Raw genomic sequence first — 50,456 nt, forward strand, 5'->3', positions numbered from 1 at the left:
TCGCAGACCGCACAACCTCTGCGAGAACACAACGAGCTCTGCGAGGTCGCCCAAACCGGCGTGCCGCCACCCACAGGTGGAGCTGAGAGTGCCATCCCGTCGACCTGGAATATCCCCACCACACGGCCGCCCGTGGGCGGCCCTCAACAAAACGGCAACACAACCGACGAAGCTCCGCCCACGGGCGGCCGTGTGGTATCCCCAAGGAGGTCGACGGGATGGCACGACCCGACCATCCCGGAGACTTGCCCGCCCGGCGAGGGCGCCCTCAAGAACGCAACCTTCAAGCCCGACAGAACCACCGCCGCGAGACCACCGCCACGAACCCACTCGACGAACCACGTCGAGAAACCCACCCCACCCACCGAAACGCGCGACTCACCCGCCGAAACGTGGGACTCGCCCGCCGAAACGTGGGACTCGCCCACTGGAACGTGGAACTCGCCGTGCCAGAAGTGTCGACTCGCCGTGCCAGAAGTGTCGACTCGCCGTGCTGGAGGTGTCGACTCACCGTGCTGCAACGCGCGACTCGCCCACCCGACTACCCCCGACACGTGCTCGGGCTCGCCCTGACTCGTGCTCGGGCTCACCCCGACTCGTGCACGGCCTGGCCCCGACTCGCTGGAGGTGTCGACTCGCCGTGCCAGAAGTGTCGACTCGCCGTGCTGCAACGCGCGACTCACCCACCCGGCTACCCCGACTCGTGCTCGGGCTCGCCCCGACTCGTGCACGGCCTCGCCCCGACTCGTGCACGGCCTCGCCCCGACTCGTGCACGGCCTGGCCCCGACTCGCTGGAGGTGTCGACTCGCCGTGTTGGAGGTGTCGACTCGCCGTCCAGCCTGGCTCGCGGACTGGGCGCGCCTGCTTTCGCGGATCGATCGTGTGGCCCGCGGTGCAGCACTTGCCGCCGGGGTCGGGAGGGGGCGAGCAGGAGGGCCGCCGCGATGCCGATGAGCGCCGCGCGGCTTCAGTTGCTGCCATCCGGCAGGCGTGCCAGGGCTTCGAGCAGCGCCTGCTCGGCATCCGCGCGGCCGGCTGCGCACCCCGTCACGTCGTGTGCGGCGATCGCGGCGCGGCTGTGTTCGGCGGCAGCGTCGATCAGACCGGTTGCCAGCTCGGCCCGGGCCAGTGCTGTCATGGCCTGCCCGATGAGCAGGGTGTAGCTCCCGCGGCGGGCGAGCTCGACGGCTTCGAAGGCGTACTCCACGGCGCTGGTGCCGTTTCCCGTGTGCCGGTGGACGGTGGACAAGCCGATCATCGTCTGGGCCTGGGCGTACGGGTTGTTGGTCGACACCGCCATCCCCAGCGCCGCGTCGAGCTGGGCCAGCGCCGCCGGGTACCGCCCGCTCTTCAGGTGGATGGACCCGATCGTCTCGGTCGCTTGGGCCTGGACGCGGGGTAGGTCGTTCCGGCAGGCGAGTTCGAGCGCCTGGTGCGCGAGCCGCAGCGCCTCATCGAGCCGCCCGGTGTCTCGGTGGACCTCCGCTTGGCAACGGAGGTTGTATGCCTCCCGGCCCCGGTCGGCGAGCTCGTTGTGGACGGTGCGCGCTTCGTTCAGGTAGTGCAGCGCTTCGTCCGGCCGCCCCAGCTCATTCAGCACGTCGCCGAGCCCGGTCATGACCTGCGCCGCGGGTGTTGACGAGCCGAGGGCGCGGTGCACGGCCAGCGCCTTCTCGTAGTGCGCGGCAGCTTCGGCCAGCCGGCCGAGTTCGTGGTGCGTCGTGGCGATCAGCTCGATCAGGGCGGCGCGCCCGGCTTCGTGACCGGGCGGCGCCAGCGCCAGCGCCATCTGGAACTGCGCGACGGCTTCGGTAGGGCGTCCGGAGAGCCGCCGGAGGTTGCCGATCGCGCGATGCGCCGAAGCCTCGCCTGCGGTCCACCGCGCGGAACGGGCGAGCTCCAGGGCTCGCTCGCCGTGGTGCGTGGCCTGGTCGTAGCGGTGCTGGGCGGCGAACGCCCCGGCCAGACCGAGGTGGGAGCCGGCCTGCGCCGCGGAATCGGACCCGGCTTCCGCTGCCGAGAGCGCCGCACCGGCGATGACGTGCCACGGGCCGGTGGTTCCTCGAAGTTGGAAGTAGCCGCGCAAGGCGTCGGCGAGCAACCAGGCCGCGGAGCGTGGGCCTGTGTCGGCGGCGACGAGGACAGCGGCCTGCAGCGCGGGCAGCTCGGTGTCGACCCACTCCAACGCGTCACGATGATCGGCGAACCGGTTCCGCTCGGTCCCGTCCCGCTCGGTCTTGTCTCGCGGGGCCAGTCGCAATGCGCCGGGGTAGAGCAGCGCCGCCGCGTCGTCGAGCACGTCGAGGTAGCCGGCGAGCAGCCGCTCCCACGCAGTCGCGCGCTCGGCATCGGTGTCCTCGCGGATCGAACGTTCGACGGCGTAGAGGCGCAGCAGGTCGGGTTGGACGAACCGGTCGGCGCCGGTCTGCTCCATGAGGTGCGCAGCCGTCAACACTTCGAGGAGTTCCTCGGTCTCGTCGCCCGCGCCGAGCAGCGCATCCGCGGCGGCCGTCGTGACCTCGCGGGCGGGGGCCAGCGCCACGAGCCGGAAGAGCCGCTGCGCCGGGGCGGGCAGAGCACGGTAGGACAGGTCGAACGCGGTCCGGACCGCCATGTCGGGATCGGGGCTGGCCGAGAGGGCCGCGAGGCGATCGGTGCGGCGCAGGAGCTGCACGTAGGTGCCGAGGGGGCAACCGCCTGGTCGGTCGGCGAGGTTCGCGGCCGCGATCCGCAACGCCAGCGGGAGGTGACCGCAGAGCTCGGCGAGCTCGACGGCTGCGCTTTGCTCTGCGCGGGTCATCGCGGATCCCAGCACCCGCGACAGCAGCTCGTGCGACTCGTCGGGCGCCAGCGGGAGCAGCCTCCGCTGGTGCGCGCCCGTCCGGGCGACGAGTGCCCGCTGCGACGTGCGGCTGGTGACGAGCACGAAGCAGCCGGGTGCGCCGGGCATGAGCGACAGCACCTGGCCGGCATGCCGGACGTCGTCGAGGACGATGAGGGTTCGCGTGTCCGCCAGCACTGAGCGGAGCAGAGCGGCGGCCTCGGCGGGGTCGGACGGAACCCGGTCCGGCGCGACGCCGAGAGCACGCAGCAGGTAGGCGAGCGCGTCCGTTGTCGAGACCGGCGCCGAGGTGGAGTAGCTCGCCAGGTTCACGTAGAGCTGCCCGTCGGGGAAATGGCGCCGCGATCGGTGGCTCCAGTGCAGGGCGAGCGCGGTCTTCCCGACCCCGGGGGCACCGACGAGGACGGCGGTGCGCGGGGCAGCGCCGGAAAGGTCGAGCGCGCGCTCCAGGAGGGCGTCGAGCGCCGAGATGTGCGGCTCGCGGCCGGTGAAGTCGATGACGTCGGCGGGGAGCTGAGCAGGAACGGGCCGGCCGCGTGCCACGGGCTCGGGATGCGTGGTGGAGTTGCGGTCCGACCAGTACCCGTGCCGACCGATGGCTTCGAAATCGGCGAGCTCCGCGCCGGTGATCCCGAGGCCCTCGGCGAGTTGTCGGAGCGAATCGGGCCGTGGCGACCGGATCCGGCCGCTTTCGAGATTGCGAATGGTGCGCACGCTCACCGCTGCGCGTTCGGCCAGCTGTTCCTGGGTCAGCCTGGCTCCGGTGCGCAGGCGTTGCAGGAACACCCCGAAGTCTTCGACAGTCGAGGAGCAAACCAGTCGCCCGTCGAGCGAGTCAAGGATCCACCTGGGACGTCAGCGGCCTGACAGGCGGCCGACAGCAGGCCGACCCGACCCGCCCGCGAGGGCAGCAAAGCCACTTTCCGGCCCTCCCCGTGCCCGAGTGAGCTGCGCGAGCGGCACTCCCTGGCGCGCGGTCCGACGTCAGGGCATGATCTCGCGCAACCAGTCGAGCTGGCGGCGGGCGTGCACGGCGTCCCCGCCCTCGTGCCCGTTGAAGGGGTAGACCTCGATCGTCTTGTTCCCGGCGCCGTAGTGGTTGTAGGCCGCGAACACCGTGGAGGGCGGGCAGATCATGTCCCGGAGCCCGACGGCGAAGTGCGCGGGTGCGACGGCGCGGCGCGCGAAGGCGACGCCGTCGACGTAGGAGAGCGTGCGCAGCACCGTGTCCAGGGCATCCCGGTGGACGGAGAGGTACTGCACGAGCTCCTGCCACGGCCCGTCCTCGGTGATCTCCAGCGCCCGCTCGACGTGGCAGAGGAACGGGACGCCGGCCAGCACGGCTCGCACGTCCTGGACGAGCGCCCCGGCAGCGATGGCCAGGTAGCCGCCCTGGCTGTTGCCCGCGACGGCGACGCGTCGGTGGTCGACGCCGGGAAGTGCGCGTGCCGCGTCGACGGCCCGCACGGCGTCGGTGACGAGCCGCCGGTAGTAGTGCTGGGTCGGGTCGAGGATCCCGCGCGTCACGAATCCCGGCGCCGCGGGGTCGGAGCCGACGGGGTCCGGGGTGTGGCCGCCGGTGCCGTACTGGCCGCCTTGCCCGCGGCTGTCCATCAGCAGGTGGGCGTAGCCGGCCGCCGCCCAGGTCAGGCGCTCGTGCGGTAGCCCGCGGCCGCGCCCGTACCCGATGTACTCGACGACGGCGGGCAGGGCTTCGCCGGCGCCGGCGGGGCGGGTGTACCAGGCCTTGACGGGATGGCCGTCGAAGCCCGCGAACGTGACGTCCCAGGTGTCGACGATCGTGAGCCCGTTGTCGGTCGGCCGGACGTCGAGCAACGCCGGTGCGGTCCGGGAGCCGGCGATCGTCGCGGCCCACGTCGTGTCGAAGTCGGCGGGTTCGGCGACGTCGGGGAGGTAGGTGCGCAGCTGGTCGAGCGGGAGGTCGAACTGCGCCATCAGCGGTCCTTCGGCTCGGGCGGCGGTGCGGTGCTCTCGCGGACGACGAGCTCGGTGGCGAGCTCGACCCGGCGCAGCGGTGGGTCCTCGCCCCGCGCGAGTTCCAGCAGCATGGTCGTGGCGGTCGTGGCCATGTCGAGCAACGGCTGGTTGACGGTGGTGAGCGCGGGCCCGACCCACCGGGCCAGCGGCAGGTCGTCGTACCCGACGACGGACAGGTCGTGCGGGACCTCCAGCCCGAGCTCGCGCGCGGCGCGCAGCACGCCGAGCGCCTGCATGTCCGAGCCGGCGAAGATCGCCGTGGGCGGGTCGGGCAGCGACAGCATCTGCATGCCGTGCTCGTAGCCGCCGTCGACGTAGAAGTCGCCGTGGCGCACGAGCGCCGGGTCGACGGTGAGGCCGGCTTCCTCGTGCGCGCTGCGGAAGCCGTCGATGCGCGCGCGGGAGCAGAGGACGTCCGCCGGGCCGGAGATGACCGCGATGCGGCGGTGGCCCAGCTCGACCAGGTGGCGGGTGGCGGCGAGCCCGCCGCTCCAGTTGTTGGAGCCGACGGTGGGGACGCCGGTCGGCGGCTCGCCCGCGGTGTCGAACACGACGAACGGGATGGAGCGGCTCTCGAGCTGGTGGCGTTGGGCCTGGCCGAGGTTCGACAGGACGAGGATGACGCCGAGCGGCCGCCGGGCGAGCACCGCGTCGAGCCAGGCCTGCTGCGGACGGTGCTCGCCGCCGAGCTCGGACAGCACGACGCCGACCCCGGCCACGCGGGCGGCCGCCTCGACCCCGCGGATGATCTCGATGCACCACGCGGAGTCCAGCTCGTGGAAGGCCAGGTCGATGAGCGGCGGCCCGGCCGTGGTCGGGCCGCGGTTGCGCCGCTTGTACCGGTGCCGCTCCAGCGCCTCCTCGATCTTCGCCCGGGTGGCCGGGGCGACGTCGGCGCGGCCGTTGAGGACCTTCGAGACGGTGGGGATCGACACGCCGAGTTCAGCCGCGATCGAGGCGATCGTCGCCGAGCCGCGCTGCAGGTCCTGCTCCGTGGACGACATGCGCTCGCTGCTCCTGGTCCTCGATCGGAGCCGCCGTGGCTCCGCAACTATCGGCGGCAACATAGCAGCCCGGCAGCGGCTCCACCGCAACATTCGTCGAGACCATGCCGGCGAGTCTTGACGCTTCCGCGATGTTATCGCTAACTTCTGGCCTCTCAGTATCGGCCAAATCGCCGATAGTTTCGGAGCCGAAACGAGGTCGTCCATGTCCGTGCAGGCCGGCGACCAGCCCGCGAGCGAGGGGCGTCCGGCCTGGCGCGACCCCCGCCGCTCGCCGGCGGAGCGCGCCGCGGACCTCGCCGCCCGCATGACGATCGAGGAGAAGCTGGCCCAGCTCGTCGGCGTGTGGGTCGGGGCGGACGCCTCCGGTGGCGGGGTGGCGCCGCACCAGTCGGACCTCGCCGGCGAGACGGTCGAGTGGGCGGAGGTCATCCGCCACGGGCTCGGCCAGCTCACCCGCCCGTTCGGGACGGCGCCGGTCGAGCCGGTCGCCGGTGCGCTGTCGCTGGCGCGGTCCCAGGCCGAGATCGTGGCGGCGAGCCGCTTCGCGATCCCGGCGCTCGTGCACGAGGAGTGCCTCGCCGGCTTCGCCGCCTGGCGGGCCACCGTCTACCCCGTCCCGCTGTCGTGGGGAGCGTCGTTCGACCCGCAGCTGATCGAGGAGATGGCCGGGCGCATCGGCGCGTCGATGCGCGCCGCCGGTGTCCACCAGGGCCTGGCGCCCGTCCTGGACGTGGCCCGCGACCACCGGTGGGGCCGCACGGAGGAGACGATCTCCGAGGATCCCTACCTCGTCGCCACCATCGGCGCCTCCTACGTCCGCGGCCTCGAGGATGCCGGCGTCGTCGCGACGCTCAAGCACTTCGCCGGCTACTCGGCATCCCGGGCCGGCCGCAACCTCGCCCCGGTGTCCATGGGCGCGCGCGAGCTGGCCGACGTGGTCCTCCCGCCGTTCGAGGCCGCGCTGCGCCTGGGCGGTGCCCGGTCGGTCATGCACTCGTACGCGGACGTCGACGGTGTGCCACCGGCCGCGGACCCGCGGCTGCTGACCGACCTCCTGCGGGACCGGTGGGGGTTCGAGGGCACGGTCGTCGCCGACTACTTCGGGGTGCGCTTCCTGGAGACGTTGCACGGTGTCGCGGAGAGCGCCGGCCGCGCCGCCGCCCTCGCGCTCGCCGCGGGTGTCGACGTGGAGCTGCCCACCGTCGACACCTTTGGGGCCCCGCTGCTGGCGGCGGTGCACGCAGGCGAGGTGGACGAGGCGCTGGTCGACCGCGCGCTGCTCCGCGTACTGCGGCAGAAGGCGGAACTGGGTCTGCTCGACGAGGGTTGGAGCGCCGAGCCCACGGGCGGCCCCGATCTGGTGCTCGACGACGCCGGTAGCCGCGATCTCGCGCTGCGCCTGGCCCGCGAGTCGGTGGTGCTGCTGAGCAACCCGCGTGCGGTGCTCCCGCTCGCGCCGGGCGCCCGCATCGCGCTGGTGGGGCCGCTCGCGGACGACCCGATGGCGATGCTGGGCTGCTACTCGTTCCCCGCCCACGTCGGCACCCAGCACCCCGAGGTGCCGATCGGGATCGACATCCCGTCGGTCCGCGCCGCGCTGGACGTCGCCGCGCCCGGCGCGACGATCGTGCACGCCCGCGGCTGCGACGTGACCGATCCGGACCGCTCCGGGATCGCGGAGGCCGTCGCGGCGGCGCGCGCCGCGCAGGTGTGCGTCGTCGTGGTCGGTGACCGGGCAGGGCTGTTCGGGCGCGGTACGTCGGGGGAGGGCTGCGACGCCACCGACCTCACCCTGCCCGGTGTCCAGGCCGACCTGCTGCGTGCGGTGCTCGCGACCGGGACACCGGTGGTCGTGGTGCTGCTGACCGGTCGCCCGTACGCGCTGGGGGAGTACGTCGACGACGCCGCGGCGATCGTGCAGGCCTTCTTCCCCGGCCAGCGCGGCGGGCAGGCGGTGGCGGAGGTGCTGACCGGGGCGGTGTCGCCATCGGGCCGGCTGCCGGTGAGCGTGCCGCGCGACCCGGGTGGCCAGCCCGGCACGTACCTGTCCGCGCCGCTCGGGCTGCGGTCCGGGGTGTCGAACGTGGATCCGACGCCGGCGTTCCCGTTCGGCCACGGCCTGGGCTACGCGCAGTTCACGTGGGAGGACGCCCAGCTGCAGGGTGGTTCTCCGGAGGGCGGCACCGGCACGTGGGCCGTCGACGGGGACGTCCGCGTCGAGGTGACGGTCCGCAACACCGGTGCCGTTGCCGGCGCCGACGTCGTGCAGCTCTACCTGCACGACCCGGTCGCGCAGGTGACGCGCCCGGTGGTGCGGCTCGTCGGGTACGCGCGGGTGGCGCTCGACCCGGGGGAGCGTGCCCGGGTGCGGTTCACCGTGCCGGCCGACCTGGCCGCGTTCACCGGGGTGGGCGGCGGGATGGTCGTCGAGCCCGGGGAGGTCGAGCTGCGGATCTCCCGCTCCAGCGCGGACGTCCACGCGGCGCTGCGGCTGCGGATGGTCGGCGCGCTGCGTGCGGTCGGCCACGACCGGCAGCTGGTCAGCGCCGCCGAGGTGACGGTCGTCGACCGCGGGCCGGCGGCGGTGGGTGTCGCATGAGGGCGGTTCGCGAGCCGTGGCGGCGCACGCTGCGCCGGGACTGGCAGCTCTACTCGCTGGCGTTGCTGCCGCTGGTGTTCCTGCTGGTCTTCAGGTACGTGCCGATGCTGGGCAACGTCATCGCGTTCCGCCGCTTCGAGCCGGGCGGCTCCATCTTCGGCGAGGCCTGGGTGGGGCTGCGCTACGTCACGATGTTCCTCGGCGACCCCACGTTCTGGCAGGTCTTCACCAACACCTTCGTCATCGGGGCGTTGACGCTGCTGTTCTGCTTCCCGCTGCCCGTCGTGCTCGCGCTGCTGCTCAACGAGGTCCGCACCCGCTACTTCCAGCGATTCGTGCAGACCGTCTCCTACCTGCCGCACTTCCTGTCCATCGTGATCGTCGCCGGCATGCTGATGCAGCTGCTCTCCGTCGAGGGGACGGTCAACCAGATCGTCCGGGCCGTCGGTGGTGAGGCGATCCCGTTCCTGCAGCGCCCGGAGTGGTTCCGCACCGTCTACGTCTCCTCGGAGGTGTGGCAGACCGTCGGCTGGGGCACGATCCTCTACCTCGCCGCGCTCACCACCATCGACGAGAACCTCTACGAGGCCGCCCGGATCGACGGGGCGAACCGGTGGCGCCAGACGTGGCACGTGACGCTGCCCGGCATCCGGCCGACGATGGTGACGTTGCTGATCCTCAACGTCGGCACGTTCATGGCGGTCGGGTTCGAGAAGGTGCTGCTGCTCTACAACCCGCTGACCTACCCGACGGCCGACGTCCTCTCGACCTACCTCTACCGGGTCGGGCTGGAGTCGAACAACTTCAGCTACGCCGCGGCGATCGGGCTGTTCGAGGCGGTCATCGGGCTGACGCTGATCCTGGGTGCCAACGCGATCTCGCGCCGCACGGTGGGGGCGAGCCTGTGGTGACGGGGAGCGTGCTGAAGCGGCCGGTCGAGCTGCGCCCGCGGCTGGCCGGGATCCGGGAGTCGCGCGGCCGCCGGGTGTTCCAGGTGGTCAACGTCGTGGTGCTGCTGTGCGTGGTCGCCGTGACGCTCTACCCGTTCGTCACGATCATCGCGCAGTCGTTCAGCGACGACTCCTACATCCGCAGCGGCCAGGTCAACCTGGTGCCGAGGGGCTTCAACACCACCACCTACGAGCTGGTGATGTCGGACGCCCTGTTCTGGCGCAACTACCAGAACACCGTCGTCTACACGGTGGTGGCGACGGCGATCGCGATCGTGCTGACCACCTGCTACGCCTACGTGCTGTCCAAGCGCGAGCTGCGCGGCCGCACGGCCCTGATCGGCATCGCCGTGTTCACGATGTTCTTCAACGGCGGGCTCATCCCGAACTACGTGCTCATCACGAGCCTCGGCATGAAGAACACGATCTGGGCGATCGTGCTGCCCAACGCGATATCGGTGTTCAACCTGCTGGTGATGAAGTCGTTCTTCGAGAACATGCCGCCGGAGCTGGAAGAGGCCGCAAAGATCGACGGGCTGTCGACCTACGGGATCCTCTGGCGGATCGTGCTGCCGCTGTCGAAGGCCGTGGTGGCGACGATGACGCTGTTCTACGCGGTCAGCTTCTGGAACTCGTGGTTCGCCGGCTTCCTCTACATGGACCGCGCCGAGCTGTTCCCCGTCACGGTCTACCTGCGCAACCTCATCGTCGGCGCCGCGAACGCCAGCTCGACGGGCAGCAGCGCAGGCGACCTCGCGCAGGTGTCGGCGAGCATCCAGTCGGTGACGATCGTGCTCACGGTCCTGCCGATCCTCGCGGTCTACCCGTTCGTCCAACGCTTCTTCGTGTCGGGCGTGATGCTCGGCTCCGTCAAGCAGTAACCGTCCACGGCAGAACCGTCCACAAGGGAACAGGTCAATGGTGACTCGTACTGGGAAGGTCGCAGCAACAGCGATCATGGCAGCCGCTGCGCTGGTGCTCGGGGCGTGCGGCGGCGGGGGCGGGACCGAGGCCGGCCCGGCCGACCTGACGGGCAAGGACGTCGGCGCGATGCCGGGCTACGCGGCAGGTCAGCAGTTCCGGGCCACCGAGCCGGTGAAGTTCTCCATCCTCTACAGCGACCACGAGGCCTACTCGATCAAGGACGACTGGTTGCTGTGGAAGGAGCTCGCCGCGCGCACGAACGTCCAATTCGATCCGGTGGTCGTGCCGCGCAGCGGCTATGAGCAGAAGCGCAGCCTGGTGATCGGCGCGGGGGACGCCCCGATGATCATCCCGAAGACCTACCCCGGCCAGGAGGACGCCTACGTCGCCTCCGGCGCGATCCTGCCCGTGAGCGACTACCTGCACCTCATGCCCAACCTGCAGGCGAAGGTCGAGAAGTGGGGCCTCGCCGGGCACCTCGACACGTTGCGGCAGGCGGACGGGCGCTTCTACCTGCTGCCCGGCGTGCACGAGAAGGTCTGGCAGGACTACACGCTCGCGATGCGCACCGACGTCCTCGCGCAGCTCGGCCTGCGTCCGCCGACGACGTGGGCGGAGCTGCGTGACGTCCTCGCGGCGATCAAGGCGAAGTACCCCGACTCCTACCCGCTGTCCGACCGGGAGAAGGGCCGGAGCCTGCTCGAGATCCTCGCCATGACCTACGGGACGAAGGGCGGCACCAACTGGGGCTACGAGAACGCGACCTGGGACGCCAAGGCCAACAGGTTCGTCTTCACCGGAGCGATGCCCGAGTACAAGGCGATGATCGAGTATCTGCACGGGCTCGTCGTGGACGGGCTGCTGGACCCGGAGAGCTTCACCCAGGACAACGACACCGCCATCCAGAAGCTCGCGACCGGGCGCTCGTTCGCGATCAGCACGAATGCGCAGATGATCGTCAACGACTACCGGCCTGCGCTGGAGAACGTGCCCGGTGCGACCGTCTCGAAGATCACCGTCCCGGCCGGTCCGGCGGGCAACGTGATCACCTCCGAGTCACAGCTCGAGAACGGCATCATGATCAACGCGGACGCCGTGCAAAGCCCGAACTTCGTCGCGATGATGCAGTTCATCGACTGGCTCTGGTACTCCGACGCCGGCCAGGAGCTCGCCAAGTGGGGCGTCGAGGGCACGACGTTCACGAAGGGCCCGGACGGCAAGCGGGCGCTGGCTCCCGGCATCACCGGCATCCTGCAGCTGCAGAAGGAGTACGGGTTCTCCGGCGGCGTGTTCGCCTACGGCGGGACGACCGAGCTGCTGCAGTCGACGTTCTCCCCGGAGGAGCTGGAGTTCCAGGGCCTGATGGCGCAGAAGGACGTGCTGCCGCTGCCGCCGCCCTACCCGTTCACCGAGGCGGAGCGCGAGCAGGCGACGCTGTGGGAGTCGGGCCTCAAGGACCACACCGAGCAGGCGACGCTGCAGTTCATCCTGGGTCAGCGGGACCTGTCCCAATGGGACGCCTACGTCACCGAGCTGGGCGGCAAGGGGATGACGTCGTACGTGGATCTCGTCAACTCCGCCCACGAGCGGTTCGCGTCCGGGAACCGCTGACCCGGTGGTTCGGGTGTCGGCCTCGCCGCGCAGTCTGCGGGAACCCGGTGACGGGGTGCTCGCCCGTGGCGCCGCGGCCGTCTACCAGGTCCTGGTCCTGGAGCTGCTGCTGCTGGTCACCGCGTCGCCAGGGCTGGTGCTGCTGGTGCTGCTCGTGCCCGACACCTCCAACGCGCCGCTCGTGGCGCTCGCGCTGCTGCCGGTGGGGCCGGCGCTCTCGGCGACCCTGTTCGCCTGGCGCGCCTGCCCGACCGGCGGTGATCTCCAGCCGGCGCGGCACTTCCGGCGCGGCTACCGGGCCAACGTCGTCGACGTGCTGCGGTGGTGGGCGCCCGCGCTCTGCCTGATGGCGGTGCTGGTGACGAACCTCGCGCACCTGGAGCTCGCCGTCGCGCCCGCGGTGCCGCGCGCCGTGGTGGGGACGCTGCTCGTGGTCCTGCTGGTCGCGACGGTGCTGTGGTCGGCGCACGTGCTCGTGCTGACCTCGCTGTTCACCCTGCGGACCCGGGACGCCGCGCTGCTGGGCCTGCACCACCTCGGGCGGGCGCGCACGACGCTCGGTGCGGCGTCGCTGCTGGTGCTCGCCGCCGGCACGGTCCTCGTCACGTCCGACTGGGTGCTGGCCCTGCTCGGATCGCTGTTCGCGCTGGTGCTGCTGCACAACGCCCGACCGATGATCGCCGATGTCGAGGAGAACCACACCGCATGACGACCGCCGGTCGCAAGATCCTCTTCGGTGGGGACCACAACCCCGAGCAGTGGCCACGCCCGGTCTGGGACGAGGACCTCGCCGCGTTCGAGCTGGCGCGCATCGACACGGTGACGCTCGGCGTCTTCGACTGGGCGCTGCTGCAGCCCGACGAGGACACGTACGACTTCACGCTGCTCGACGAGATCGTGGAGACCGTGTCGGCGGCCGGCATGAAGATCATCATGGCGACGGCGACCGGTGCGCTGCCGCCGTGGCTCGCGCACCGCCACCCCGAGGTCAACCGGACCGACTTCGAGGGCCGGCGGCACGTCTACGGGCAGCGCCACAACGCGTGCCCCAGCTCGCCGGTGTTCCGCAGGCTCTCCGCGGCGCTCGCCGACCGGGTCGCCGGCCACTACGCGGGGCACCCGGCGCTGGTCGCGTGGCACGTCGGCAACGAGTACGGCGGCGCCTGCTACTGCGGCTCGTGCACGGTCGCGTTCCAGCACTGGCTGCGCAGGCGCTACGGCTCGCTGGACGTCCTCAACGACGCGTGGAACGCCACCTTCTGGTCGCACACCTTCACGGACTGGGCGCAGATCGTCGCGCCGAACGCGCTCAGCGAGCACTGGCGCGGCCCCGACCACACCGCGTTCCAGGGGATCACGCTGGACTACTTGCGGTTCACCTCCGACGCGATGCTCACCAACTTCCTCGACGAGAAGGCGGCGATCCGCGCACACGACACCGCGGTGCCGGTCACCACGAACTTCATGGGGATGTACCGGCCGATCGACTACCACCGCTGGGCCGAGCACCTCGACGTCGCGTCGTGGGACAACTACCCGCCGGACGACCGCGCGCACGCCCGCATGGCGCTGACCCACGACCTGATGCGCGGGTTGAAGGGCGGTGCCCCGTTCTGGCTGATGGAGCAGACGCCGACGGTGACCGCGAGCCGCGACGTGAACCCGCTGAAGCGGCCGGGGGTCATGCGGCTGTGGTCGTGGCAGGCGGTGGCACACGGCGCCGATGCGGTGCTGTTCTTCCAGATGCGCCAGTCGCGCGGCGCGTGCGAGAAGTACCACGGCGCCGTGCTCGACCACGCCGGGCGCACCGACACGCGCAGCTTCCGGGAGGTCGCGACGCTCGGCGCCGAGCTGGAGCGGCTCGGCGACGCCGTGCTCGGCGCCCGCACCCCCGCGCGCGCTGCGCTGCTGTTCGACTGGGACAGCTGGTGGGCCGTGGAGATCTCCGACGGGCCCAACCGGCACGTGCGCTACCAGCAGGTCGTCATGGCCTACCACCGCGCGCTGTGGCAGGCGGGCGCTCAGCTCGACGTGGTGCCGGTGACGGCCGATCTGAGCCCGTACGACGTCGTCGTCGCGCCGCTGCTGCACATGGTCAAGGGTGATCTGGCACAGCGGCTGGAGGCGGTTGCGGCCCGCGGCGGATCGGTGCTCGCGACGTTCCTTTCCGGGCGGGTCGACGAGTCCGACAACGCGTTCCTCGCCGACGTCCCCGGACCGCTGGCCGCGCTGTTCGGCGTGCGAGTGGAGGAGACCGACGCGCAACCCCCGGAGGTCACCAACCCGGTCCGGCTGCTCGGGCCGGGCAGCAACCACGACACCGGCATCGTGTCGGATGCCCGCCTGGTGTTCGAGCTGGTGGTGCCCGACGGCGCCGAGGTCGTCGGCACCTACGGCGCGGACTTCTACGCCGGCACCCCCGCGGTGACGCGGCGCCGGACGGGCTCCGGTGGCGATGCCTGGTACGTGGCCACGGCGCTCGACGACGCCGGGGTGGCCTGGGTGGTGCGCAGAGTGCTGGACCGCCACGGGCTCACCGGGCCGTACGCGGACGTCGAGGACCTGGAGCTGGCGGTGCGGGAGCGCGAGGGGACGCGCACCGCGTTCGTCCTGCACCACGGCCGCAAGCCGGTGGAGGTGGCGGCGCACGCTTCCGGGACCGATCTGCTCACCGGCCGCCGGGTCGAGCTCGGCGAGCTGCTGCGCCTCGACCCGACGGACGTGCTGGTGCTGCGCGAGGACCCGGCGTGACGGCGGTCCACCCCGCCTGGCTGCCCGACGACCTGCTCGCACCGCTCGGCTCCCGGCGCGTACGGGTGCTCGGTGCGGGCCTGCTCGTGGAGACGGTGCGGGCCGAGATCCGGCGGGCGGTCGCGCTGCACGGCGGGCAGCTCGTCGACGATCCGGGGTCTGCGGACGTAGTGCTCGCCGCCACCGATGACGACTCCGCTGACGGGGTCGAGGAGTACGTGGTGTCGCGGAGCGGCGGGGTCACGACCGTCTCCGGCGCGGGCGCGGGCCTGCTGCACGGCCTGTTCCACCTGGTGCGGCTGGGGGAGGCGGCGTTCGGACCGGACCGCCCCACCGAGCGGCACGCCCCGGCGTACCCGCTGCGGATGCTCGACCACTGGGACAACGTCGACGTGCACCCGGTGATGGGGCAGGTGGAGCGGGGGTACTCGGGCGGCTCGATCTTCTACGCCGACGGGCGGGTGCGGGCGGACCTCTCGCGCGTCGCGGAGTACGGGCGGCTGCTGGCGGCGGTCGGGATCAACCGGGTCGCGATCAACAACGTCAACGTGCACCGGCGCGAGGCGCGGCTGCTCACCGACGACCTCGCGGGCGTCGCGCGGATCGCCGACGTCCTGCGCCCGTGGGGGATCGGCGTGCACCTCTCGGTGAGCTTCAACTCGCCGGTGCTGCTCGGCGGGCTCGCGACCGCCGACCCGCTCGACCCCGGCGTCCAGGAGTGGTGGGCGCGCACGACCGCGCGCGTGTACGAGGCGGTCCCGGACTTCGGCGGGTACGTCGTGAAGGCCGACTCCGAGGGCCGGCCGGGCCCGTTCGCGTACGGCCGCGACCACGCCGACGGGGCGAACCTGCTGGCCCGCGCGGTCGCGCCGTTCGGCGGGACGGTGCACTGGCGCGCGTTCGTCTACGACCACCGCCAGGACTGGCGCGACCGCTCCACCGACCGGGCCCGCGCCGCCTACGACCACTTCGTCCCGCTGGACGGCCGGTTCGACGACAACGTCGTGCTGCAGGTGAAGCACGGCCCGATGGACTTCCAGGTGCGCGAGCCGCTCTCCCCGGTGCTCGCGGCGATGCCCCGCACGCACTTGGCGGTGGAGCTGCAGGTCACGCAGGAGTACACGGGCCAGCAGCGGCACGTGTGCTATCTCGGGCCGGCGTGGAGCGAGCTGCTCGGCTTCCGGCTGCGCGGCCCCGGCGGTGCCACGGTCGCGGAGGACGTCGGCGGGGTGGTCGCGGTGTCGAACGTCGGCGACGACCGGTTCTGGACGGGGCACCCGCTCGCGCAGGCGAACCTCTACGCGCTCGGCCGCATGGCGTGGGACCCGGCGTCGGATCCGGCGACCGTGCTCGACGAGTGGATCGCGATGACCTTCCCGGGGGCGGCGCCGGGGATCGGCGCCACCCTGCACCGGATCATGGACGGCTCGTGGCGCACCTACGAGGACTACACCGCGCCGTTGGGCGTCGGCTTCATGGTCCGGCCAGGGCACCACTACGGGCCCGACGTCGACGGCTACGAGTACACGCCGTGGGGGACCTACCACTTCGCCGACCGCGACGGCGTGGGCGTCGACCGCAGCGTCGCCACCGGCACCGGGTTCGCCGGCCAGTACCCGCCGCACTGGGCCGCCGTCTACGGGTCGGTGACCAGGTGTCCCGACGAGCTGCTGCTGTTCTTCCACCACGTGCCGTACACGCACGTGCTCCGCAGCGGGTCGACCGTGATCCAGCACGTCTACGACACCCACGTCGAGGGGGTCGAGGAGGTCGAGCGGATGGTGGCGGCCTGGGCGGGGACGGAAGGCGCCGTGCCCGACGACGTGTTCGTCGAGGTTCGTGAACGCCTCGCCGAGCAGCTGCGCTCCGCGCGCGAGTGGCGCGACCAGCTGTGTGCCTACTTCTTCCGCAAGTCCGGCATCCCTGATGCCAAGGGGCGGGTCGCTGTGCGCTGACCTGCGGGAACGCCCCAGGCCTCGGCCACCCGCTCCGGGGTGAGCACCTCCGCAGGGGCGCCTTCGGCGAGCACCGTGCCCCGGTGCAGAAGCAAGCAGTGGTCGGCGTGCTCGGCGACGCCGAGGTCGTGGGTCACGCGCAGCACGGTGACCCCGCGTGCGCCGGCGGTCCGCAGGGCGTCGTCGATGCTGCGGCGGGCCTGCAGGTCGAGGCCGGCCGCGGGCTCGTCGAGCAGGAGCAGGTCGGCGTCCTGGGCCAGGCCCTGCGCGACGAGGACGCGCTGGCGCTGCCCGCCGGACAGGGCGCCAAGCTGGGCACGGGCGAGGTGCTGGATGCCGAGCTGGGCCATGCGGTCGTCGACGACGGCCCGGTCGCATGCGGTGAGCCTGCGCCAGGGTCCGCGGTGGGCCCACCGGCCCATCGCGACGACGTTCCGGACGGTGATCGGGAGCGCGGCCGGGGCGTCGCTGCGCTGCGCGACGTACGCGGGCCGCCCCGACCCGGTGCGGTCGACGCGGCCGGAGATCAGCGGGCGGACCCCGGCGATCACGTCGAGCAGCGTCGACTTCCCCGCGCCGTTGGCCCCGACGACGGCGGTGATCCGCGATGCCGGGATCCGGGCGCTCACCCCGCACAGCGCCAGGTGGCGGGCGTAGCCGGCCGTGAGTTCGTGGATCACCACGGCGTCGGGCGTGTCGACCATCACTGAACTCCTTTTGAAAACGGTTGTCATTACGGTTAATGTACCGTCCGTGCTGGATTGGCTGTTGGTCCCCTTCGAGGTCCTGTTCGTCAGGCGGGCGCTCGTCGCGGGCGTCCTGGTGTCGTTGATCTGCGCGCTCGCCGGCACGTGGGTGGTGCTGCGCGGCTTGGCGTTCCTGGGCGACGCGATGTCGCACGGGATGCTGCCCGGGGTGGCGGTCGCCTCGCTGACCGGGCAGAACCTGCTGGTCGGGGCCGGGATCAGCGCCGCGGTGATGGTCCTGGGGGTCAGCGCGCTCGGTCGCTCGCGCCAGCTGTCCCGCGACACCGGCATCGGCCTGCTCTTCGTCGGGATGCTGTCGGTCGGGGTCATCGTGGTGTCGCACTCCCGGTCGTTCGCGGTGGACCTCACCGCCTTCCTCTTCGGTGACGTGCTCGCCGTCGGATCGGCCGACCTGCTCCAGCTGGCGATCGCGGTGCTGATCGCGGCGGTCGTCTCCGTGCTGGGACACCGGGCGTTCGTCGCCATGTCCTTCGACGTGCGCAAGGCCGCCACCCTCGGGTTGCGCCCGGGGCTCGCCCACGGTGTGCAGCTCGCGCTGGTGACCCTGGCGATCGTCGCCTCGTTCCGCGTGGTCGGCACGTTGCTGGTGTTCGGCCTGCTCATCGCTCCGCCGGCGGCGGCGCTGTTCTGGGCGACCCGGATCCCGATGGTCATGGCGGGTGCGGCGCTGATCGGTGTGCTGGCCACGGTGGTGGGGCTGGTCGTGTCGTGGCACGCGGGTACCGCCGCCGGGGCGACGATCGCGGCGGCCGCGGTCGCGCTCTTCTTCGTCTCCGCGGCGGCGTCGGCGCTGCACCGACGGGCCGGAGCAACGGCATGACCCTCCTGCGCAGCTGCGCGCTGGTGGTGGCCGTGGTGGTTCTTGCTGGTTGCGGGCCCGCGGAACCGGTCGCGGCGCCGCCGGAGGAGGTCCCGCACGGGTACGTGGCCGGCGCGGAGGAGGTCGCGGAGGCGCAGTCGCGGCTGGTGGTGGCCGACGGCGACACCGGCACGGTCCGGGTGCTCGACCTGACCACCGAGCAGGTGCTCGAGGTGGCCGGGGTCGGCAGGGTCGAGGCCATCTCGGGCGACGGGCGCTTCGCCTACCTGACGACCGGCGGCGGCGTGCACGTCGTCGACGGCGGCTCGTGGATGGTCGACCACGGCGACCACGTGCACTACTACCGGACGCAGCCCCGCGACGCCGGTGTGCTCCCCGGTGCAGGGCTGACGGACGTCCACAGCGATCCGGTCGTGTCGGCAGTCTCCCGGTCCGACGGGTCGGTGGTGCTGCTCGACCGGGCCCGGCTCGACGCCGGTGCGGTCGTCCCCGAGTGGACGATGACCGGTCCGGCGCACCTCGCCCACGCGGTGCCCTACCGGGAGCACGTGCTGGTGTCGGTCGCACGGGAGGGGCAGGAGCGGGCCGACGCGGTCGAGGTGCGCACGAGGCGCGGCGATCGCGTCGCGGCCCTCCAAACCCCGTGCCCCGCTCTGCAGGGTTCGGCGCTGACCCGCCGCGGCGCGGTCTTCGGGTGCGCGGACGGGGCGTTGCTGGTGACCGAGCGGGACGGCGTGTTCACCGGCACGAAGATCCCGTATCCACGGCCCGTTCCGGACGGGGAGCGGGTGCGCGAGTTCGCCCACCGTCCCGGCAGCTCCACGCTCGCTGGACCGGCGGGGGAGCGCGGTGTCTGGTCGCTGGACCTCGCGCGTGCGGAGTGGACGTTCGTGGAGACCGGCCCCGTCGTCGCGGTGAACACCCCGGGCGAGGGCGCGCCGCTGCTGGCCCTGACCGCGGACGGGGTGCTGCACGGCTACGACGTCGCAACCGGACGGGAGACCGCGCAGGTGGCGCTGCTGCGTGCGCCCGTGCCGGCCGGTGCCCCGCCGCCGGTGATCCAGGTCGACCCGACGCGGGCCTACGTCAACGACCCGGCCGCCGGGTCGGTCCACGAGATCGACTACAACGACGATCTCCGACGGGCCCGCACGTTCGACGTGCCGAGCAGGCCCGCTCACGTGGTGGAGACCGGCCGATGAAGGGCTACCGGTCGTTCGCGGCGCTGCTGGTGCTGTCGCTGCTCGTGGGTGTGACCGCGTGCGCGGGCGTCCAGCCGGAGCGGACGCGGGTGGTCGTCACCACGAACATCCTCGGTGACGTCACCAGCAACGTGGTCGGCGACCAGGCCGAGGTGACCGTGCTGATGGAGGCCGGCGCCGATCCGCACTCCTTCGGGATCTCCGCGCAGCAGGCGGCGCTGCTGGAACGTGCCGGCCTCGTCGTCCACAACGGGATGGGGCTGGAAGAGGGTGTGCTGCGCCACGTCGAGGCGGCGCGGGAGGCGGGGGTCGCGGTGTTCGCCGCGGGCGAGGCCGTGCACCCCATCGTCTACGCCACCGATGAGAGTGCGGGCCGGCCCGACCCGCACTTCTGGACCGACCCGCGGCGGGTGCGCGAGGCCGTCGACCTCATCGCCGAGCAGGTGATCGCGCACGTGCGGGGCGTCGACCCCGCCGTCGTGCGCGCGAACGCCGAGCGGTACGGCGCCGAGATCGAGCAACTCGATGCGCTGATGACCGCTCGGTTCGCCGAGATCCCGCCCCAGCGGCGCAAGCTGGTGACCAACCACCACGTGTTCGGGTACCTCGCTCAGCGCTACGACTTCGAGGTCATCGGTGCCGTGGTCCCGAGCGGCACGACGCTCGCATCACCGAGCGCGTCCGACCTGGCGTCACTGGCCGGCACCGTCCGCGACGCCGGCGTCCCGACGATCTTCGCCGACTCCTCGCAGCCCGACCGGCTGGCGCGCGTGCTCGCCGAGCAGGCGGGCCTGCACGTCCAGGTGCGGTCGCTGTTCTCGGAGTCGTTGAGCCGGCCCGGCGAAGGCGCCGGCACCTACCTGGAGCTGATGCGCTCCAACACCGACGCGATCACGGGCGGGCTCGCCCGATCGTGACACCCGAGGAAAGGGAATCATGACCACGTCACTTCGAACCGGACGGTCCGCGAGAGCCGCAGCGCTCTCCATCGTCACCGCCGGTGCATTGGTGCTGAGCGCCTGCGGCTCGGGCGCCGGGAACGGAGGGCAACCGCCCCAGGTGCAACCGTCAGGGACCCAGCCGTCCGCGACTGGTGCGCCGGTGACCGATCCCGTGGTCGTCACCTACGCCGGTGGCTTGTACGTGCTGGACGGCACGACGCTGCAGATCGCGGCGGACGTCCCGCTGGAGGGGTTCAACCGGGTCAACCCCGCGGGCGACGACCGGCACGTCATCGTCTCGACGGCGGCCGGGTTCCGGGTGCTCGACGCGGCCGGCGCGGCGTTCACCGACGTGACGTTCCCCGGCGTGAAGCCCGGGCACGTGGTGCGGCACGCGGGCAAGCTCGTGCTGTTCACCGACGGCACCGGGGAGGTCACGGTGCTGGACCCGCGCAGCCTCGGCGGTGACGGCCCACCCGCGACGCGCGGGTACACCTCGGCCGAACCGCACCACGGCGTCGCGATCGAGCTGGCCGACGGCACGCTGGTGACCACGCTGGGCAACTCCGAGACCCGCCGCGGGATCGTCGTCCTCGACGCCGACCGCAAGGAGCTCACCCGCAACGAGGACTGCCCGGGAGTGCACGGTGAAGCGACCGCGCAGGGCGAAGCCGTGGTCGTCGGCTGCGAGAACGGCGTGCTGATCTACAAGGACGGGGCGATCACCAAGGTGCCCAGCCCGACCGCGTACGGCCGGATCGGGAACCAGGCGGGCACCGACACCTCACCGATCACGCTCGGCGACTACAAGAAGGACAAGGACGCCGAGCTGGAGCGCCCGACCCAGATCTCGCTGATCGACACCGCCGCGGCGAAGGTGAAGGTGGTGGACCTCCCCGCCAGCTACAGCTTCCGATCGCTGGGCCGGGGCCCGCAGGGCGAAGGGCTGGTGCTGGGCACGGACGGGCAGATCCACGTGGTCGACCCGGTGGCCGGAGCCGTCGTCCGGTCCATCCCGGTCACCGGGGCCTGGCAGGAGCCGCTGGAGTGGCAGCAGCCGCGACCGGCGCTCTTCGTGCGGGGCGCGACGGCGTACGTCTCCGACCCCGGCACGAAGCAGATCGTCGCGATCGACCTCACGTCCGGGGCGAAGAAGGCGACCGCCTCGCTCCCGCAGACACCGAACGAGCTCAGCGGCGTCACGTCGTAGCGTCGGGCGGGGATGCGTGCGTTCCGCACGCGAGGGCAGCAAAGCCACTTTCCGGCCCTCACAGGGCAGGAAAGTGGCTTTCCTGCCCTCCCCACGGGCGCTCAGCCGCGTTGCGCTGGGGTGTCGGTGGGCAGCCAGACGCGCATGGTGGAGCCGCCGCGTTCGGCCCAGTCGTGGTACGGGACGAGCGGAACGTCGAAGCCGTCCTCTGCGCCGTCTTCTGCGCCGTCCTCTGCGGCGCCGTCGGGATGCGGGTCGGGCGCGGCGTAGGGCCACGGGCCTGCCGGTGCCACCAGGGGCCGCAGCCGCACGGTGACGGCACCGTCGGCCTCCTGCGGTGGTGCGTCGGCGTCGAGCCGCACCGCGGCGACGTCGGTGTGCCGCCCACCGGTCGCGGCGGCGAGGTCGATCGATTCGAGGCAGAGGACCTCGGGACCGCGCTCCACGGCGAGGCACCCGCGCACGGCGTCGATGCGAGGGTCCGCGGCGGTGAACCGGGGCTGCACCGGCAGGTGCAGCTCAACGACATCGCCCTCGCGGAAGTGGTGCCGGACGTGCACCGTTCCCGGTTCGGCCGCTCGCTCGGCGGGCGGGTCGCCGGCGGTGCGCACGATCAGGCGGGCGCCCTGCGCCCATGCCGGCACGCGCATGGTGAGCGTCCACGGCGTGCCGGCGTCGGCGCGGACGGTGACGCGGACGACGCCGTCGCGCGGGTAGGCGGTGTCGACGTCGAGTGCGATGGCGGCGCCGCCGGGCAGCGCGGTGCGGATCGTGGCCGGGGCGTACTGGTGCAGCTGCAGGCCGTCGTCGTCGGTGGTGGCCAGGTACGCGGTCAGGCCGGCGAGGGTGCGGGCCACGTTGGGCGGGCAGCAGGACACCTCGAACCACGGTGCCCGCAGCGTCGATGACGCGCGCGGGGATACGTCGCTGTCGGGGGCCGGGGTGCCGGGGCGGCGCTGGTGGAGCGTGTTGGCGTAGAAGAAGGACGTGCCGCTGTTCGACGGGGAGGTGGCGACGACGTTGAACAGGGTTCTTTCGATGAGGTCGGCGTAGCGGGGTGCGCCCTGCGCGAGCAGCAGCCGCCAGCTGAACATGATCGAGGCGACGCCCGCGCACGTCTCGGAGTAGGACCGGTCGGGTGGCAGCACCCAGTCCTCGCCGAACGCTTCGTCCTGGTGGTGCGAGCCCTGCCCGCCGGTGAGGTAGGTGCGCCGCGCGACGGTGTTCTCCCATTGCGTCGTCAACGCCGCGAGCAGTTCCGCGTCGTTGCGTTCGACGGCAACGTCGACGGCTCCCGCAGAGAGGTAGCCGGCGCGGACGGCGTGCCCGCGCAGCACCGTCGCCGCCCGCACGGGCATGTCGTCCTGGAAGTAGGAGCGGCCGAACTCGATGTCGCCCAGCGTGCCGGTGCCGCGTCGCTCCACGAAGAGCGCGGCCTGCGCGAGGTACCGCTCCTCGCCGGTGACGCGGGCGAACTCGACGAGCGCGGGCTCGATCTCGGCGTGGCCGCAGACCGACTCGATCCCGCCGGGGCCGAACACGTCGCAGACGAGGTCGGCGGCCCGACGCGCGACCTCGACGAGCACGTCGTCGGTGCCCGGCCGGGTGCGCGCCCGCGCGACGGCGGCCTGCAGGAGGTGGCCGGTGCAGTACAGCTCGTGCCCCCAGCCGAGCGCGGACCAGCGCGCGCGCTGCCCGGGGCGGCCGAACATCGTGTTGAGGTAGCCGTCGGGTTCCTGCGCCGCGGCGACGCGTGCGGTGATCGCGTCGAACCGGGCTTCGAGCGCCCCGGCCGCCCTATCGGTGCTTCCGGAGCGGCCGATCTCCCAGGCCAGGGCTTCGAGGTACTTGTAGACCTCCGAATCGGCGAACTCCCGCCCGCGCCGCCCGGCGGGCAGTGTGCCGGCGGCGGCGAGGTCGAAGTTGGCGATCCAGCCCTCGCGTTCGAGCCGGTCCTCGATGTGCGGCAAGGTCGCCGCGGCGTTGAGGTGCTGGCGGTCCGCCCAGAACCCGCCGGTGAGGGCGACCTCGTCCAGGCCGAGGGGGCGCAGGCGGCCGCGGCTGGGCGCGACGGGGGTCGCGGTCGTGCTGGTGCTCAGGCTCATGTCATCCCTTGATCGCGCCGGACATGAAGCCGCGCACGTAGTGTCGTTGGAGCAGCAGGAACAGCACGATGCAGGGCAGCGCGAGCACGACGACACCGGCTTCGGTGGCGCCGTAGTCGACAACGCCCTGCACCTGGCCGCGCAGGTTGGCGACCGCCAGCGGCAGCGTCATGCGGCTGGAGTCGTTGATCAGGATGAGCGGCGCCATGAAGTCGTTCCACGCCGCGAGGAACGCGAAGAGGCCGACGGTGATGAGTCCCGGTTTCACGGCGGGCACCAGCACCCGCCACAGCGCCGTGAACGACGAGCACCCGTCGACCATCGCCGCCTCGTCGAGCTCCCGCGGCACGGCTTCGAAGGAGATGCGCATCATGAACGTCGAGAACGGGAGCTGGAACATGGTCAGCACGAGCGCGACGCCGACGAGCGAGTTGTGCAGGCCGACCCGGCTGAGCAGCACGTAGAGCGGGATCAGCAGGGTCGCGTAGGGGACCATCAGGATCGCGAGCGTCACCAGGAACAGCAGGTCCTTGCAGGGGAAGGAGAACCTGGCGAAGGCGTAGCCGCCCAGCAGGGAGATCGCGAGGGTGAGCAGCACCGTGAGGACGGAGACGAACGCGGAGTTGGCCAGGTACTGCCAGATGCCGGCCTGGTAGCCGCCCAGCGCCCGGAAGTTCCCGAAGCCCCAGCCCTCGGTCTGGCTGGTGCCAGGTTGCGGCGACACGGCGGCCAGCGCGGTCCAGACCAGCGGGAACAGGAAGATCACGGCGAGCGCGCCGGTGAACACCCAGTACGGGGTGCGCAGTACGACACCGGCGAGCGTGATGCTGCCGCGGCGCCGTCCGCTCCCGACGGGTGCCGCGACCAGGGCGGTGTCCGCGCGTGTGGTCACGACGTCCCCGCGTCGACGTCGGTCCGGTGGAACGCCCGCAGCTGCACGGCGTTGACCACCACCAGCGCGAGCAGCACGAGCACCGAGAGGGCCGCAGCGACCCCGAGGTCGTTCTGGCCCTGGAACGCGACCGTGTACACCAGCTGCACCACGGAGATCGTGCTGTTGTCCGGGCCGCCTTTGGTGAGGATGTAGAACTGCTCGAACGCGAGCAGGGAGCCGGTCACGCACAGCACGGTGGTCAGCGCGAGCGTGGGACGCAGCAGCGGCAACGTCACGTGGCGGAACGTCTGCCAGCGGGTGGCGCCGTCGATGCGGGCGGCCTCGAACACGTCGAACGGGACGGACTGCAGCCCGACGAGCATCAGCAGCATGTAGAAGCCCGCGTACCGCCACACGATCAGGAACAGCGTCGACCACAGCGCGGCGTCCGGGGTGCCGAGGAACGTGAACCCGAGCTGTTCGGTGATCGCTGCGAAGGGGCCCGCGAACGGCGAGTACAGCACGTAGAACAGCAGCGATGCGGAGGCGAGGCCGAGCGCATTGGGCACGAGGAACGCGGTGCGCAGCAGCCCCTTCCAGCGGGTGGATTCCTGCACGAGCAGCGCCAGCCCGAGCCCGAGGCCGATCAGCAGCGCGGTCGCGAGAGCGGTGTAGGTGAGGGTGAACGCGACCGAGTCGAGGAAGAACCGGTTGCCGACGGCCTTGGTGTAGTTCGCCGGGAAGTTCCAGCCCTGGTTGCCGGAGAGCAGCGGCCATCGCGATCCCGACATCACCAGCACGAGCAGCAGCGGCACCACGAACAGCGCCGTGACGAACACGGCTGTCGGGGCCGCGTAGAGCCAGCCCTGCACCGGCCGGCCCTGCCGTGGCCGGCCCTGCACCGGTCGGCCCTGCACCGGTCGGCCCTGCCGCGGCGACGCGACGGTCACACTCAATCGAGCTCCTCGGGCCGGCGGTGCTACTGCTGCGACAGCACCGCGGTGATCTCGGCGTTGTCCTTGGGAAGGTCGGCGCCGCCGTCGAGGACGGCGTTGCGGACGAGGGTCAGCCACGGGCTGTTCGTCGCGTTGAAGGCCTGCTGGAAGTTCGTCGCTACGGGCGTCTCGCCGCCGCTCGCGACCTCGTTGATGGCGACCAGCCGCGGGTCCTGCGCGGCGTAGCGGTTGCCGGCGAGGTCGGAGCGCGACACCACGTCGCGGTTCTTGCCCAGCACCTCGACCTGCGCCTGCTCGGAGAGGAGCCAGTCGAGGAAGTTCCAGGCCTGCGCGGCCTTCGTGGAGTCCTTCGAGATGCCGATCCCGTCGCCACCGACGAAGGTCGAGCGGCCGCCGTCGGGGCCGGGGATGCCGGCCACGCCGACGTCGAATCCCTGGGTCGAGGACAGCAGTGTGGCCGGGTAGAACATCAGCCCGACCTTGCCCTCGGTGAAGCCCGCGGTCCACGTGGGTCCGGCCTCGTCGCGCGAGGAGGGCAGCACGGCGCCGGCGGCCCACAGGTCGCGCCACACCTGGTAGACCTCGGTCGCGGCGGGCGAGTCGAGCAGCGACGTCCCGCCGTCGGGTGAGATCACCGGCGCACCGGCTGCCCAGATGCTGGGGAACCAGGTGAAGACCAGGCACCCGCCGCAGTTGAGGCCGGTGGCGGTGCCGTACGTGTCCGGTTTGCCGAGGGCCTGGACGGCCTTGGCCGCGGCGGCGTACTCGGCGAGGGTGGCCGGCGCCTTCTCGGGGTCGAGCCCGGCCTCGCGGAACAGGTCCTTGTTCCAGAACAGCATCGACAGGTCCAGGACGAACGGCAGCACGTGCGCGCGGTTCTCGAACGTGCCGGCCGCCATGTGGCCTTTGTTGATCGAGGTCTTGAACGGGAGGCGGTCGATGCTCGCGCTGATGTCCTGGAACAGCCCCTGGCGCACCCAGCTGGGGACGTAGACGATGTCGGCCGCGAACAGGTCGGGCAGGCTGCCCGCGCCGGCCGCGGCGCCGACCTTCGCCACGTAGTCGTCGTTCGGGACGACGGTGAGCTCGACCTTGTTGGTGTGCGCGGCGTTGTAGGCCTCGACGAGCAGCTTCGCCTGCTTCTCCAGCGGGGCGCGGGTCCAGAGGGTGAGCGTCGTGCCGTCGTCGAGGCCGTTCGGGCCGACGGCGGCCGGGTCGGGGGCGCTCGGGGCGGCTCCGGATCCGCACGCGGTGGCGAGGCCCAGCAGCACGACCGCAGCGGCGGCGGTCAGGGTGCGCAGGATCGACCCTCTCGACGCGTTCCTCATGCTGAGCTCCTCGTTGCGCTCCGTCGCGGACGATGAGAAATGCTTTTCGCAAGCGCTATCGAGCCAAGGTCAAATAACAAGGTCAGATGGCATACTCTGCTGCCGAAAAGCTTTTCGGAACCGTAGTCGGATCGGGTGACGACGTCAAGCGGCGGCCGTTGTTACTGTTCGGCGACGGGCGGTGTGGGCGGAGGCGGGATGGCAGGCACGGAACAGGTCTCGGCGAGCGGCGAGCGCGGCCAGCGGCCGGTGACGCTCACCGACGTCGCCCGCCTGGCCGGGGTCTCGATCGCCACGGCGTCCAAGGCGCTCAACGGACGCGACCAGGTGGCGCCGGCGACCCGGCAGAAGGTGATCGCCGCGGCCGATCGCCTCGCGTTCAGCCCCAACCCGCTGGCTCGCGGACTGCTCGCCGGGCGGACCGGCACGGTGGGCCTGCTCACCAGCGACCTGGTCGGCCGGTTCGTGATCCCGATCCTGATGGGCGCCGAGGACGCGTTCGGCGCCGGGAAGATCAACGTGTTCCTGTGCGACGCCCGCGGTGATGCCATCCGCGAGCAGCACCACCTGCGTGCGCTGCTGAGCCGCCGGGTCGACGGGCTGATCGTGGTGGGGGAGCGGACCGACCCGCGCCCGTCGTTGGGCAAGGACATCCCGGTCCCGGTGGTGTACGCCTACGCGCCGTCGGACGATCCGAGCGACCTCTCGCTCACCCCCGACAACACCACGGCGGGCCGGATCGCGGTGGAGCACCTGGTCGGCAGCGGGCGCACCCGGATCGCGCACATCTCCGGCGATCCCGGGTACGCCGCGGCGCGTGCCCGGGCCGCCGGGATCGAGGCGGCCTTGGGGGAGGCCGGGCTGGAGCGGATCGGCGACGTCCTGTTCTCCGAGTGGTCGGAGCGTTGGGGTCGTGATGCCGCCGCGCTGCTGCTGACCCAGCACCCGGACATCGACGCCGTGGTGTGCGGCTCGGACCAGATCGCACGCGGGGTGCTCGACACCGCACGCGACTTCGGCCGCGCGGTGCCCGAGGACATCGCCGTCATGGGGTTCGACAACTGGGAGGTGCTGACGACCAACTCGCGCCCGGAGCTGACCAGCATCGATGCGAACCTGCAGGAGCTGGGCCGCACGGCGGCGCAGCGGGTGTTCGCGGCGCTGGACGGGGTGGACGTCGGCAGCGGCACGCAGTACCTGCCGCCACGGCTGGTCATCCGGGGCTCCACGATCGCGCGGCGCTGAGGGATCCCACCCTCCCCGCGGTCATGTTTCGTGGGCCGCCCGCACCGATACGAGAGGGCAGGAAAGCCACTTTCCGGCCCTCACAGAGCCTGGACGTGCTGTCAGGTGAATCGCCGCATGCCCCTGTCCGACGGTGCTCACCGTCGATTCACCGTGCACACCGCCGGCCATGTGCAAAGCACACCGCCGGTGTGCATAGTGCGCCCCGCTCCCAACCGCGGAGCCCACCCGGCTCCGCACAGCGACCTCCCCGCGAGCAGGACGCGTGCGCAACGCACACGTTGCCAGGAAAGCCACTTTCCTGGCACCACAGGACAGGAAAGTGGCTTTCCTGGCACCCCCGACCACCCACCCGGACGAGGGGCACGGTCAGCTCGCACTCGCTCACATGTAGGCGTGAACGACTGCGAGTTGATCAACTCGGGGAGCGGTGAACGCGCACTCACTCATCAGCAGCCATGAACAACAGTGAGTTGACCAAGTCCCGGACTGCCCGCACCATCCGACGCCGACCATGATCACCAGCCTGGCGCACGAACCGACCAAAATGAGTCGTTCACGCACCGAGACGGTGATCATGAACCCGGCCCTCGCCGCCCGAGCCGCACCCGCGTGCGACCGGGCACGAGCGGTTTCCGACCTCTGTCAGCCCGCAGCCGCGGACCCCAGTTGCGCCCGGCACGGATTCAGGCCCGGCAGCCCGCCCCGGCCGACGAGGTGGAGTGGATGGCGTGGGCTGGCTAGACCGGCTCGCTGTACCAGCGCCGGTGCACGGCTGGTTCGACCATGAGCACGCTCGCGGTGGCGACGGCAGCGACGAGCCAGACCAGCCGGTCCGTCGAACCGACCGCGGCGACGATCCCCGCAACCGCCGCGACGGCCGGGCGGACCAGCGTGAACGGACCCAGCGCGAGCACCATCACGAACGTGCTCTCCCGCATCGGCAGCAACAGGTAGGAGATGAGCGAGAGCACCACGACCGCGGCGAAGGGCAGCAGCACCAGGAGCATCCGCCCACCGGCCGAGACCAGCTCGTCGTAGCGCTGCCCCGGGTCCGCCGCGACCGCGATCCCGATCGCGACGAGCAGACCCACGGCCGCGGCGCCGGCGGCGCCGACCCCGAGCCCGCGCCAGGCGGCACGCCGGTTGTAGGCGTCCTTGCGGATCCGCGCGTTGCGGCCCGTCGCGGCCCGGAACCCGGCGAACAGGCCGTCGACGAGCGCCAGCACCCCCAGCGTGATCGGGATCATCTGGGACCCACGAGACCCTTCGCCCGGCGACCCAGCTCGGCGCGGAACCGCGCCGTCAGCGCGGGGCGGATCCCGATCACCGGCCGCATCGCGGCGCAGAACGGGTTGGCGTGCCGGGTGGGTTCGAACAGGAACGTCTCCATCCCGCTCGCCTGTGCCGCGGCGGCCAGCAGCACGTCGTCGCCGTGGGCTCGACGCGCCGACGCCACCCCGTCGTGCCGGCCGAGCGGCTCCCGCATCCGGGCGCGGTGGTAGATCCAGGCGCCCAAGGGCGCGAGGCGGGTCGCTGCGATGTCGTAGTGCACGAACGCGGCCGTCGCGGGCCGGTCCTGCGCGCGGAAGAACGTCCCCAGCGCGTCGGCGGGGAAGTGGTGCAACACGCCGTTCGAGAGGTAGAGGGTCGCGTCCTCGTCCAGCGCGAAGGCGTCGCCGCACACGAACCGGCAGGGCAGCCGCTCCTCGACGGCGAGCCGCTGCGCCTCGCCGACCAGCGCGGGGTTGAAATCGACGCCGATCAGCTCGACGTCGGGCCCGAGCACGCCCGAGCTGGCCAGCGCCCGGACGACGTAGCCGAGGCCGCACCCGATGTCCACCACCCGCAGCGGGTGAACGCCCCCGTCGCGGGCCGCCGCGAGCACCGGGACGAGCATCTCCGCGAACCGCTGCGCCATGTGCAGCTCCTCGCCGAGCCGCTGCAGCTCGGTGTGGGCGCGCACGAGCAGCCGGTCGACGGCAGCGTCGTCGAGGTTGGGGCCATCGGTCGGGATCCGCTCCACGATGCGGGCTGCCCGCGCGTCGGCTGCCGCCCGCAGCCGGGCGACGACGTCCGCCTTGACGACGGGCAGCCGCTGCCGAGTGGCCGGATCCCAGCTCACCACCAGGTCGGAGATCTCCAGCACGGCCATGGCGGCACCGTACCGGCGGGCGCGGTCGCCGATTCGAGGCCGCGCCCGCGGGTCGTGGATACGATCACGAGGTGCCCGACGCGATCTTCGCCGATCCCCGGCTCGCGGCCGTCTACGACGCGTTGGAGGGGGAGCGCGCCGACCTGAAGGCCTACCTCGACATCGCCGACGAGCTGGGTGCGGGTCGGGTGCTCGACGTCGGCTGCGGCACGGGCTGCCTGGCGTTGCTGCTGGCCGGCACCGGCCGCGAGGTCGTGGGTGTCGACCCGGCTGCGGCGTCGCTGGCGATCGCGAGGTCGAAGGAAGGCGCTGATCGAGTCGCCTGGGTGCTCGGGGACGCCAGTACCGTGCCGGCCGTCGGGATGGATCTCGCCGTGATGACCGGGAACGTGGCTCAGGTCTTCCTCACCGACGACGACTGGGCCCGAACCCTGCAGGGCGTTCATGCCGCGCTGCGGCCCGGGGGCCATCTCGTGTTCGAGACGAGGCGGCCCGAACGTCGGATCTGGGAGGAGTGGGCCGCAGGTTTCGGGCGGTCCACCTACGACATCCCGGGGATCGGATCGGTGGAGCAGTCCTCTGAGGTGACCGACGTGAGCCCCCCGTTCGTGTCCTTTCGTGGCACCTACACGTTCCAGTCCGACGGCGCCGTCATCACCTCCAAGTCGACCCTCCGGTTCCGCAGCCGGCACGAGGTGGAGGAAAGTCTTGCGGCCCACGGCTTCCACGTGCGGGATGTGCGGGAAGCCCCAGATCGCCGGGGCCTCGAGTTCGTGTTCCTCGCGCAGCGATAGTGCCGGAATTGTCTGAATCGATCTGAGCGCCGGCCGTTGACGCCCTGTCGTTGGCTTCTAGACTTGAGTCGTTCACCACTTGTCAATCTTCTTCATCCAGTGAAGGGTGTCGCAGGTGGTGCAAGCGGTTGATGGGAAGCGCGCGTTGGACGATGGGCCGACGCAGGAGCTGCCCGTCGTCGGCAGCCGGGCCGTCGAGACGGATGATCCGCGCAGGTTGCCCCGCAGCGTGGCCGCCCTGGCCCGGCTGGGGCAGCGGAGATGGGTGTCCGCCGCCGTCGCGATGGTGATCGTCGTGTTCGGTGTGCTGGGTGCTCTCATCCCGGGTGAGTTGGTGGAGTTCCGCGGGGAGTGGCGATTCGATCTCGACGGGGAGAACACCCTGCCCGCGCTTTTCTCCGCCGCGTTGCTCGTGTGCGGTGGGCTGAGCCTGCTCACGGTCGCGATATCGATCCGCTACATCGCGTTGGGGATCATCGGCGCGCTGCTCACCTATATGGCTTTGGACGAGGTGCTGGGGATCCACGAAAGGTTGGAGACGGTCACCGGTATCAGCTGGCAGGCGCTGTACCTGCCGATCGCCGCTGTGGCCGGGGTCGCAGCCCTGCTGATCGGTGAGCGGCTGCGCAGGGCTCGGCTGTTCCTGCCGTGCGTGGCGTTGGCCGCGGGCGGTGTGGCGTGGGTCGTCGCCCAGCTGCTGGAGAAGCTCGAGTGGGAGGGCGACGTCCCCCAGCCGGGCTACGTGCCCATGATGGTCACCGAGGAGATCCTCGAGATGGTCGGCTCGTTCTCGTTCCTCATCGCAGGGTTCGCCCTTGCCATCGCGGTGAGCCGGGAGTTGCTCCTGCCGCCGCGGCACCAGCAAGCCGGACGACGGAACGGCGCGGCAGGCTCGCCCCGCTGACCTGGGCACGGCGGCGGCAAGAATACGACGATTCCTGGCGGCCGGGAGTATTTGGGGATTCTCCGGTCATTCATACGCTGTCGACACAGTCTCCCATTCGAATCGGGGTCAACGTGATCGGCTTCGTCGCCAAACTATCGGATCGCATCCTCAGCACACTCGTCCCGCAGGCCGGCGCGGCTGCGCAGTCGCCACCCTGCAAGCAGGCGCCGCCACGGTTCTGCTCGTGCTACGGCAGCCGGGCGTCCTATCGGCCCTGCATCATCTGCAGCGATGGCAAGATCTCGTGCAGCCCGACCTGTTCGCTGACATACACCTGCTGACGACCGGCGGCAGGGCGAAGCGCGCAGAGTTTCGGCGTGAATCGGAACGGGCAGTTACAGGCGCGCGGCCCCGACCGCATGGGTTCCCGACCCCTCGGCAGGAACCCGGCCGACAGCAGGGCGGTCCAGCACCGGATCGCCCTGCTGCCGCGTGTTGCGCCGGTCCGTTCAGGCGGGCGGGATGCGGGAGGCGATCTGTTCCTGGGCGTGCGGACACTGGTCGAAGGCCACTGGGCAGGTGAGAGCGTGCTCGATGAGGCCCTTCGCCGCCTGTGCCTGGGCGATCCGGTGCTCGAGGACGGTGACGTGCCGACGAAGCAGATCGGCGTGGTCCATCGGGTTGTCCGTGGACAGGATCTCGTGCAAGTCGCGCAATCCCAGGTTGGCTTCCTTGCCCATCAGGATCATGGCCACGCGCGCCAGATCGGCCTGCCCGTAGCGGCGTTGCCCACCGGCGTCCCGAGCGGGAGCCAGCAGGCCGATGCTCTCCCAATGCCTCAGCACGTGGGTGGCCAGGCCGAACCGGTCGGCGATCTCGCCGATGGTGAAGCAGGGGCCCGGAGCGGTTGACTTCATGTGCACATTAACCAGCAGCCTGCCGGCATGGGCAACAACGACCAGAATTCTGCCGGACTCGCCATCACCCGCGTGGCCAACGCGTGCGTCCTGCTCGAACTGAACGGCCACACGATCCTCACCGATCCATGGTTCACCGAGCGTTGGTACCTGCGGCGCGGTGAACCGCTCGGACTGGAGATCGCCGAGCTGCCACGGTTGACGGCGATCGTCGCCACGAGTTTCGCAGCCAACCACTGGGACCTGCGCGCGTTGCGCGGGTACCGCCACAAAGCGGTCACACCCGTCTACGTGAGCACCGCCCGGATGGTGCGCCAAGCCCGCGCCCTGGGCTATCCACTCGTGGAGCGTCTGCGATGGGACGAGACCCGCCACCCCGCTCCGTCGCTGTCGGTGGAGGCCGTCCCCGCCGGGCGGACCCTGGCGTGGCCCAACAACGCCTACGCGCTCAGCAGCGGCGGGACCCGGGTCTTCTTCGGGGGTGAGATCTCCGATGTCGCATGGCTGGAGCGCTACCGGGCCCGGCGCGGTCCGGTGGCGGTGGCGCTGCTTCCCGTCAACGGTTTGCGGCCGGTCCTCGGGCCGCCGCTGGTGATGGGGCCCCGCCAAGCCGTGCAGGGGGCCGATGCCTTGGGCGCGCACACGCTCGTTCCGGTGCACGATGCGCACGGCGACGACCTGCTCTCGCTGGTCTTCCACCGGAACGGCTCCGCGGCCGAGGCCGAGGAACTCGCAGCGGGCCGATCAGCCGGACTCGACGTCGTCTGCCTGGCGCCGGGGACCCGCTGGGCGTACCCGGCGGCCGTCTGACGAGCACCGAGATGCCCCGCCACCTGCCGCGTCCGCGGCACCGATCGACACGTGAACGTCAGACCGCGCGGGCCGCGACGAACGCGGCGGCGGCCCGGTCGAAGGCCGATATCCGGGCGGTCGCGGCGGAGGCGAGCCAGACGAAGCGCCATTGGAAGGGCGGGACGTCGGTGATCGGCACGTAGGCGACGTCGGGACGGACGTAGTAGGTCGTGGCCTGGGTCGGCACCGGATAGGTGCCGATGCCGGCGCCGACGAGGGTGAGCATCTCCTGGACCGTGTTGAACGACGGGCCCCGTTGGACGGGCCGGCCGTCGGCCGTTTCCGCGGGCACGAGGGCCTGGTCCCAGTAGCTGGGAACCGCGGACGGGGTGCTGAGGACCTTGGTGCGGGCGAGGTCGGCGAAGGGCACCGACCGCCGGCGCGCGAACGGGTGCCGGGACGAGACCGCCAGGAGCCGGTCTTCCTCGAACAGCACCCCGCCCGCGGCGAGCTCGGCGTTGTCGCCCTCCTGGACGGGCAACGTGGCGAGCACCATGTTGATCTCGCGGTTGCGGAGGGGTTCGAGGCCCTCGCCGAACTGGTTCTCGCGGACCTGGACGGCGCAGTCCGGGTGGTCGGCCATGAACGTCTCGGCCACCTCCAAGACGAACGGACCCGCGGCGGCACCGACGAAGCCCACCCGCAGGACGTCATGGATGCCACGAGCGGCGGCCGTCGCCCTGTCGAGAGCAGCGTGGATCTGCTGGTAAGCGGGCCGCAGCTCGTCGCAGAGGTGGCGCCCGATCGGCGTCAGCGCCACGTGCCGGCTGGTGCGCTCGAACAGCGGGGCCCCGATGCGTTGCTCCAGTTTCTTGATCGTCTGGCTGACCCGGGCCGTTGAGACGTACAGCCGCTGGGCGGCGCGGCCGAAGTGCAGTTCGTCCGCGAGCGTCAGGAGGATCTCCATTTCCCGCTGCTCCATCGCGCCTGATCGCCCTTCCGCTCATCGGTAACCCGTCGGTTAACGATCGTTGCGCAGACGCTCGTTGTTAGCGGTCACATTCGACGAGATCGTGACCGTACTCGGACACGGACAGGGGCGAACATGATCGGGATCAGCCGTCGCGGGGCAACCACGCTGGTGGGTGCGGCGTGAGCACGCGTGCGGGCGGAGTCGCCCTGGTCGGCGCGACGATCACGACAGGCTTGTCGGCCGGTGCGTTCGAGGTGTTCGGCCACACCATCATGCCGGGGCTGAAGAGCACCGACGACCGCACTTTCGTCGCGGCGTTCCAGAGCATCGACCGGGCGATCATCAACCCGCGGTTCCTCGGCGGCACGTTCTTCGGCGCGTTGGCGTTGACCGCGGCCGCGGCGATCGCCAACCGTCGGGAGCGGCACCGGGCGCACATCGCCGGAGCGCTGGTGCTGTACCTGGCTGCGGTGATCATCACCATGCGGGTCAACGTCCCGCTCAACAACGCCATCAAGACCGCCGGCGATCCGGACCGGATCGATCTCACCGCCGTCCGGGAAGCCTTCGACGAGACCCGCTGGGCCCGGTGGAACACCGTCCGCAGCGCCGCGGCGACCAGCGCGTTCGGCCTGCTGGCGTGGGCACTGGTCCAGCACGACCGGACGACGGACTGACCGTCATCCCATCCGCGTTGCGAGAAGAGAGATCCAACATGATCAGCAACTCGTCCGGCGACGTCCCCGGACCGATCCTCGTCCTCGGCGCCACCGGCACAACCGGACGCCGTGTCACAGCCAGGCTGCGCCGACGGGGGTTCGCCGTGCGACCGGGATCCCGCGCGGCCGATCCGGCGTTCGACTGGTCCGACGAAAGGACCTGGCAACCGGTCCTGAACGGGGTGTCCGCCGCCTACATCGCCTACTACCCCGACATCACGGCGCCCGGAGCGTTCGACGCCATCACCCGCTTCGCGCACACCGCCGTCGCGAACGGCGTCGAACGCCTGGTCCTGATCTCCGGGCGCGGCGAGCCCGAATCCGAAGCCGTCGAGAAGGGTGTGATCGCGGCCAGCTCGCAGACCACCGTGGTGCGCTGCGCGTTCTTCGCCCAGGACTTCAGCGAGAAGGGCTTCGGCTTCGAGGAGATGATCCGCTTCGGCGCTGTTGCGCTGCCCGCTCCCGAAGTCGGCGAAGCCTTCGTCGATGCCGAGGACATCGCCGACGTCGTCGCCGAAGCGCTGGCCGACCCCCGCCACGCCGGGAAGCTCTACGAGCTCACCGGACCCCGGCTGCTCACCTTCCGGCAAGCGATCGCGGAGATCGCCTCCGCCACCGGCCGGCACATCGACTACCAGCAGATCACCCCCGAACAGTTCGTCACCGGGCTCCTCGAGCAGGGCGTCCCCGAGGAAGGTGCCGCCGTCTTCGCCTCGATCTTCGAGACCACACTCGACGGACGCAACGCCCACCTCGCCGACGGGGTCGAGCAGGCACTCGGTCGCCCACCGCGCGACTTCGCGGACTTCGCCCGTGACGCCGCCGCCTCCGGCGTCTGGGACCTGCCTCACGCGGGAAAGCTCGGTGCAAGCGGCGTGTAGTGCCCGGCGATCACCATTCGGGGATGAACTCGCTCGCGGAATCCGAAGGCGTTCGCCGGACGACGTTCTGGCTGCTCATGGCGGCGATCGGGGTGGATGTCGGGATCGTGGTCACCGAATTCGTCCGGGTCGGCGCGTCCGCGCCGCCCGGCGGATTGGTCGAGGTCGTCGTCCTGGGCCTGGGCGCCGGCTTTCTGCCGACCTCCTACTCGCTTCCGGTGCTCGTCACGGCCGTGCTCCACGCGACGCGGCGCAGGGCCCGGATGTGGCAGTCCCGGACGGTGATCGCCCTGCTCGGCCTGGTGTGGCTCGGCGCCAGCGTCTTCGTGCTGACCAGGTACGCGGTCGGGGTCGGGACCAGCGCGGAAGCTCGCCAATGGGTGACCTTCACCATCGGGCGGATGGCCGGTCAAGCCTCGCTGATCATCGTCGCGATCGTGCTGACCTTTCGTGACGACCTCGGGAAGCTCCTCTGGCGGCGCTCCTCAGGGCCCGCGCCGAGATAGACCGCGGTGCCGCGGAAGCTTGATCAAAGGGCGCTGGGGTTCATCTCACCCGTCCTAGCACGGCTCTGATGACGCCGGACGGGGCCTCGTAGGTCTCGGCCAGCTGTGCGACCGACGGCAGACACTCAACTCACGACCACGCCCGCCCGGCGACCGGCGCAGCTCATCCCGGGGTTGGGGAGGGCAGGAAAGCCACTTTCCTGCCCTGTGGGGGCCGGAAAGTGGCTTTCCTGCCCTCGCGTGCGCACGCACACCCCCTGACCGGCCGTCGCGTTCACCGACCTCACCGCGGCCGTACCCCCGAGTGCCGCACCCAGCACCGATCTCATCCCTCGTGGCGCCCCGGAGGGCCATGACCGACTTTCCTGGCAACGTGTGTGCTGTGCTGCCCTCGCGCCCCGGCTCATCCCGGTGCGCTGAGCCTCCCGAGCCGAGCACGGATCTGGGGGACGGTGGCTTCCTCGTCGTGGGTCGTCTCCACCCCGAGGCGGGTCAGGATGTCCAGGGCTTCCTGCCAGTGCCGGCGGGCGTGTTCGTGCTGGTCCACGGCGAGGTGTGCGTGGGCCAGGCCGTCGTGGGCGCGGACCTGGTCGCCGGCGTGGTTGAGTGCGACCGCGGCGTCGAGAGCGGCCTGGTGGCAGCCGAGGGCACGACCAGCGTGTCCGGCGCTGAGGTGCAGCCGGCCGAGGGCCTGGTGTGCCTCGAACTGGCTGTTCACGTCCCCGATCTCCAAGGCGAGGGTGAGTGCCTGCTCGTAGAGCGGGCCCGCCTCGGCGTAGCGGCCTTCCAGGCGGTGGATCATCCCGATCCCGAGCAGCGCTCCGAACGTGGCGCTGCGGCTACCGATGGAACGGGCCAGGACGAGCGTCCGCTCGAACGCATCGGCCGCCTCTTTGCGTTGCCCCTGCAGCCGGTGGACGTGTCCCAGACAGCGCAGTGCCCGGACCTCCTCGTGCGGGTTGCCGATGGCGCGCGCGATCGTGAGCGCCCGTTCGGGGTGTTCGACCGAGGGCCGCCCGAGGTCCAGCTCGGCCCACGCGAGGCAGATCAGCGCCGCGATCTCCCCGCCGCTGTCCGATGCGCGGCGGGCGACGGTCAGCGCCTCGTCGCATATGCCGACGGCGTTCTGGAAGCGGCCCTGCAGCCGTTCGACCGCAGCCAGACCGGCGAGCGCGTCCACCTCGACGGTGGCGAGCGCGAGGTCGCGAGCCGTCGTGAGAGCACGTTCGAAGCACTCGGCGGCTGAATCGCCGCGCGCCTGCGGCCATCGGATCTCACCGAGGCAGACCAGCACCTCCGCCTGCCCGGCCCGATCTCCGCGCTCCTGGACGGAGTCCAGGACGTGCAGGTAGAGCTGTTCTGCGTCGACGAAGGGTCCCCGTGAGCGGAGGAGGCGGTGCAGGGTGACGGTCAGCTGCACGGCGTGCCGCGGCCAGCCGTGTTCCGCCGCGTGCAGGGTCACGGCGAGCAGGTTCGACAGCTCGCTGTCGAGCCAGGCGTTCGCCGATGCCGCATCGGGGAAGGACGTGTCGGTGGGTTTGGTGCGTTGCCGTTCCTGCGTGGTGGGGTGGACGATGTCGATGGCCGACGCCGCGGTGTCGCGGTAGTGGTCCAGCAGCCGGGTGATCGCCTCCCGGCCCTCCGGGCCTGCGTCGTCTCGTGCCGCGGTCGCCCCGGCGTGCGCGCGGACGAGGTCGTGGAACCGGTAGCGGCCCGGGGTGAGCTCGAGCAGCAGGCTGGCTTCGAGCAGCTCACCGATCAACCGCTCCGCCCCGGCCGGCGTGGCGGCGGTCAGGGCCGCGACGGCGTCGCGCTCGACGTCGGCGCCCGGGTGCAGCCCGAGCAGTCGGTACGCGCGTTGGAGCTCACCGTCGAGCTGGTGGTAGGACAGGTCCAGGGCGGCGGAGACGCTGCGGTGTCCGGCGTCGAGCGCGTCGAGCCGGTCCCGGTGGTCCACCAGCCTCTCGACCAGGTGCTGCACCGTCCAGGCCGGGCGCGACCGCAGGCGGGCCGCGGCGATCCGGATCGCCAGCGGCAACCGTCCACACAGCTCGACGACCTCCGCCACCCCGTCACCCGACCCGCCGGCCGCCCGTTGTGGCCCTGCCACCTGGCCGAACAGGTCGATCGCGTCCGTCGTGCTCAACACGTCGAGCGACAGCGCGTGGGTCTGGTCCAGCCCGGTGAGCCGGCGCCGGCTGGTCACCAGCACCAGACACCCCGGCGTGCCCGGCAGCAACGGCCGCACCTGCGCATCGCTGACGGCGTTGTCGAGCAGCACCAACACCTTCCTGCCCGCCAACCGGCTGCGGTACAGCGCCGCCCGATCCTCCAGGTGCTCCGGGACCTGCTCGCCCGAGACGCCCAGCGCGCGCAGCAGCCGGTCCAGCCCTTCCGCCGCGTCCACCGGTGGCACACCATCGGTGTAGCCGTGCAGGTCGAGGAACAGCTGCCCGTCCGGGAACCGGCCGGCCACCCGGTGCGCGGCATGGATGGCCAACGCGGTCTTCCCGATCCCGGCCATGCCGTCGATCGTGCTGATCACCACCGTCGCGGCCTCGTCGCCGAGGTCTTCGAGGCCGGCGAGCTCGGCCACCCTGCCGGTGAACGCGGGCGGCACCGCCGGCAGCTGCCGCGGCGCCACCCGTTCAGGCAGCGCCACATCAGGTGCACCGCTGTGCCCCGCCACCAAGCGGCGCTCCTCGGCGGCGCTCAGCTCCAACCCCGACGCCAGCAGCCGCAGCGTCGTGACCTGCGGCCGCGCCACATCACCCGCCTCCAACCGGCGCACCGTCCGCGCACTCAACCCGGCACGCTTGGCGAGCTGCTGCTGGGTGAGCAGCGCACGTTCCCGCCACATCCGCAGCAGCTCCGCCGCACTCACCCCACCGATCGACACGGCCCCCACCGCTCTCTTTCCCGATGATTCGAGCAAACTGGACATCAGTGCGCCGCCTCCGGTCAGGCGGCGATGTGCTCGACGAGCAGGTGCGGGGCGTCGAGCGCGACGAGCGTTCTGGCGTTCGGCACCTCCACGAGGTGGGCGTTGCGGAAGGCGTCCTGCAGCCTGCGACCGAGCTGCGGGGTGAACGCGCGGTCGGCGGTGCCCCAGACGATGGTGACCGGACCGGTGAACCGGTCGAGCCGGGTCGAGACGTCGAGCAGGTCGGCGGGCCTCGCCGCCCGGAGGAAGGCGACGGCGTCGCCGCGGATCGCGGCATCGGTGAGACCCGGTTCGATCCAGGACCGCGTCTGCGCCGGGTCGAGCCGCTCGGCGAGCAACCCGAACCCCAGCGGTGAGTGCCGGAAGGCGCGCGACCGCATCGGCTGCAGGTTGATCTTCATCAGGGTGTTGCCCTTGAGCAGCGCGAACACGACGTTGAACGGGAAGGGCGGGAACGTGTCGAACGCGTCGCAGTTGGTGAGCACCACCCGCCCGATCCGGCTCGGATCCGTGTCGATCAGGAACTGGCACAGCGCACCGCCGGTGTCCGCACCCACGAGCGTGACGTCGTGCAGGTCCAGCTCCTCGATGAAGCGGACGATCTGCCGGGCGACCCCACGCGGTGTCTGGTCGGTCCCCGGGTTCGTGGCGACGCGGTGGGCGCCCAGCGGCCAGTCCGGCGCGTAGGAGCGGATGCCCCGGGCTGCCAGCAGGTCGGCGACACCCGTCCAGAGCGTGCCGTCCATCAGGAACGGGTGCACGAACAGGACCGGCGGCCCGGCCGCGTCGAGGGGCCCGGCGGTCCGGTACTCCACGACGCCGTGCGACAGCTCGATCGACGTTCTCGTGCTGTTTCCATTCGCGCTGTTCATCGGGCTTCCGCCCGGACCCGGCGGTAGATCACGATGGCGGCGACGACCGTCCAGACCATCGACAGCACACGTCCGACGGGAAGGAGCACCGAGGCGTAGTAGATGGCCAGCGACAGCACCGACAGCATGGCGAGCGTGCCGGCGATGAAGCCGAACCAGCGGGTCGGGTTGCCCAGCAGCCGCTCGCGACCGAGCACGAGCGCCGAACCGAAGACGAACACGCCGAGCAGGACGACGTTGACGACACCACCGGCGATGAAGCTCGACTGGCGCAGCACCTCGACGGTCGTGTCGTCCGCTGTCGGCGCGAGCACGGCCAGGGTCCCCGACAGCACCGACGAGACCACCATGGCGGTCGTCGACACGTAACCGATGCGTGGCAGCCATGCGGCGCCCGCCGCGCGCAGTGCAGGCGCGAGACCGGCGACGAACAGCGCGAAGCAGGCCACCGACACGACCTGCAGCACGGCGGTGATCGTGACGGCGACGGGGTTGGCCGTGTAGAAGTCGGCCACGGCCGAGGCGGGGGAGCCGGGCAGCGGCAGGTCCCGGTCCGTGAACGCCCCGGCGAGCGGGCTCACCGCGAGGTAGGCGACGAGGAACCCGACGGCGGCGAGCACGCCGGTGGTGGGCGAGGTGCGGGACGAGGCACGGGCGGGCGCATTCATGGCTTTACTCCTCTTTGGGTGTTCGGTGACAGGGTCGTGGGTGGAACGTCGGGCCGCGTCCCGCTCAGGAGGACATCCGGCCTACTCCCGTGGTGGTAGGCGGGCCGGTCGAGCTGCGCCCGAAGATCCGCCCGAAGATCCGCCCGGAAAGCCGCCCGCCGGCCGGTAGGGCGCGGCGCAGGATCGCCGGACGGGCCAGCGTGGTCGGGGCGTCGAGCAGCCCGAGCACGCGCCCGACCTGGCGCGCGACCACCGGGTCGTGCTCGGCACGGGCGAGCAGGCGGGCGGTGTAGGCGTTCGACAGCCGGGTCCCGAACCACCGGTTCCCCGTGACCTCGGGCAGGGCGAGGTCGGAGTCGAGGCCCATCCGCCACGCAGGACGGACGACCCGGTCGACGGCCGTGAAGTAGCGGTGCGCGAGCCCGGAGCGGCCGGCCGCGAGGCAGCGGCGCAGCTCGAGTGCCTCCACGGCAGCGACCGTCATGCCCTGGGCGTAGATCGGGTTGAAGCTGCAGAGCGCGTCGCCGGCGACGAGCAGCCCGTCCGGGAGGCGACGCAGACGCCCGTAGTGCCGCCGCTGGTAGGCGGGGTAGCGGAAGCGGGCGATACCACTGGGCGGCCCGGCTGTGTTGATCACGGCGGCCCTGATGACGGCGGCCACGTCCGGCGGGGCGACTGCTGCGGCAAACGCGAGGAAGCCCTCGACGTCGACGGGTGGGTGGTTCGCGCGACCGATCCCGAACAGGGTGAGCAGCCGCTGCCCACCCTCGACCGCGACGAAGGCCATGCCGCGGGCGTGCCCGGCGACGGGCCCGACCATCACCGAGGCCTCGACGTCCGCGCCGGGCGGCACCCGCAGCAGACAGGAGGCGTAACCGACGTCGACCGGCGGCCGGTCCTCGGCGGGGCGCTCGAAGCCGAGGGCCGTCAACCAGGCCGGCACGCGGGAGCCGCGGCCGGTGGCGTCGACGACGAGCGCGGCGGGGATGGACTCCGCCGCGCTGCTGGGCGCGCGGTGCAGCACCCGCACGCCCGTGACCCGCGAGGCGCTCTCGTCGGTGAACAGGCCGACGGCGTCGCACTCGTCGATCAGCTCGACGCCCGGCAGGCCGCGGACCCGCTCACGAACGTGCCGTTCCAGGAACGGGCGGCTCGCCTGCACAGCGGTCCCGCCGATGGGCGTCTGCAGCAGGCGCCGGCCACCGATGATCGCGCGGAGATCCACGAGCGGCTCGACGCGGACGGCACCCGTCCGGGTCAGCTCGTCGAGCAGGCCCGGCAGGAGCAGCTCGACGGCGGCGGCGCCGCGGGGCATGAGCATGTGCGCGTGCGCGCCCTGCGGCACACCGCGCCGCGCGCCGGCGCCGTCGATATCAGCGCCGTCGGGGAGCCGGTCCCGTTCGATGATGGTGACGTGGTCATGGGTGTCGGTGAGCGCCCGAGCGGCCAGCAGGCCGGCGATCCCGGCCCCCAGCACGACGGCCTGCTCGCTGCGCGACATCGAGCCACCTCCTCAGTGTTGCGGAGGCCTGACGATGCGCTGCTGCGGTGTTCAACCAGGAGGCCGGACGCTGTCCATTTCGTGGTCAGATCCCTTCTGGGGTCAGATCCCTTGGGGTCAGGTCTCGGCACCGTGCAGCTCACGCCGCCACAGCCACTCGACGATCCGGCCGACGGCCCGGTCGCGGTGGCGGCGGTAGGTGCTGAAGGACAGGTGCAGCATCTCGGCGGCCTGCTCCTGGGTCGGTGCGGGTCGCAGGAACGTGCGGTTGACCACGTCGAACAGGCCCTGCTCGCGGGGGTCGGCGCTCAAGGTGGCGGCGGCCTCGGTGATCAGCTGTTCGAGGGCGGCCGCGGGCTCGCGTCCACCGGCCTGGTCGCGCACGAGCCGGGAGCGCAGCAGCGGGTTGCGGCGCAGCGCTGCGGGGGTGTGCAGGTCGCGCAACGCGGCCCGGACGGCCGTCGCGAACTCGGGCTGGGAGAGGACGAGCTCGGGGGAGTGCGGGTGCGGTGGCGCGGTCGGCAGGCCGAGCTCACCTTCGGCGGTGCGGTCCAGCCACTCCCGCAGCCCGGCGCGCCGCCAGTCGTGGGCGAACACGACGTAGCGCCGGCGGCCGATCTCGAAGTCCGCCTCGCGGGCCCGCCCGAAGTCGATGTAGTCCATCACCGGCGCCCAGGGCTGCTCGTCCTCGTACGTGCCGATGAAGTCCCAGGCCCACCCGTGCTGCCCGACGAGGTCCTCCACGAACCAGACCGTCATCAGGCCGAGGGATGCCGACGGGCCGTGGCCGTACTCGGCGTCGACGAAGAACCGCGACGCCAGCACCTGCTCGCCTGGCCGCGGCGGGCCGTGCCGCTGGGCGTAGGCCCACATCGCGCGTGTGCCGGGATCGTGGTCGAGGTCGGCGGCCGTGGCCTCGTGCAGCGCCAGCCGCCCGGCGTATCCGGCGACCTCACGTTCGGGCCCCCGGAAGACCCGGAAGCCGGCCGGCTGCCGTCCCAGCCAGAAGTCGACCAGCTCGGCCTGCTCAGGGCCTTGGTGGCGGCGGGTCATCTCCAGGATCGGCTCCCGGTCCGCCGGCTGCACGTTGTCGATCCGGTCGACGCCCATGTCGAAGCGCTCGAAGTAGCGCGCCATGGGCGGGTGCGTCCGCGCGAGGAACATCAGGTCCGCGACCCGTTGCCGCCGATCGGCTTCCCCGGCGTGCTCCGCCTGCGCGATGACCTCGTTCCGGATCCGCCGGTGCAGCTGGGTGTAGCTGTGGCGGTCGCGCCAGCGCAGGTCGACGTCGAGCAGGTCGCGCACGAGGTCGTGCGGGTAGAGCCCGTAGGGGCCCTCTTCCACGAACGGCAGTCCGCGTAGCCACGCGAACAGTTCACCGGCCGCGTCGCCGGCGTCGAACACCGCGCGCAGCAGTTCCTCCGTGGTGAACCGCGCGTACGCCGCGGCCTCCAGCGCGGAACGGTGCAGCGGGCTCGGCGCGGCGTCGACGATGTTCGTGAGCAGCGTCCCGACGAGGTCGGGCACGTCGAGCAGCGATGCGAAGACAGCCCGGTCGCCCCGCCGGCGCACCGCATCGACCAGCAGCGACAACGTGAGCGGGTGCCCGTGGCTGAGGAGCTGGAGACGTTCGTGCAGGTGTGGCTCGATGCCCTCGATCGCGAGGTAGGAGCGGGTGTCGTCGGGGGTGAGGTTGCGCAGGCAGACCACCCGCAACAGGTCGCGCCAGGCCGGATCGGCCAGCCAACGCGCACCCGGTGGGCGCCGGCCGGCGAGCACGACCAGCGTGTCGCCGGGGAGCGACGGCACGAGCTCCGCACGCACCCAGTCCTCGAGGGGCTCGAGCAGCTCGAAGGTGTCTACGAGCAGGACCGGCGGGCCGTGCACGTCGAGCCCGTCGTCGAGCCTGTCCTCGAGCCGGTTGTCGAGCGCACCGAGGACGGCTGCGCGGGTCGGTGTGATCAGCCGGGCGTCGATCCGGACGACCCGCACGGCCTCGGACTCCGCGGCGTCCGCGAACAGGTCGAGCAGGCTCGACTTGCCCACGCCGCCCGGGCCGTGCAGGAACAGCACCCGGAACGGCTCGGGGATCCCACCATCCGCCGAGCCCTCCGTCGTGAGCGAGTGGACGGCGTGCCGCAGCAGCTCCACCTCGCCGGAACGGCCGACGAACCGCCGCAACCGCGCTCGCCGGAGGTGCTCCCCGAGCGACTCCCGCTCGACCATCATCACTACCGCCTGCCCCCCGCCCGGCGAGCGCCGGGTGTGCGTGACCGGCACCTTCGCACGAACCTATCGTCCGAAGGTGCCGGTCACGCAGCTCCTTATCTCTAGATGCCGGTCTCTTCCACCGGGTCGGTGCTCGGCCGGCGCCGGGTGCGCGTGAGCCGCCACGACGCGACGCCGCCGAGCGCCGCCCCGGTCAATGCCGAGAGCGCGACGATCCATCCGGTGGGCAGTTCACCGGTGCCGGATGTGGTCACGCCGCCAGTGGGCCGGATCGGCACGTCGGCGGCGGGTTGCCCTTGCGGCTCGTCGTGGCCGAGGAACTCGCGCAGCATCCCGGTATCGGTGATGATGTTGAAGTTCTGGCCGAGGGACGGATGCACCATCTGGCTGTTGACGCCGTAGACCTCACCCCGGGAGTTGATCGTGGGCCCGCCGGACGTGCCTTCGGCCAGGTCGGCGTTGATCTGGTACGCCGCAACGCCCTGCCAGAACTGCCGGGCCGTGATCGTGCCGCTCGTGTTCGTCGGCTGCAGGCGCGAGTCCTGCAGCACCTCGGCCACCGTCTTGCCGCCGGAGAGCAGCGCCGTGACGTTGACCCCGTCCGTCGACGGGATGTTCAGGCCGGGAAAGCCGATGGACGTGACGGTCTCGCCCAGCCGTGGAGTGCCCGACGCGATCGCCAACGGCTTCGCGGGCGGCAGGCCGGCCACCTCGAGCTTGGCCGTGTCGCCGTCCTCGGCGGAACGGAAGCCGTCGACCCTGACGATGACGGGCGTGGTGATGACCGCCCCGGGCAGCTCGCGCGGCTGGAAGGCGTAGACCGTCCGCTTCGGCTCGGGACGGACGGCAGGCGCCGGCACCAGCAGGCCGGTCGCCGGGTCGAACTCCGGAGGAGCCTGGGCGTCGATGATTTCCCGGCCCTCCTTCGGGTCGACGCAATGCCCCGCGGTGGCGATCGTCGTCGGGCTGTCGAACCAGCCCGTGCAGAGCGAGAAGGCCGGGAGCTCGCTTCCCGGCGTCGCCCGGGCGTCCTGGGTCGGGAGCGGGGAACCCGCAGGGTCCTCCCACACCGTGACCAGGCCGACGATCGACTGCTGGAGCGACTCCAGCAGCGCGGGTTCGATCAGCGTGTTGAGCGAAGCGGCGTCGTCCGGCGGGGCCGACGGCGGTTGGGCCGCGGCCGAGGCGTCGAAGACGACCAAGCACGTGCAGGCGACGACCAGCGCCGCTGCCAGACTCAGCAGCCAGCGGGCAGGCCTCACCGCGAACGAAACAGTACGCATTCCAGCTCCCCCTCAATCGTGTCTCGCTCCAGATGACCCCGGGGAGCCGCGTGGGGTGGGGGTGGCGTACCGGACTTTCACCGGACATCGACGGCATTTACACATTTTCCACACATTCGTCAACGAGTCATTGACGCCGACGTTTTGCCATTCAACCATTGACCGGCTCCGGCGGCGGAGGACGGAGCGGGGGAGTGGCCGCAGTGTCGACGCCGGGAGATGGACACGAAGCGCTTACCTCTTGCCATTCTTCGCTCGCCGTTCGTGACCGCTTTTCGAGAGCGGGTGTTGCGAGGCCTCGGTGGTTATGCTCGCCGTCGGGGGGTCGGTGAATGGTTGATGATCGGTGGCTGGGTGCCGAGCTGGCCGGGTACCGCATCGAGGCGTTGATCGGTCACGGTGGGGCGGGTGTGGTCTACCGGGCGGTGCAGGTGCGGTTGCAGCGGGCGGCTGCGGTGAAGCTGTTGGCTCCCGGCCTGGCGAGTGATGCGGAGTTCCGGCAGCGGTTCGAGCGGGAGGCTCGGCTGGCGGCTCGGTTGGAGCATCCGCACATCGTGCCGATCTACGACTCGGGTTTCGCGGACGGCGTGCTGTACCTGACGATGCGGTACATCGATGGGCCGAATCTGGCAACGGTCGTGGACGACAACGGCCCGATGGGGCTGCACCAGGTGTGTGGGCTGCTCACCGGCATCGCGGAGGCGCTCGACAGCGCACATCAAGCGGGGCTCGTGCATCGTGATGTCAAGCCGGCGAACGTGCTGCTCGCCACCGCGGGTCGGCATGCCTACCTGTGTGATTTCGGTATTGCCCGGTATGCGGCGGCGGGCAGCACGTTGACCTCGGCGGGTCAGCTTCTGGGAACGTTGTCCTACTGCTCTCCTGAGCAGCTGCAGGGTCGGCATGTGGATGGCCGGGCGGATCAGTACGCGTTGGCGTGTGTGGCGTTCTTCTGCCTGACCGGCCGGGCTCCGTTTGTCGCCGACGAGCCGTCTGCGGTGATGTTCGCCCACATCTTCGCCGCCCCGCCGCCGGCCAGGGCGCACAATTCGGCATTGTCCCCGGCGGTCGACGAGGTCATTGCCCGTGCGCTCGCGAAGGAGCCGGCGGACCGTTTCGACGACTGCGCGACGTTCGTCCACGCGCTGGCCGCCGCTGCGGGCCCGGTGGCGCCGCCGGGGGCGCCCTCGCCCGCGCGATACGTGTCAGCGACCGCCGAAACGGTCGTTCGGGGAGCCGGTGAGGCTGTCACCACTCGGATCCGGCCCCCGCTGCTGGGTTCGACGGGCCGCACGCGTCTCCGGCGGATCCTGCTAGTGCTCGGCATTCCCGTCCTTGCCGTGCTCGTCGCGGTCGGAGCGCTGGTGGCGTTCCGACCGGCGGGCTCGAACCCCGCGACCTCACCCCCCGCGACCGTTCACGCCGCGCCGACGACTGGCCCACCTCGCACCCTCCCGATCGACAACCCGCGTTTGGTCGACCCCTGTGCCCTGCTGGGCCCGGAGCCGTTCGCCGGATTCGGGAAGGTCACGGCGGGACCGGCGATCAGCGGGTACTTCCGCCAGTGCGTGCTCGTTCTCTCCCTGACGACCGGGGGTCGGCCAGGGTCGAGGCGAGCTTCGGGGAGCTCCTCGGACCACCGGTCGACGCAATCGAAGAAGAGCCCGGCGGACTGCGGATCACGCGGCTCGCCGCAACCGCGCCCGGCTGCCCGCGCAGCATCGTGCTGTCGGATCGGACCAGCGTCCGCATTGCCGTGAAGATCACCGGTGGATCGGCCGACGCGTGCGCCATCGCCGACCTCGGTACCGGCCATGTGGTGCGGATCCTGACGGAGCGTGGAGTGCCCTACCTGCCCACTGCTGACGGTGAGGCGAACTCGCTGCGCCGTCAGCAGGCCTGCAGCCTCCTCGATGACCAGTCACTGCGGCGCGTACCTGCCTTGGACCCGACTCGACGCCTCGAAGGTTTTGCGGGTTGGACATGTGCGTGGGGAAGGGACTCCTACCCCGACGGATATCAACCCCCGACGGTCGTCCTCGACTTCGAATGGATCACCCCGCTCACCGCCCGTGAGGGTGAGCGACAGATGCTCGGGGGTCGCACGGTGTTCCTCGGCCCAGGCGAAGAGTCGAATGGCCTGGCCAGCTGTCACGTGTTCGTCGTGTTCCGCGACCGACCCCTGAGCAGTGGCAACCCGGCGCAGGAGATCGTGCGTATCTGGGTCCATGCCGACCTGCCGGCGGCCGAGCAGTGCCGGCTGGCGCAGGACTTCGCGTCGACCGTCATTTCCAAGCTTCCGCCACCCTGAGCGGGGTCAGGCCATGAACTCCAGGATCTCGGCGTTGACCTGGTCCTTGGCGGTCACGTAGAGGCCGTGCGGGGCGCCCGGGAGCTCGACGAGACGCCCTTTCCGCAGGAGTCCGGCCGTCGGGTGTCCGGTGATCTCGATCGGTGCAGACTGGTCGGCTGTTCCGTGCAGGAGCAGCACCGGGACGTCGATGGCCGTCAGATCGGCGCTCAGGTCGACGGTGGCGAAGGCGCGCACGCAGGCGATCTGCACCTGCAGCGGGACGGTCAGGATCGAGCGGATCCCGTCGTCGACGAGAGCCTGCGACACCCATGATCCGGTGCCATCGGTGGCGAAGTAGCCGGGCGCCGAGTCGTGGAACCACTTCGGACGGTCCGTCCGCAGCAGGTCGAACCACGCCTCGAGGTGGCCGGGGCCGGTGGCGCCCTGCAGGAAGGGAGTCATGGCGCCCAGGAAGACCGCCCGGGAGACCCGTGCGGTGCCGTGCTGCGACAGGTAGCGGGTTGCTTCGCAGGTGCCCATGCTGTGCGCCACGAGCGTGACGCCCTGCAGGTCGAGGTGCTCGATCAGGCCGGCGACGTCGTCGGCGAGCGTGTTGATGTCGTACCCGGTGCTGGGCACGTCGGAGCGGCCGTGCCCGCGCCGATCCAGCGCGATGCACCGGTAGCCGGCCGCGAGGAGGGCGTCCACCTGGTACTCCCACATCGTCGAGGAGAGCGACCACGAGTGCAGGAGCACGACGGGTTCGCCGGAACCGAAGTCGGAGTAGAAGAGCCGGGTGCCGTCGGGAGCGATGAAATCCATGTGTCGAGCTTCGCGCCGGGCCAGGAGCCGGTCGATTACCTCCGACGTCATGAGTAGTCCTACGCCGTGAACACCTACTTCGACTGGCTCGGACTCAGGGCTTGCGGCCGACCCCGCCGAACGCGTCTACCTCGTCGGGAACCCGGTTGTGGTGGATCGTCGCTATGCCGGGCACGTCCACTTCTGGCCGCCACCGCGGAACCGAGAGGATGCCGGGTTCGACGATCTCCAACCCGTCGAAGAAGCTCGCGATCTGCTCCGGCGTGCGGAGGTGGTAGGCGACGGCGCCGGAGTCGTTGTACTCGTCCTGCGCCTTGCCGACCGCGGCGCCGACGATGACGTCGGTCCCGTCGTTGATCACCAGGTAGCTGCCCGGGACCATCGGGTCGAGCAGGGTGCGGACGATGGCCTTCGCTTCGTCGAGGTCGCCGATGTGCCCGAGCACGCCCATGAACATGAGCGCGATCGGCTGGTCGAAGTCGAGCACCTCGCGCGCGGCCGCGAGGATGACCTCCGGTTCGTGCATGTCGGCTTCGAGGTAGCGGGTCGCGCCCTCGCGGGTGCTGGTGAGCAGCGCCCTGGCATGCGCGAGCACCAGCGGGTCGTTGTCGACGTAAACGATGCGGGCGTCCGGGGCGACGCGTTGCGCGATCTCGTGGGTGTTGTCCGCTGTCGGCAGCCCGGTGCCGACGTCGAGGAACTGGCGGATGCCGGCGTCGCGGGCCAGGTGGGTCACCGATCGGGTCAGGAACGCGCGGGATGCCCTCGCCACCACGGTGACGTCGGGGTGCACGGAGATGTAGGCGTCGCCGGCCGTGCGGTCGACGGCGTAGTTGTCCTTGCCGCCGAGCCAGTAGTTCCAGATACGAGCCGAATGCGGGATGCTGGCGTCGATTCCGGTGCCCGCGATGGCGTCGGGCGGCTCATTCGTCACAGATGATCTGCTCTCTCTGCAGATATGGGGAGGGATCCGCCCACATCGTGCGCGAGCTTACCGCGCAATGTTGCGATGATCGTCCGGCACGATGAGGGGTGTGGATTCGCCGTCGAGCGACGACTGACCTTCCCCCCGTAGCACGGACACCTGCGGTGTGGGGTCAGTGATGTTGGTCTGACCTGGTGTGCAGGGCTTCAA

40 protein-coding genes are annotated in these 50,456 nt (G+C 71.4%); 20 read left to right on the forward strand and 20 right to left on the reverse strand.

What is annotated here, in order from left to right; all coding sequences use genetic code 11:
- Positions 1–968: 968 nt before the first annotated feature.
- The 3 genes from LL648_RS38720 to LL648_RS38730 all read right to left on the reverse strand — a co-directional run bounded on the left by LL648_RS38720 (position 969) and on the right by LL648_RS38730 (position 5,845).
- Positions 969–3,629, reverse strand: a complete 2,661-nt coding sequence (locus tag LL648_RS38720; RefSeq protein WP_232667939.1) for an ATP-binding protein — start codon at positions 3,627–3,629, stop codon at positions 969–971.
- 198 nt (positions 3,630–3,827) lie between these two features.
- Positions 3,828–4,799 carry an acetylxylan esterase gene (locus LL648_RS38725; RefSeq protein WP_232667940.1) on the reverse strand — a complete coding sequence of 324 codons (972 nt, stop codon included), beginning with the start codon at positions 4,797–4,799 and terminating at the stop codon, positions 3,828–3,830.
- Positions 4,799–5,845, reverse strand: coding sequence for a LacI family DNA-binding transcriptional regulator (locus tag LL648_RS38730; RefSeq protein ID WP_232667941.1), 1,047 nt, complete (start codon positions 5,843–5,845; stop codon positions 4,799–4,801). Before LL648_RS38730 ends, LL648_RS38725 begins: the two co-directional genes overlap by 1 nt.
- A 205-nt stretch (positions 5,846–6,050) precedes the next feature.
- Here LL648_RS38730 and LL648_RS38735 point away from each other — a divergent pair, with 205 nt between their 5' ends.
- The 7 genes from LL648_RS38735 to LL648_RS38765 all read left to right on the forward strand — a co-directional run bounded on the left by LL648_RS38735 (position 6,051) and on the right by LL648_RS38765 (position 16,638).
- On the forward strand, positions 6,051–8,447 hold the full coding sequence (locus tag LL648_RS38735) for a glycoside hydrolase family 3 N-terminal domain-containing protein (protein ID WP_232667942.1): 2,397 nt from the start codon (positions 6,051–6,053) through the stop codon (positions 8,445–8,447).
- On the forward strand, positions 8,444–9,358 hold the full coding sequence (locus LL648_RS38740; protein WP_232667943.1) for an ABC transporter permease: 915 nt from the start codon (positions 8,444–8,446) through the stop codon (positions 9,356–9,358). Before LL648_RS38735 ends, LL648_RS38740 begins: the two co-directional genes overlap by 4 nt.
- Positions 9,355–10,278, forward strand: a complete 924-nt coding sequence (locus LL648_RS46010; RefSeq protein ID WP_232667944.1) for a carbohydrate ABC transporter permease — start codon at positions 9,355–9,357, stop codon at positions 10,276–10,278. The genes LL648_RS38740 and LL648_RS46010 overlap by 4 nt, the downstream gene beginning before the upstream one ends.
- Positions 10,279–10,354: 76 nt before the next feature.
- On the forward strand, positions 10,355–11,932 hold the full coding sequence (locus LL648_RS38750; protein WP_232667945.1) for an ABC transporter substrate-binding protein: 1,578 nt from the start codon (positions 10,355–10,357) through the stop codon (positions 11,930–11,932).
- Positions 11,933–11,945: 13 nt separating this feature from the next.
- The gene (locus LL648_RS38755; RefSeq protein ID WP_232667946.1) at positions 11,946–12,641 is read left to right on the forward strand and encodes a glycosyl transferase; all 696 of its coding nucleotides are present in this window, start codon (positions 11,946–11,948) and stop codon (positions 12,639–12,641) included.
- Positions 12,638–14,683, forward strand: coding sequence for a beta-galactosidase (locus tag LL648_RS38760; protein WP_232667947.1), 2,046 nt, complete (start codon positions 12,638–12,640; stop codon positions 14,681–14,683). Before LL648_RS38755 ends, LL648_RS38760 begins: the two co-directional genes overlap by 4 nt.
- A complete protein-coding gene (locus tag LL648_RS38765; RefSeq protein ID WP_232667948.1) occupies positions 14,680–16,638 on the forward strand; it encodes an alpha-glucuronidase in 1,959 nt (652 codons plus the stop codon). The genes LL648_RS38760 and LL648_RS38765 overlap by 4 nt, the downstream gene beginning before the upstream one ends.
- Here LL648_RS38765 and aztA read toward each other — a convergent pair.
- Complete coding sequence (gene aztA, locus LL648_RS38770; RefSeq protein WP_232667949.1) at positions 16,581–17,342, reverse strand: zinc ABC transporter ATP-binding protein AztA; 762 nt, start codon at positions 17,340–17,342, stop codon at positions 16,581–16,583. The two genes, LL648_RS38765 and aztA, sit on opposite strands and share 58 nt — an antisense overlap.
- Before the next feature lie 52 nt (positions 17,343–17,394).
- On the opposite strand from aztA, the gene aztB reads away from it, so the two are divergent.
- Genes aztB through aztD form a run of 4 tightly spaced genes read left to right on the forward strand, consistent with a single transcriptional unit; the run spans position 17,395 to position 21,578 of the window.
- Complete coding sequence (gene aztB / locus LL648_RS38775) at positions 17,395–18,225, forward strand: zinc ABC transporter permease AztB (protein ID WP_232667977.1); 831 nt, start codon at positions 17,395–17,397, stop codon at positions 18,223–18,225.
- A complete protein-coding gene (locus tag LL648_RS38780; RefSeq protein WP_232667950.1) occupies positions 18,222–19,427 on the forward strand; it encodes a hypothetical protein in 1,206 nt (401 codons plus the stop codon). Before aztB ends, LL648_RS38780 begins: the two co-directional genes overlap by 4 nt.
- Complete coding sequence (gene aztC / locus LL648_RS38785; protein ID WP_232667951.1) at positions 19,424–20,344, forward strand: zinc ABC transporter substrate-binding protein AztC; 921 nt, start codon at positions 19,424–19,426, stop codon at positions 20,342–20,344. Before LL648_RS38780 ends, aztC begins: the two co-directional genes overlap by 4 nt.
- A 19-nt stretch (positions 20,345–20,363) precedes the next feature.
- The gene (aztD, locus tag LL648_RS38790) at positions 20,364–21,578 is read left to right on the forward strand and encodes a zinc metallochaperone AztD (RefSeq protein ID WP_232667952.1); all 1,215 of its coding nucleotides are present in this window, start codon (positions 20,364–20,366) and stop codon (positions 21,576–21,578) included.
- A gap of 101 nt (positions 21,579–21,679) precedes the next feature.
- Here aztD and LL648_RS38795 read toward each other — a convergent pair whose 3' ends face one another.
- The 4 genes from LL648_RS38795 to LL648_RS38810 are packed head-to-tail and all read right to left on the reverse strand — an operon-like array spanning position 21,680 to position 26,841.
- Positions 21,680–23,683, reverse strand: coding sequence for a glycoside hydrolase family 127 protein (locus tag LL648_RS38795; RefSeq protein ID WP_232667953.1), 2,004 nt, complete (start codon positions 23,681–23,683; stop codon positions 21,680–21,682).
- Position 23,684: 1 nt separating this feature from the next.
- A complete protein-coding gene (locus LL648_RS38800) occupies positions 23,685–24,575 on the reverse strand; it encodes a carbohydrate ABC transporter permease (RefSeq protein WP_232667954.1) in 891 nt (296 codons plus the stop codon).
- Positions 24,572–25,507 (reverse strand): carbohydrate ABC transporter permease, encoded by a 936-nt coding sequence (locus LL648_RS38805; protein ID WP_232667978.1) that lies wholly within the window; start codon positions 25,505–25,507, stop codon positions 24,572–24,574. The genes LL648_RS38800 and LL648_RS38805 overlap by 4 nt, the downstream gene beginning before the upstream one ends.
- A 29-nt stretch (positions 25,508–25,536) precedes the next feature.
- On the reverse strand, positions 25,537–26,841 hold the full coding sequence (locus LL648_RS38810) for an ABC transporter substrate-binding protein (RefSeq protein ID WP_232667955.1): 1,305 nt from the start codon (positions 26,839–26,841) through the stop codon (positions 25,537–25,539).
- A gap of 198 nt (positions 26,842–27,039) precedes the next feature.
- On the opposite strand from LL648_RS38810, the gene LL648_RS38815 reads away from it, so the two are divergent.
- A complete protein-coding gene (locus LL648_RS38815; protein ID WP_232667956.1) occupies positions 27,040–28,086 on the forward strand; it encodes a LacI family DNA-binding transcriptional regulator in 1,047 nt (348 codons plus the stop codon).
- A 740-nt stretch (positions 28,087–28,826) separates the two neighbouring features.
- Here LL648_RS38815 and LL648_RS38820 read toward each other — a convergent pair.
- Both LL648_RS38820 and LL648_RS38825 read right to left on the reverse strand, forming a co-directional pair.
- Positions 28,827–29,336 (reverse strand): oxidoreductase, encoded by a 510-nt coding sequence (locus LL648_RS38820; RefSeq protein ID WP_232667957.1) that lies wholly within the window; start codon positions 29,334–29,336, stop codon positions 28,827–28,829.
- Positions 29,333–30,241 carry a class I SAM-dependent methyltransferase gene (locus tag LL648_RS38825; protein WP_232667958.1) on the reverse strand — a complete coding sequence of 303 codons (909 nt, stop codon included), beginning with the start codon at positions 30,239–30,241 and terminating at the stop codon, positions 29,333–29,335. The genes LL648_RS38820 and LL648_RS38825 overlap by 4 nt, the downstream gene beginning before the upstream one ends.
- Positions 30,242–30,312: 71 nt before the next feature.
- Between LL648_RS38825 and LL648_RS38830 the strand changes: the two genes are divergently transcribed.
- Together LL648_RS38830 and LL648_RS38835 are read left to right on the forward strand one after the other, a co-directional pair.
- Positions 30,313–31,035 carry a class I SAM-dependent methyltransferase gene (locus tag LL648_RS38830; protein WP_232667959.1) on the forward strand — a complete coding sequence of 241 codons (723 nt, stop codon included), beginning with the start codon at positions 30,313–30,315 and terminating at the stop codon, positions 31,033–31,035.
- A gap of 145 nt (positions 31,036–31,180) precedes the next feature.
- Positions 31,181–31,939, forward strand: a complete 759-nt coding sequence (locus LL648_RS38835; protein WP_232667960.1) for a hypothetical protein — start codon at positions 31,181–31,183, stop codon at positions 31,937–31,939.
- Positions 31,940–32,430: 491 nt separating this feature from the next.
- Here LL648_RS38835 and LL648_RS38840 read toward each other — a convergent pair whose 3' ends face one another.
- The gene (locus tag LL648_RS38840; RefSeq protein WP_232667961.1) at positions 32,431–32,838 is read right to left on the reverse strand and encodes a MerR family transcriptional regulator; all 408 of its coding nucleotides are present in this window, start codon (positions 32,836–32,838) and stop codon (positions 32,431–32,433) included.
- Between the two features lie 27 nt (positions 32,839–32,865).
- Here LL648_RS38840 and LL648_RS38845 point away from each other — a divergent pair, with 27 nt between their 5' ends.
- Positions 32,866–33,648 carry an MBL fold metallo-hydrolase gene (locus LL648_RS38845; RefSeq protein WP_232667962.1) on the forward strand — a complete coding sequence of 261 codons (783 nt, stop codon included), beginning with the start codon at positions 32,866–32,868 and terminating at the stop codon, positions 33,646–33,648.
- A 58-nt stretch (positions 33,649–33,706) separates the two neighbouring features.
- Here the strand turns inward: LL648_RS38845 and LL648_RS38850 are convergent, their stop codons facing one another.
- Positions 33,707–34,597, reverse strand: coding sequence for a LysR substrate-binding domain-containing protein (locus LL648_RS38850; RefSeq protein WP_232667963.1), 891 nt, complete (start codon positions 34,595–34,597; stop codon positions 33,707–33,709).
- Between the two features lie 185 nt (positions 34,598–34,782).
- Here LL648_RS38850 and LL648_RS38855 point away from each other — a divergent pair, with 185 nt between their 5' ends.
- Genes LL648_RS38855 through LL648_RS38865 form a run of 3 tightly spaced genes read left to right on the forward strand, consistent with a single transcriptional unit; the run spans position 34,783 to position 36,709 of the window.
- Positions 34,783–35,280 carry an anthrone oxygenase family protein gene (locus LL648_RS38855; protein WP_232667964.1) on the forward strand — a complete coding sequence of 166 codons (498 nt, stop codon included), beginning with the start codon at positions 34,783–34,785 and terminating at the stop codon, positions 35,278–35,280.
- A 38-nt stretch (positions 35,281–35,318) separates the two neighbouring features.
- Positions 35,319–36,203, forward strand: coding sequence for an NmrA family NAD(P)-binding protein (locus LL648_RS38860; protein WP_232667965.1), 885 nt, complete (start codon positions 35,319–35,321; stop codon positions 36,201–36,203).
- A gap of 23 nt (positions 36,204–36,226) precedes the next feature.
- On the forward strand, positions 36,227–36,709 hold the full coding sequence (locus tag LL648_RS38865) for a hypothetical protein (protein ID WP_232667966.1): 483 nt from the start codon (positions 36,227–36,229) through the stop codon (positions 36,707–36,709).
- A gap of 403 nt (positions 36,710–37,112) precedes the next feature.
- On the opposite strand, the gene LL648_RS38870 is transcribed toward LL648_RS38865, so the two are convergent.
- The 6 genes from LL648_RS38870 to LL648_RS38895 form a co-directional block, all read right to left on the reverse strand.
- Positions 37,113–39,608 carry an ATP-binding protein gene (locus LL648_RS38870; RefSeq protein ID WP_232667967.1) on the reverse strand — a complete coding sequence of 832 codons (2,496 nt, stop codon included), beginning with the start codon at positions 39,606–39,608 and terminating at the stop codon, positions 37,113–37,115.
- Positions 39,609–39,670: 62 nt separating this feature from the next.
- Entirely contained in the window at positions 39,671–40,525 is an 855-nt protein-coding gene (locus LL648_RS38875; protein ID WP_232667968.1) for an alpha/beta fold hydrolase, read from the reverse strand.
- The gene (locus LL648_RS38880; protein WP_232667969.1) at positions 40,522–41,193 is read right to left on the reverse strand and encodes a hypothetical protein; all 672 of its coding nucleotides are present in this window, start codon (positions 41,191–41,193) and stop codon (positions 40,522–40,524) included. Before LL648_RS38880 ends, LL648_RS38875 begins: the two co-directional genes overlap by 4 nt.
- A 64-nt stretch (positions 41,194–41,257) precedes the next feature.
- Positions 41,258–42,694 carry an NAD(P)/FAD-dependent oxidoreductase gene (locus LL648_RS38885; RefSeq protein ID WP_232667970.1) on the reverse strand — a complete coding sequence of 479 codons (1,437 nt, stop codon included), beginning with the start codon at positions 42,692–42,694 and terminating at the stop codon, positions 41,258–41,260.
- A 117-nt stretch (positions 42,695–42,811) separates the two neighbouring features.
- On the reverse strand, positions 42,812–44,974 hold the full coding sequence (locus tag LL648_RS38890) for an ATP-binding protein (protein WP_232667971.1): 2,163 nt from the start codon (positions 44,972–44,974) through the stop codon (positions 42,812–42,814).
- A 50-nt stretch (positions 44,975–45,024) separates the two neighbouring features.
- Entirely contained in the window at positions 45,025–46,206 is a 1,182-nt protein-coding gene (locus LL648_RS38895; protein ID WP_232667972.1) for a trypsin-like peptidase domain-containing protein, read from the reverse strand.
- Between the two features lie 332 nt (positions 46,207–46,538).
- Between LL648_RS38895 and LL648_RS38900 the strand changes: the two genes are divergently transcribed.
- On the forward strand, positions 46,539–47,966 hold the full coding sequence (locus LL648_RS38900) for a serine/threonine-protein kinase (RefSeq protein ID WP_255687385.1): 1,428 nt from the start codon (positions 46,539–46,541) through the stop codon (positions 47,964–47,966).
- Positions 47,963–48,517 carry a hypothetical protein gene (locus tag LL648_RS38905; protein WP_232667974.1) on the forward strand — a complete coding sequence of 185 codons (555 nt, stop codon included), beginning with the start codon at positions 47,963–47,965 and terminating at the stop codon, positions 48,515–48,517. The genes LL648_RS38900 and LL648_RS38905 overlap by 4 nt, the downstream gene beginning before the upstream one ends.
- A 6-nt stretch (positions 48,518–48,523) precedes the next feature.
- On the opposite strand, the gene LL648_RS38910 is transcribed toward LL648_RS38905, so the two are convergent.
- Positions 48,524–49,321 carry an alpha/beta fold hydrolase gene (locus tag LL648_RS38910; RefSeq protein WP_232667975.1) on the reverse strand — a complete coding sequence of 266 codons (798 nt, stop codon included), beginning with the start codon at positions 49,319–49,321 and terminating at the stop codon, positions 48,524–48,526.
- 94 nt (positions 49,322–49,415) lie between these two features.
- Positions 49,416–50,255: an SAM-dependent methyltransferase gene (locus LL648_RS38915; protein ID WP_232667976.1), complete on the reverse strand. Its 840-nt coding sequence runs from the start codon at positions 50,253–50,255 to the stop codon at positions 49,416–49,418.
- Positions 50,256–50,456: the final 201 nt, after the last annotated feature.

The sequence above is a fragment of the Pseudonocardia sp. TRM90224 genome (assembly GCF_021245725.1).
Lineage (GTDB): Bacteria > Actinomycetota > Actinomycetes > Mycobacteriales > Pseudonocardiaceae > Pseudonocardia.

What these genes read in the sequence shown, in the direction of transcription:
- LL648_RS38725 (WP_232667940.1), bottom strand. Translation starts at nt 4,799, where the DNA reads ATGGCGCAGTTCGACCTCCCGCTCGACCAGCTGCGCACCTACCTCCCC.
- LL648_RS38730 (WP_232667941.1), bottom strand. Translation starts at nt 5,845, where the DNA reads ATGTCGTCCACGGAGCAGGACCTGCAGCGCGGCTCGGCGACGATCGCC.
- LL648_RS38735 (WP_232667942.1), top strand. Translation starts at nt 6,051, where the DNA reads ATGTCCGTGCAGGCCGGCGACCAGCCCGCGAGCGAGGGGCGTCCGGCC.
- LL648_RS38740 (WP_232667943.1), top strand. Translation starts at nt 8,444, where the DNA reads ATGAGGGCGGTTCGCGAGCCGTGGCGGCGCACGCTGCGCCGGGACTGG.
- LL648_RS38750 (WP_232667945.1), top strand. Translation starts at nt 10,355, where the DNA reads ATGGCAGCCGCTGCGCTGGTGCTCGGGGCGTGCGGCGGCGGGGGCGGG.
- LL648_RS38760 (WP_232667947.1), top strand. Translation starts at nt 12,638, where the DNA reads ATGACGACCGCCGGTCGCAAGATCCTCTTCGGTGGGGACCACAACCCC.
- aztA (WP_232667949.1), bottom strand. Translation starts at nt 17,342, where the DNA reads ATGGTCGACACGCCCGACGCCGTGGTGATCCACGAACTCACGGCCGGC.
- LL648_RS38780 (WP_232667950.1), top strand. Translation starts at nt 18,222, where the DNA reads ATGACCCTCCTGCGCAGCTGCGCGCTGGTGGTGGCCGTGGTGGTTCTT.
- aztC (WP_232667951.1), top strand. Translation starts at nt 19,424, where the DNA reads ATGAAGGGCTACCGGTCGTTCGCGGCGCTGCTGGTGCTGTCGCTGCTC.
- aztD (WP_232667952.1), top strand. Translation starts at nt 20,364, where the DNA reads ATGACCACGTCACTTCGAACCGGACGGTCCGCGAGAGCCGCAGCGCTC.
- LL648_RS38795 (WP_232667953.1), bottom strand. Translation starts at nt 23,683, where the DNA reads ATGAGCCTGAGCACCAGCACGACCGCGACCCCCGTCGCGCCCAGCCGC.
- LL648_RS38810 (WP_232667955.1), bottom strand. Translation starts at nt 26,841, where the DNA reads ATGAGGAACGCGTCGAGAGGGTCGATCCTGCGCACCCTGACCGCCGCC.
- LL648_RS38815 (WP_232667956.1), top strand. Translation starts at nt 27,040, where the DNA reads ATGGCAGGCACGGAACAGGTCTCGGCGAGCGGCGAGCGCGGCCAGCGG.
- LL648_RS38820 (WP_232667957.1), bottom strand. Translation starts at nt 29,336, where the DNA reads ATGATCCCGATCACGCTGGGGGTGCTGGCGCTCGTCGACGGCCTGTTC.
- LL648_RS38825 (WP_232667958.1), bottom strand. Translation starts at nt 30,241, where the DNA reads ATGGCCGTGCTGGAGATCTCCGACCTGGTGGTGAGCTGGGATCCGGCC.
- LL648_RS38840 (WP_232667961.1), bottom strand. Translation starts at nt 32,838, where the DNA reads ATGAAGTCAACCGCTCCGGGCCCCTGCTTCACCATCGGCGAGATCGCC.
- LL648_RS38845 (WP_232667962.1), top strand. Translation starts at nt 32,866, where the DNA reads ATGGGCAACAACGACCAGAATTCTGCCGGACTCGCCATCACCCGCGTG.
- LL648_RS38850 (WP_232667963.1), bottom strand. Translation starts at nt 34,597, where the DNA reads ATGGAGATCCTCCTGACGCTCGCGGACGAACTGCACTTCGGCCGCGCC.
- LL648_RS38860 (WP_232667965.1), top strand. Translation starts at nt 35,319, where the DNA reads ATGATCAGCAACTCGTCCGGCGACGTCCCCGGACCGATCCTCGTCCTC.
- LL648_RS38865 (WP_232667966.1), top strand. Translation starts at nt 36,227, where the DNA reads ATGAACTCGCTCGCGGAATCCGAAGGCGTTCGCCGGACGACGTTCTGG.
- LL648_RS38875 (WP_232667968.1), bottom strand. Translation starts at nt 40,525, where the DNA reads ATGAACAGCGCGAATGGAAACAGCACGAGAACGTCGATCGAGCTGTCG.
- LL648_RS38880 (WP_232667969.1), bottom strand. Translation starts at nt 41,193, where the DNA reads ATGAATGCGCCCGCCCGTGCCTCGTCCCGCACCTCGCCCACCACCGGC.
- LL648_RS38885 (WP_232667970.1), bottom strand. Translation starts at nt 42,694, where the DNA reads ATGTCGCGCAGCGAGCAGGCCGTCGTGCTGGGGGCCGGGATCGCCGGC.
- LL648_RS38895 (WP_232667972.1), bottom strand. Translation starts at nt 46,206, where the DNA reads ATGCGTACTGTTTCGTTCGCGGTGAGGCCTGCCCGCTGGCTGCTGAGT.
- LL648_RS38900 (WP_255687385.1), top strand. Translation starts at nt 46,539, where the DNA reads ATGGTTGATGATCGGTGGCTGGGTGCCGAGCTGGCCGGGTACCGCATC.
- LL648_RS38910 (WP_232667975.1), bottom strand. Translation starts at nt 49,321, where the DNA reads ATGGATTTCATCGCTCCCGACGGCACCCGGCTCTTCTACTCCGACTTC.